Raw genomic sequence first — 55,208 nt, forward strand, 5'->3', positions numbered from 1 at the left:
CTTCGTGAACCCTTTGGCTTTGCGACGGTGATGCTTGTGAGTGCAGGAGGTTCTATTACAGAAAAAGAAACCTCTTCCGTCTTATTTCCACTGATTCGGAAGAAAAAAATCAACGAACTGCTCTCTCAATTCACAGATGATTATCATTTGGAGCCAGAATCTGAACTGAAAAAGGTGCCAAAGCGTTCACTCAAGCGCTACCTGATCTCTTTCGGCTTTGTGCCATTACTTGTCGGCGTAATCCTATCTGTCCGTTTTCCGCCATGGGGGTATTTGGCTCTCATTCCGCTTCCGATTGCTTTGGTTTTTGGCTATTTAGCTTATAAACAATCAGGCTATACGATCAAAGATCCATTGATTCAACTGACATCAAGAGGCATTGGCAAAACCACTGGCATTGTCTTGAGAAAACGAATGCAAAACTATACGATGACGCAATCTTTCTTCCAAAAGAAAGGCCGGGTGGCGAGTATTCACACCTTTGTGAAATCCTCTGCGCTGCTTGATTCGTTTGGTGTGCATCACCTTGAGGAAGAAGATGCAGCACGTGTAATGGATTGGTATTCGTATGAAAAAAACAAATCAACTTAAACACAAAAATGTCGATCCGCTTCCTGTTCATAGGAGTGATCGACATTTTTTATGAGGTTAATAGTGTCTTTTTTTTGAATGGAAAAATAGCGTAAGAGGTGCTAGGAGCATGCCGCCGATCAATCCAAATAAGTGAGCCATGATATTGATGTTTGAGTTGACGAACGTCATGATGACAGAGACTGCAAGAATCGTTAAGATTACCTGAGAATTGCCGCGGTCCATCATATGCGGTTTAAATAGAACAAGGTATAAATAAACGCCAAACAAACCGAAGATCGCACCAGAAGCGCCGACATGTACATACTCTAAAGGCTCGACCCAATAGGTTCCGAGATTACCAATGAACCCTGCACCAAGATAGATGATCAGAAATCGAACCTTCCCAAGCAAATGCTCAAGCGCTGGAGCGAATAAGAACAATGACATTGAATTGAACAAAATATGGGTCAGACTTCCGTGAAGGAAAACAGGTGTGACGAGCCGCCACCATTCTCCAGCAGCTACACCATAATTGAAACCGACGAGATGGTCGTGACCAAGCTGTATAAGAGGGATAGGAAGCGCAAATATAAGCCATAGACCAAATTGCAAAGCAAGGATCGTTGTGACGATTGGATACGATCTAATAAATTGGTGAAAGCTCTCCGTTCGAATAAACATAACAAACCCCTTTTGACTAGATAATGGTAAGTTTATAGTAACACGTTTATGAAGAGAACATCCAAATTAGTACGAGTATCATAGGAGGTACCTCATGATCAAAGGAATAGGCATTGATATAGTAGAGATTAACCGGCTCGCGCGCGTGCTTAGTAGACAGCCCCGTTTGCCAGAACGAATTTTAACGTTAAGTGAACAAGACATCTTTCACGCACTTAGTGAAAAGAGGCAGCTGGAATTTTTGGCGGGACGTTTTGCAGTAAAGGAAGCTTTCGCTAAAGCATACGGAACGGGAATCGGCTCGTATTTAAGCTTTCATGACATGGAAATCCAAAAAGACGAACATGGAAAACCCTTCATCAAAAGCGAAAAGACGAAGGGTGATCAGGTTCATGTGTCCATCACTCACACGAAAGAATATGCTGCAGCACAAGTTTTAATTGAAAGGTTGTCAAGCTAGTCTGCATATTGTTTGTCCCCTCTTCATATATTGGGTAGTGCGATAAGGAAGGGCGAGTTGCTAACAGGCTTTGATGGTTCGCGGTACGCAGTTAACTCTTGAGGCGTACTGTTAAAGTCAAACAAGCGGTTTCTTCCTTTTAACACAATTAACGAAGGGGTTGAAAAGGGTGAGAAAAAGCTTTGTTTTGCTTGTAACGGGAATCCTTTTTGTACTGATTCTCTCCGCATGCGGTCAAAAATCTCAGAAGGATATCGTTGGAGATTTAAACAAAAAGGCAGAGGAAATGACATCATACAAAGCCAAAGCAAAAATGACCATTGAGACAGGAAATGACCCGCAGGAGTATCAGGTAGAAATTTGGTACAAGAAGCCGGAACTTTACCGTGTCTATTTAGAAAATCCGAAAAAGGATCAGAGTCAAGTCATTTTAAGAAATGGCAATGGTGTGTTTGTGCTGACACCTTCATTGAACAAGAGCTTCCGTTTCCACAGTGATTGGCCAAATAATAGCAGTCAGGTCTACTTATTTGAGTCGCTCGTGAAGGATATTAAGAATGACAGTGCCGCTCAGTTCAAAGCGAAAGATTCAAAGTATGTGTTCGAAACCAAAACCAATTATCAGCACAACCAAATGCTGCCTACCCAAGAGATTATCTTTCATAAAAAAACAATGGCGCCTGCCAGTGTGAAAGTGCTGGATAGCGACAAAAAGCCAATGGTGAAAGTGGAATTCTCTCACTTTGAATTCAATAAATCCTTCGACAAAGATGCATTTGATGAGAAGAAAAACATGACACTCTCTCAAATGGATGTTGCCACAAGTGCAGACCCATCTGACAGCTTTGCGGTGAAAACACCAGTTGACATGCCAGAGGGTGTGAAAAAGATGGAAGAGAAAGAAATGATGACAGATGCCGGGAAGCGTTATGTGATGACGTATGGCGGAAAGAAATCCTTCACACTCATTCAGGAAAAAGCGAGAGTCGCTGAAGCATCTACGCCTGTGACAATGAACGGCGAGCCAGTCGACCTTGGCATGACAGTTGGGGTTCTGACAGATCAATCCCTTTCATGGACATCTGACGGAGTGGACTACTTGATTTCTTCAAGTGATCTATCGAAGGAAGAGCTCTTGATGGTTGCAAAGAGTGTAGAAGGCCAGTCAGCTAAATAAATACCTCAGGCGAGAGCCTTAGAAATGAAACATCAGCCCTATACAAGGGCTGATGTTCTTTGATTTGTTTCACTTTATTCCTGATTTTTAGTATCATATGAGGGGATTGAATCATTCAATAGGGAAGTGTGACGGATGGACACAAATGCCTTTTATAGAGACACATGGGCAGAAATTAATTTATCAGCAATCAAGCATAATGTTTCACATATGAAAGATCATATCGGTCAAAGTGTTCAACTAATGGCTGTGGTGAAAGCCAATGCATATGGACATGGAGATATAGAAGTGGCAAGAGCTGCTCTCAAAGCAGGTGCAGACGTATTAGCCGTCGCCTTTTTAGATGAGGCCGTTTCTTTAAGAAATAAAGGCATCAAAGCACCAATACTGGTACTCGGCGCTGTACCGCCGGAATATGTCAAAGTCGCCGTTCGATACAATGTCATCATGACTGCATACTCCATCGATTGGCTGAGAGACGTCACCAACATGATGAAAGGGCAGATGGGACAGCCTATACGATTTCATTTGAAAATAGACAGCGGAATGAACAGATTAGGTGTGAAAACGATTGAGCAAGTGAACGAAGTGAAAAAGCTTGTCAGCGAGCACTCTTATTTACAGCTGGAAGGCGTATTTACTCACTTTGCGACAGCAGATGAAAAGGATGAGGCCTACTTTGATCGGCAGGTCGACACCTTTCAAACACTGCTTGAGCCGCTTCATACGGACAAGCTGCTCGTTCATTGCGCCAACAGTGCAGCAGGTCTAAGGTTTAAAGACGTCTTGTTTAATATGGTTCGCTTCGGCATCAGTATGTACGGGCTGTCGCCGTCAGAAGAAATCAAGGATGAACTGCCTTTCAAGCTCGAAGAAGCTATGTCTCTTCATACAAAACTTGCCCATGTGAAGCACATTCAAAAGGGTGAGAGTGTCAGCTACGGGGCAACGTATACAGCCAATCAAGATACGTGGATCGGCACGGTTCCAGTTGGCTATGCAGATGGATGGATCCGGAAGCTGGCAGGAACGGAAGTACTTGTTGGCGGAAAGCGCCGGAAGATCGCCGGAAGGGTTTGTATGGATCAATTCATGGTTGAACTGAAAGACAAGCTTCCAGTAGGGGAGCCGGTCGTTTTAATTGGTAAGCAAGGAGAAGACATGATACCAGTCGATGAAATCGCCAAAAGGCTTGAAACCATTAACTATGAAGTCACGTGCTCGATTGGCCACCGTGTTCCAAGAGTATATATAGAAGACGGCAAAAGAGTGCATGTACGGAACCCGCTCCTCCAAGGCGGGCCAAGTTTTTTATAAACACATTCAAAAGAACGATAGTCAAACTGACTTCGTTCTTTTTTATTCGACAAAAGTAGGGTAAACATTCTCCCTTTTTTAGAGATTTTGGAAATACCGTATGATTTTCGGAAAAAGGCGTATAATGGGAAGGAGGAACTCCATTATCATCTTGATTTACGGGTGGCGAGCCGCTTCATGTTCTAATAAGAAATCATGAAAAAACAGCTTTGCTTGTGCATTGAATAATGGTATGATTAGTCTTGGAATGGATCGATACGGTATCCGTAAGTTTTGTGGAGGTGTATGTTTTTTGTCTGAATCCAGCGCAACAAACGAAATGAAGATTCGACTGCCGGAGACTTTAATGTCTGAGATCGAACGAGTAGCAGAGCAGGATAAGGTAACAAGAAATGAATTGATCTACCGAGCGACAAAAACGTATATTCGTGAACGTAATATTCGACAAAATCGTGAATCGATGAGACGCGGCTACATGGAGATGGCGAAAATTAATCTGAATATCTCTTCAGAAGCACAATACGCAGAGTTTGAGGCTGAGAATACAGTTGAGCGATTAGTCAGCGGGGGTTAAACATTTGATTGTTAAACGCGGTGATGTTTACTTTGCTGATTTATCTCCTGTTGTTGGCTCCGAGCAGGGCGGGGTTCGCCCGGTATTGGTGATTCAAAATGACATTGGAAATCGCTTCAGCCCGACTGCTATCGTTGCAGCCATAACAGCCCAAATACAAAAAGCGAAATTACCGACTCACGTCGAAATTAATGCAAAGCGGTACGGCTTTGAACGAGATTCTGTCATTCTTTTGGAACAAATTCGTACAATCGATAAACAAAGATTGACAGATAAAATCACACATCTTGATGATGAGATGATGGAGAAGGTTGATGAAGCCTTACAAGTTAGTTTGGCTCTTATTGATTTTTAATATGGTGAGACTTGGTTGCTCTATTGGGAGCAACTTTTTTTGTGTTCAATTTTTATTAACGTTATAATGAAGAAAGACTAAAGAATTGCTTTAAATGTAAGTAGGGGGTAAAACATGTCGAATCATATCGTGTTAGCTTTTGCAAGAAAGCATCAAAAGGAATTAGAAAAAGAGTGGACGGACATTTTAAAACGACTCGGAGAAAAAGAAACGGACATGATGCTGAACGACAAAATGTATGAAACCATCTGTTCGGAGTATGTTCAACTCATCATTACATCTCTTTCAGAGGGGTATAATGAGGAGTTTGAAGAAAAAGTGCAAACTCTTGCTTTAAAAATTGTTCAAATGGGTATATCACTTAAGTTACTGGCAAACGGCCTAACGGAAATCCGTACACATTTATATGAAAAAATGAACGATGACAAAGATACAAAAGAAGAAAGTCATGACCTCATCTGGCAAATCGATCGATTCATCACACCCATTCATAACGAGATCTTAAACCAGTATTCCATCTCATGGGAAAAAACCGTCAGCCTTCAAAAAATTGCGCTGCAGGAACTTTCTGCCCCGCTGATCCCTGTATTTGAGCACATCACCGTCATGCCGCTTGTTGGAACAATTGACACAGATCGTGCGAAAAAAATTATGGAGAACCTGCTCAATGGTGTCGTCAAACATCGCTCACAGGTCGTCTTAATTGATATCACGGGTGTACCTGTCGTGGACACAATGGTGGCCCACCATATTATTCAAGCGTCAGAGGCTGTGAGATTAGTAGGAGCGAAGTGTTTACTTGTCGGTATTCGCCCAGAAATAGCCCAAACCATTGTGAACCTTGGAATTGATTTATCTCAGGTTACAACAAAGAATACCCTTCAAAAAGGAATTCAAACTGCTTTGGAAATGACAAATCGAAAAATTGTTTCATTGGAGGGATTACCAAGTGAGAAATCACCCGAAGATTCCAATCTTAAAACTATATAACTGTCTTCTGATTTCAATACAGTGGGAGCTTGATGATCAAACAGCTCTTCACTTTCAAGAAGACTTACTGAATAAAATTCATGAAACAGGAGCAAACGGTGTTGTCATTGACTTAACATCCGTCGATATGATTGATTCATTTATCGCAAAGGTATTAGGCGATGTGATCACCATGTCCAAGCTCATGGGGGCAAAAGTTGTATTAACAGGAATACAGCCGGCAGTCGCTGTGACGCTCATTGAACTTGGTATATCGCTGGAAGAAATTCAGACAGCACTAGATCTTGAACAAGGGCTTGAGACACTGAAGCGGGAATTGGGGGAATAGATATGAAAGACCAATCCTGTGTAAAGATATTGACGGAATGGGATATAGTCGCAGCAAGACAATTGGGGCGCAATGTTGCAAAAGAACTTGGTTTTGGAACAGTTGACCAAGCAAGAATTACGACGGCCATTTCAGAATTAGCTCGAAACATCTATTTATACGCTGGTAAAGGTCAGATCTGTATAGAAGAAGTGATGGAGCGCGGAAAGCGTGGACTCAAAGTCATCGCAGCCGATGAGGGGCCTGGCATCATGGATATACGTAAAGTGATGGAAGACGGATTTTCTACATCAGGCGGCCTCGGAGCAGGCTTGCCGGGCGTCAGAAGATTGATGGATGAATTTAAATTAGATTCTGCACCAGAACAAGGAACGGAGATACAAGCTGTTAAGTGGCTTCGCTAGGAGGGAAACCATGGATTTTAAGGAGGTAATGGAGCAGCGGTACCATCAGCTGCTCAGTCGTTATATCAGTGATTTAACTGAAACATCGCTTTATCAAGCTCAAAAATTTAGCCGTAAAACCATTGAGCATCAAATACCTCCTGAAGAAATAGTGAGTGTTCACCGAAAAGTGATTCAGGAGCTTTACCCTGATTTGCCGAAAGATGTTTTTCATTCACTAGACTTCTTAATTGAAGTCATGATTGGGTACGGACTTGCCTATCAGGAACATTTAACACTTAGAGGCATCCAGCAAGAAATTAAATCAGAAATTGAAATTGCTGCCAATGTTCAGCAAACCCTTCTGGAGACGAAAATTCCAGAAGGAGATACGTTCGATATTGGGGCGATAAGTGTACCGGCAAAACAGATGAGTGGAGATTATTACCACTTTGTGACTGATCACGATACGATTAATATCGCGATCGCAGATGTCATTGGAAAGGGAATCCCGGCTGCGCTTTGTATGTCGATGATTAAATATGCGATGGATTCCTTGCCAGAGTCAGGGAGCGGCCCAACTAAAGTGCTAAAGACCCTTAATCGTGTTGTCGAGCAAAACGTAGACCCAAGTATGTTTATCACCATGCTTTATGGCAGCTATAATAAAGAAACACATGAATTTAAATATGCATCGGCTGGTCATGAGCCGGGCTTTTTCTATTGCAATAAAGAGAATCAATTTTACGATTTAGATGCAAAAGGGCTTGTGCTTGGAATTGCACCAGATTTTGATTATAAGCAGTATGAGAAGCATTTGGACGTAGGGGATATGGTGATTTTATTCTCAGATGGTGTCACAGAATCCAAATCGGAGGACGGCTTCTTAGAGCGTGAGGATATCAAAGAGCTGATATCAGAGAACCTATCCTATTCAGCTCAGGAAATGGTGGATGCCATCTATGACAGCTTACTCAAGCTGCAAGATTTTCAGCTGCATGATGATTTTACGTTACTTGTCCTCAAAAGGAAGGTTTAGAAAGTGCATAGACGGGTATATAAAATTCAAGGAAACTAGAATTTCGAGGTGAATGCATAATGAATATGTCTGTAAAAGAGCATCAAATAGATCAAAAAACGAAAATTAGTGTCAGTGGAGAAATCGATGTGTACTCTGCTCCTCAGCTAAGAGAAACACTCATGCCTAAAGCCGAGGCGGGAGAGCATCTAGAGATCTGTTTGAAGGATGTTACGTATATGGATAGTACAGGATTAGGTGTATTTGTTGGGTTGTTTAAAGCAGCTCAAAAAGCAGGTGGAACACTAAAGCTTGAGAACTTGTCAGATCGGCTTGTAAGGTTGTTTGAAATTACTGGATTAAAGGACATCATTGACATTTCTGCAAAGACAGAGGGTGGGGTACAATGAACGAATCAGTAGATCTAATCGAGATGAAAATACCGGCAAAACCAGAATATGTAGGCATCATTCGCCTGACTCTTTCAGGCGTAGCGAGCCGAATGGGCTATGTCTACGAAGAGATTGAAGACTTAAAAATTGCCGTCAGTGAAGCTTGTACAAATGCAGTTCAGCATGCCTATCAAGGAAAAGACGGTGAAGATGGAGAGGTAGCTGTTCGCTTTCTTGTCTACGAAGACCGTCTAGAAATCATTGTCGCTGACAAAGGCGGTAGCTTTGACTTTAAACAAAAGCAGGAAGACCTCGGACCGTATACAACTGCTCATACGGTGGATCAATTGGCAGAAGGAGGTCTTGGTTTATACTTAATGCAAACATTGATGGATGAAGTCGAGGTGCAAGCAAACTCCGGAGTTACCGTTGCGATGACAAAGTTTTTAAACAGGGAGCGAGTTGACCATGACACAACCATCCAAAACTATGAAACTAACTAAAGATGAAGTGGATCGCCTTATCCAAAGCTATCAATCCAATCAAGATGAGCAGGCGCAGCTCACGCTGGTCGAATGCTATACAAACTTGGTTGATGTGCTGGCAAAAAAATATTCAAAAGGAAAAAGCTTTCATGAGGACCTCAGACAAGTTGGAATGATTGGTTTACTTGGCGCCATTAAGCGATACGATCCGCTCGTCGGTAAATCATTTGAAGCCTTTGCTATTCCAACCATTATCGGGGAAATCAAACGCTTTTTACGGGATAAAACGTGGAGTGTCCATGTACCAAGGCGAATCAAAGAGCTTGGACCAAGAATCAAGATGGCCGTTGATCATCTAACAACAGAGACGCAAAAGTCACCTAAAGTCCAAGAAATTGCAGAATACCTAGATGTGACAGAAGAAGAAGTACTGGAAACCATGGAGATGGGCAAAAGCTATCAAGCACTGTCTGTCGACCAAGGCGTAGAGGCGGATTCTGAAGGAAGTACAGTCACCATTTTAGACGTTGTCGGCTCACAAGAAGAGGGCTACGAACGTGTCAACCAAAAAATGATGCTTGAGAGTGTGCTTCATGTTCTGACAGATCGAGAAAAAGAGATTATCAATCTGACTTATTTGCAAAATAAGAGTCAAAAAGAAACAGGCGATTTATTAGGGATATCCCAAATGCATGTATCGAGACTGCAACGGAAGGCAGTTAAGAAGCTACGAGATGCATTATCAGAAGATGCGTCTATGGAGCTAGGGTAATGAAGCAGATTGAACAGCATAAGCATGTGAATGCCATCATCTATCAATCGAATAAAGAAGGGAAATCATGCTGCGGGGACAGTTTTTTTATTAAAGCAGATGATGAAGAACTAATTTGTGCTGTGGCAGACGGATTAGGCAGCGGTCAGTTCGCCAATGAATCATCTTCTTTAGTCAGCGAAATTGTCGAAGAATATGGACATGAGGATATGACGACACTCATTGACAGATGCAATCAGGCGATGAAAAATAAACGCGGAGCCACTGTAGCCATATTAAAGGTGAATTTTTCCCAGCAGCAATTTACCTATTGTTCGGTTGGTAATATTCGGTTCATCTTGAATGCCCCTTCTGGCGACTATATTTATCCACTTCCGACATCAGGATACTTATCAGGGAAACCTAGAAAATATAAAACATATACCTATTCCTACGAAAAAGGATCGACATTCATTATGTATTCAGACGGACTGAATGTGCCAAACATGAGAATGTGTTTAAAGCATAGCCATTCAGTTGCAGACATTGCCAAGCAGCTTGAAACATACACACAAGACAAGAAGGACGATCTCACCTATGTACTTGGTCAGCTCACGTAAAATAGCTGACCTTTTTTCTGTTTTACCGATTTTTTTGATACACTAAAAGAGAAGAAACAGTGAGAGGATGCAAAGTATGAAGACATCTGACTTTTTATTGAAACAAATTGCAACAGAATTAAAGCTTTCAACAAAACAAATTGAAAGTGTCATCAAGCTCTTAGAGGATGGCAACACCGTCCCGTTTATTGCCCGTTACCGGAAAGAGCAGACAGGCTCACTGGATGAGGTGCAAATTCAAACCATATCAGAGCGCTATACATATATCCAAAATGTCATGAACCGAAAAGAAGAAGTCATCCGGTTAATCGCAGAACAAGACAAACTAACGGATGAATTAAAACAAAAAATTGAACAGGCTCATAAACTGCAAGAGGTCGAAGATTTATACCGGCCATTCAAACAAAAACGTAAAACAAAAGCAAATGTAGCCAAAGCAAAAGGACTCGAGCCGCTGGCGGATTATATACTCACACTGCCAAGCGATGAGATCGAGAAGAAGGCTGCTTCTTTTATCAACGAAGAAAAGGAAGTAACAAGTGTAGAAGAGGCACTTGAAGGCGCACAGCACATCATTGCTGAACAGCTGGCAGATGATCCTGATATGCGGAAATGGATTCGCAGCGAAACGTACCAAAAGGGCAGCCTAATCACATCAGGAAAAGACATCGAAAGCGATGAGAAAAATGTCTATGAAATGTATTACGATTATCAAGAGCCCATCAAAAAGATAGTGCCTCATCGTATATTAGCGGTTAATCGTGGAGAGAAAGAAGGCATCTTAAAGGCAGCCATCGAGCCGCCTGCTGAAAATATTCGTTTCTATCTCGACAAACAAGTCATAAAAGGCAAACAGACGACGGCAAGACCGTTTATCGAAGCGGCAATTGACGATGCGTATAAACGTCTTATCCAGCCTTCCATCGAACGAGAAATACGTAAAGAGCTGACAGAAAAAGCAGAAGAACAAGCGATTCATATTTTTGCTGAAAACTTAAGAAAACTACTGCTTCAGCCGCCAATGAAAGGGAAGCGTGTACTTGGAGTCGATCCTGCATTTCGTACAGGCTGTAAGTTAGCAGTCGTAGATGATACAGGAAAAGTTCATCATATCGGCGTCATTTACCCGCACCCGCCTGTGCATAAAAAATCGGAAGCGAAACAAAAAGTGAAAGAGATCATTCAATCATCAAACATTGAAGTCATTGCGATTGGAAACGGAACAGCCTCAAGAGAGACTGAACAATTCATTGCAGACCTCATTCAAGAGCTGGATCAGCCGGTCTCCTATTTGATTGTGAATGAAGCAGGAGCAAGTGTATACTCTGCGTCTGCACTGGCGCGAGAAGAGTTTCCAGATCTGCAAGTCGAAGAACGAAGTGCTATATCCATTGCTCGAAGATTACAAGATCCTTTAGCAGAGCTTGTGAAAATTGATCCGAAGTCTGTCGGAGTAGGCCAATACCAGCATGACGTGAGCCAAAAGCAATTAAACAGCTCGTTAACCTTCGTAGTGGAGACGGTCGTCAACCAAGTCGGTGTAAACGTCAATACAGCCTCACAGGCGCTGCTGCAATATGTGTCAGGTCTTTCAAAAGCTGTCGCGGGGAATATCATCAAGCGCCGCGAAGAGATTGGAAGATTTACAAGCAGAAAAGAGCTAAAGGACATTCCAAGACTTGGTGCTAAGACTTATGAGCAGTGTATTGGTTTCCTGCGCATCGCAGATGGACAAGATCCACTTGATCGGACAGGCATTCACCCTGAGAGCTATAAAGAAACAAAACAGTTCTTACGCATGATCAAGATGACGCCAGATGATCTTGGCACAGAGCAGTTAAAGGAGAAAATCGCAGAGGTTCAGCTGGATGAAGCAGCAGAGCAGCTTGATATTGGTATCATTACACTTCAGGACATCATCGATCAGCTGACAAGACCTGAGCGTGATCCGCGCGATGAAGTACCAAAACCTCTTTTGAAAACAGATGTGTTGAAATTGGAGGACTTGAAGCAAGGAATGGAACTGCAAGGAACGGTAAGAAACGTCGTAGACTTCGGCGCATTTGTAGATATTGGTGTCAAGCAGGACGGGCTTGTCCATATTTCCAAGCTCAGCAACCGTTTTGTGAAGCATCCGCTTGACGTTGTATCCGTTGGTGACATTGTGACTGTATGGGTGGACTCCGTTGACCAGACAAAAGGCCGCGTTGCCCTCTCCATGCTGAAACCAGAGTAAAACAAAAAACGAGGCGCACCTCAGGATGGGGTGTGCCTTGATGCGACTGAATGTTTTTTTCTGTAGAAGTACCAGCATTGATTCAGCAACTTAATTTGGTAATGATTTTTTTCGAAAAAAGCCTTCTGCATCTGATTTTTCAGCCAGTTGGGCATCGCCCATTCCTCCTTTGATCGAAACAGTGGGTGTACCTTCAATGTATGCAAAGGGGAAATTGTCCCGTTCGAGGTTTTTATAGAAAGGAACGATCTTGATTGAAGGAGAGCGAGTTACAGCAGTTAACAGAACATATTTCTGAGCAGTTCTTTGGTAAGGCATTCCGCCATCAGGCTGTTTTTAATGGCCGTCTCAAAACGACAGGCGGGCGGTATTTACTTGGAACACACAATATCGAGCTAAACCGCCGATACCTAGAGGAACATGGACGAGAAGAATTAATCGGAATCATTAAGCATGAGCTGTGTCATTATCATCTGCATCTTGAGGGAAAAGGCTATCAGCATCGTGACCGCTCCTTTAAAGAGTTATTAAAACAAGTAGGAGCCCCGCGTTTTTGTACACCGCTCAAGACCTTACAAAATAAACGGCGTGTACAGAAGCGGCAAGAATATGTCTGCACAGGATGCGGTCAATATTTTATCAGGAAAAGGCGAGTTGATACCTCTCGTTATGTGTGCGGCGTCTGCAAAGGAAAATTAAAATGGCAGCGTACAATCGGTTCAGAGTGATAGGCATTCCTTTATGGGATGCTTTTTTTGTGAGACGAAGTAGACATATTGAGACAAATAGAGACGCAAGTCTCATTTTGTCTCTTTTTTGATCGATGTGAATCGCTCAAAGCCTAAGCTTTCAAGCGCTGTGATGTTGGCACGTTTTTTGCTTGTATAGAAGTGCAAGCAAAAAAGATAGGAGGTTTTATCATGAAAATGGCACTCACAAAAGAAAAAGCCGTTTGGATGTATCAAAAAATGCAGGAAATCCGCCAATTTGAAGATCAAGTACACACGCTTTTTACAAAAGGGATCTTGCCAGGTTTTGTCCATCTTTATGCTGGTGAAGAAGCTGTTGCTGTAGGAGTCTGCGCTCATCTGAATGAACAAGACAGTATTACAAGTACCCACCGCGGCCACGGTCATTGTATCGCTAAGGGCTGTGATCTTAAAGGAATGATGGCAGAAATCTATGGAAAAGCCACAGGTCTTTGTAAAGGAAAAGGCGGATCTATGCACATTGCAGATTTTGATAAAGGAATGCTCGGTGCCAACGGAATTGTTGGAGGCGGCTTTCCACTTGCGTGCGGGGCAGCCCTTACAGCTAAATATAAAAAGACAGATAATGTAAGCGTTTGCTTTTTTGGGGATGGTGCTAACAATCAAGGGACTTTTCACGAAGGAATCAATCTCGCCGCCATCTGGAAACTGCCAGTCATTTTCATCGCAGAAAACAATGGTTACGGGGAAGCGACGCCATTTTCCTATGCTTCAAGCTGCAAATCGATTGTGGATCGAGCCGTCAGTTATGGCATTCCGGGTATTCAAGTAGATGGAAAAGATGTGACAGCCGTTTATCAAGCAGCAGAACAAGCGATAGAACGAGCAAAAAATGGAGAAGGTCCGACATTGATTGAATGCATGACATATCGGAATTATGGTCATTTTGAAGGAGACGCCCAGCGCTACAAAACCAATCAAGAAAAAACCGAACATCAAGAAGAAAAAGATGCCATCACTCTTTTTAAAAAAGAATTATTAAAGCAGCATCTGCTAACGGATCAAGAGATATCAAGTATTGAAGCGGCTGTAGCAGAAGCGATAGAGGAAGCCGTTAGATTTAGTGAAGAAAGTGAATATCCAGATCAATCCGAATTATTGACCGACGTATATGTTTCGTATCAATAAATCTGAAAGGGGAGAGGGAAATGACAAGAGAAATCAGCATGTCTAGTGCTTTGAATGAAGCGATTAAACTAGCAATGAGAAGAGACGAAGATGTCATTTTAATGGGGGAAGATGTTGCAGGAGGCGCTCATGTAGATCACTTACAGGATGATGAAGCATGGGGCGGTGTTCTTGGTGTAACGAAAGGAATCGTTCAGGAATTTGGACGTGAGCGTGTCCTTGACACACCGATTAGCGAAGCCGGTTATGTAGGTGCGGCTATGGCAGCTGCTTCAACAGGGCTAAGACCAATTGCGGAGCTTATGTTTAATGATTTTATCGGTACTTGTCTCGACCAAGTGCTGAATCAAGGCGCAAAATTTCGATACATGTTTGGCGGAAAAGCAGAGGTGCCTATCACGATTAGAACGACACATGGGGCGGGTTTTAGAGCAGCTGCCCAGCATTCACAAAGTTTGTATGCGCTATTTACAAGCATCCCTGGTTTGAAAGTAGTTGTGCCTTCTTCACCATATGATGCCAAAGGGCTGCTGCTGGCAGCCATCGAGGATCAGGACCCTGTCATCTTTTTTGAAGACAAGACGCTTTACAATATCACAGGAGATGTGCCGGAGAGGTATTACACATTGCCGCTTGGTAAAGCAGATGTGAAGAGGGAAGGATCTGATGTAACCATCTTTGCTGTGGGCAAACAAGTGTATACAGCACTCGAAGCGGCAGAGCAATTGTCTGCTCAAGGTATTGAAGCGGAAGTGATTGATCCAAGAAGCTTGTCACCGCTCGATGAAGAGGCCATTCTGACTTCAGTAGAAAAAACTAATCGACTTGTCATTGTCGATGAAGCAAATCCAAGGTGCGGAATTGCCGCAGATATCTCTTCTTTGATTGCAGATAAAGGATTTGATTTACTTGACGCACCAATCAAAAAAGTGACGGCTCCTCATACACCGGTACCATTTTCACCACCTCTTGAAGATATATATCTGCCAACACCTGATAAAGTTGTGAACACCGTATTAGAGATGATTGGCAAGAGTCATGACAAGATCTTGAACTAAAGAAAGGAGAGAGGGAGATGGCTGTCGAAGTTGTGATGCCTAAACTGGGCATGTCGATGAAAGAAGGAACGGTATCTGTCTGGAATAAAGAGGTCGGTGAGACCGTAAACAAAGGGGAAAGCATTGCAAGCATCAACTCCGAAAAAATTGAAATGGAGATCGAATCACCTGCTGAAGGAACCATTTTGGATATAAAAGTGCCTGAGGGAGAAGGTGTACCGCCCGGCACGGTCATCTGCTATATCGGTGAAGGAAATGAACAAGTGGAGGAAAAGAAAGATAGAGACATCCAGTCAAAACCAAAGAAAGAGAGAAAGAAAATCTCCCCTGTTGCCCGTAAAATGGCGAATAGCTTAAACCTAGACATTGATACGCTGGTGGGGACAGGACCAGGTGGAAGAATTACGAAAGAGGATGTGCTTCGTGCACTTCCTGAACGCAAAGAGAAGAAACAAAACGAGACAGTGCAACAGCCTATTAACATGATGCGGAAAACAATTGCCTCAAGAATGATGGAAAGCCTGCAAACAAGTGCACAATTAACCATTACGATGAAAGCGGACGTGACAAAACTGAAAAACCTGCAACAACAGCTGAATGAAACAGCCATCGCACGTTACGAGACAAAGTTGACCATCACCGATTTTGTAGCCAAAGCAGCGATTTTATCGTTGCTAGAACATCCTGTGATGAACAGTCAATATCATAACGGAGTTGTCAAAACCTTTGAGAATGTTCATCTTGGGATTGCTGCTGCGTTAGATAACGGATTGGCAGTACCGGTCATTCAGCATGCGGAGCGGTTAACGCTGATAGAGCTGGCGAAAAGCATTAAATTGTATGGCAAAAAAGCACGTGAAGGAAAGCTTCTTCATGACGAAATCAAAGGTTCTACCTTTACCATCACCAATCTTGGAGCGTATGGTGTAGAGCATTTTACGCCAATTTTGAATCCGCCGGAAGCGGGGATCCTTGGCGTCGGAACAATGTATGACACTCCTGTTTATCGAGAGGGTGAATTGAGCAAAGGGACCATCCTGCCACTCAGTCTTACGTTCGATCACCGCGTGCTGGACGGGGCGCCTGCGTCTGCATTTTTATCAACGGTCAAAGCACATTTAGAAGAACCAATATCCATTCTTTTATAGGAAGAAGGTGAATGTACCATGACACTGGTCATGATAGGGGGCGGACCAGCAGGTTATGTGGCGGCCATAACTGCCGCCCGTTTTGGCAGAGAGGTTGTGTTAATTGATCAAGGTCAGCTGGGAGGAACCTGCCTCAATGAAGGCTGTATTCCGACCAAAGCACTTTTGCAAAGCGCCGATATGTATGAGCATGTAAAATCAGCAGGACATTTTGGCATTGAGCTTCCAGAACATGAGCCTATCATCCAATGGAAGGCCGTTCAAAAACGAAAACAGTCTGTCGTCAAGCAGCTCACTGATGGTGTTCGCTATTTGATGAATAAAAACAAAGTCACCGTGGTAAATGGGAAGGCTTCATTTCTATCAGAACATGAGCTATTGATAGAAAGTGAAGGAAAGTCTGAAATCATTCAAGCAAAACAAATCATTATTGCAACAGGGGCTGCGCCTGTTGCTTTACCTTTTGCGCCTTTTGATGGGGAATGGATCATTCACAGCAAGGACGCCATGTCACTTTCTTCGATCCCAGATTCACTTTGTATCATTGGGGGCGGGGTGATTGGCTGTGAGTTTGCGAGCATCTTTAGCAGAATGGGATCAAAGGTTGTTATGGTTGAACAGGCAGTGCACATTTTACCAGAAGAAGATCGTGATACAGCACAATGTCTTCATGAGCAGCTCGAAGAAACGGGTGTAAACATTTTGACGTCCGCCGCAGTCAAACAGCTTGATTCCTCTTCAAGAAAAGTAGTGGTGGAGAATAATCAAGGAGAACGTTGTGACATCCAGTCGGATCTTTGCTTAGTGGCGATTGGCAGAACTCCGCAACTTGGAGAGTTGAATCTTGATCAGATTGGAATTGAATTTGATAGGAACGGAATCTACGTCAATGAACATATGCAAACCAATCTCCCGCATATCTATGCGTGCGGTGATGTGACAGGTGGGGTCCAGCTTGCTCATACTGCTTTTCATGAAGGAGCGGTTGCAGCATCCCATGCATCAGGTGAACATGTAAAGGTCAATGAGCAAGTCATTCCGAGATGCATCTACACCTCTCCAGAAATCGCGAGTGTTGGTTTAAATGAAGAGAGTGCTAGAAAACAATATGAGGAGATTCGGATCGGGACATGTGCATTTTCTGCAAATGGAAAAGCATTAATCTTAAATCAACCAGCCGGTCACGTAAAGGTCATTGTAGAACCGCAATATCAAGAAATATTAGGCGTTTCAATCATTGGACCGAATGCAACAGAACTGATTGGACAAGCGGCGGTGATGGTGCATGCAGAGTTGACCGCTGATACATTAGAGCAGTTTATTGCGGCACATCCGACACTTTCAGAGGCAATACATGAAGCCGTGCTGCAAACCATTGGACGAGCGGTGCACTGCTGAAAAAGACTCCTTTTCTATCCAATTGACTTCTTGGGTTAGCCAACGATAATTGAAAGCGCTTTTATATTTATCTATAATGAATAAAAAGCCCCCAGAGGAGAGGATGGAATGAACCCGACGCCTTGTTATTTAAATACGTGGAATCGTTTTGTTCGTGAAGGTTTGCTTGATCAGTCTCGTCTGAATAAGAGAGTGGCAGAATCATGGCATAGGTGTAAACAGGCAAATGTGAATCCGTATTTAGATAAAGGACAGTCGTTGTTAGAAAAGGAACGATTCAGTGCCCAAAAAAAGAAATATTCATTATTCCTAAATGTGGCTCTTCCTTACTTAAATAAAATCAATCAGCAATTAAAAGATTCTGATATGCTGGCCTTACTCATCGATGCAGATGGTTATGTGCTAAGTTTGACAGGAAGCGAAAGAACGATGGTGGAAGCCAGAAGAATTAATTTTATGGAGGGTTCACGCTGGACTGAAACGGATGTAGGGACAAATGCGATCGGAACGGCACTCGTCATCGGTGAAGCGGTGACGATCAACGGAACAGAGCATTTTTCTATCGCCTCTCATCATTGGAGTTGTTCTGCTGCACCAATTCGCGATGCGGACGGTACAATCATAGGGGTGATTGACATCTCCTGTATGACGGATAACAAGCACCCTTTTATGCTTGGAATGGCTTCAACGGTTGCTTATGCCATAGAGAGAGAAATTCAAGTCCAGCAAAAAAGGAGAGAGATGGAGCTGATCACTCATTGTCTTCAGCAGGTGGAAGCAGACGAACCGTATGTGGTCTGTAATGAAAAAAAACAAATTGTGTCTGCCAGCAGGTCGATTAGAGATCGATTTTCAGACTGGTATGGAATGGATGTCGATCAGCTTAAGGATCATTCATTTGTTATTCGGGGAAAGCAGATCATTCAATCTGAGCAAGACGGGAAGGTGCTAGGCATATCCCTTTCTCTTGAAGAAGCAGCGAAAAGCAGCATGACCGTTTCTTTTGCTCAATTTCCCGGGGAATCAGGAACAAGTAAGGTATTTCAACAGACGCTTAGTGAGATGAAGAGAGCGGCACAAACAGATGCTCATGTGTATATTTGGGGAGAAACAGGGACAGGGAAGGAACTCGCCGCTAGAGCCATTCACTCCGCCAGTGAAAGGCATAAAGGGCCGTTCATTGCTGTTAATTGCGGAGCCATTCCTGAAAGCCTGTTAGAAAGTGAGCTGTTTGGCTATGCTGAAGGGGCCTTTACAGGGGCAAAACGTCACGGAGCTAAAGGGAAATTTGAACAAGCCCATAAAGGAACACTCTTTCTAGATGAAATAGGCGAAATCCCATATGCGATGCAAGTAGCGCTTCTTAGGGTGATAGAAGAAAGGGCAGTCATACCGCTCGGCGGGACACACGAAATCCCTTTGGATATTCGAATCATTACAGCGACTCACCGTAATATGAACGAACTGCTGAAGGAAGGAAAAATACGAGAAGACTTGTATTATCGTCTTCATGTCTATCCGATCAACATCCCGCCGCTTAGAGAAAGAAAAGAAGACATTCATGATTTATATCGTTATTACCAAAAGAAGCATCACTGGAATGCAGTGTTTCCTGAATCATTTTTTCAGAAATTGCAGGCGTATCATTGGCCAGGAAACATACGAGAGCTTTTTAACCTGTTTGAACATCTAAGGGTCCTCTTTCCGAAAGGCGGATGGGTTGGTGAATCGCAATATGCTCAAGTATTAGAGACGATTGATCAGAAAAAACAGAAGCTGCATCCAGCAGAGCAACCCGAGACTTCAAAAGAACTCACATTCAGGGAACGCATTCAAAAGCAAACAGTGATAGACGCACTGCATAAAACGAAAGGTCATGTGTCAGAAGCAGCGAGGTTAGCAGGAGTGCCAAGAAGTACTTTTTATAAGTGGATGCGAAAGTTTCATTTGTCTTAATCTCATGTGGAAGGCTGCATCAAGGCCCTTGGTCTACGTGGAGGTCGGGGGCTTTCTGCCAAGTTAAACAAATGGCATGGAAAAAGGCTTGACTGTTATATTAGTATATGTTAAATTATAAAAGCCGTCGCAAATGAAGCAGGAATGAAACGCTTAAAAATTCTTGACACATTTTTCTGGCATATATATAATGAAACATGTCTTATTATTCCGCAGTAGCTCAGTGGTAGAGCTATCGGCTGTTAACCGATCGGTCGTAGGTTCGAGTCCTACCTGCGGAGCCATAATGGAGAAGTACTCAAGTGGCTGAAGAGGCGCCCCTGCTAAGGGTGTAGGTCGCGCAAGCGGCGCGAGGGTTCAAATCCCTCCTTCTCCGCCATTATTTTATGGCCCGTTGGTCAAGCGGTTAAGACACCGCCCTTTCACGGCGGTAACACGGGTTCGAATCCCGTACGGGTCATGTTTTGTTTTTTTTCATTCGTTGGGCTATAGCCAAGCGGTAAGGCAACGGACTTTGACTCCGTCATGCGTTGGTTCGAATCCAGCTAGCCCAGCCATTTTTTTATATGTTTTTCTGCATAGCAGATGAGCCATTAGCTCAGTTGGTAGAGCATCTGACTTTTAATCAGAGGGTCGAAGGTTCGAGTCCTTCATGGCTCACCATGTTTCATGCGGGTGTGGCGGAATTGGCAGACGCGCTAGACTTAGGATCTAGTGTCTTTATGACGTGGGGGTTCAAGTCCCTTCACCCGCATTGTTTTTTCAAACAGTGCACTTATGAATATATGAGCACATCATACACGCGGTCGTGGCGGAATGGCAGACGCGCTAGGTTGAGGGCCTAGTGGGTGAATAACCCGTGGAGGTTCAAGTCCTCTCGGCCGCATCTAAGAAACCAAAGGTTATAGACCTTTGGTTTTTTTGTTTTATTCTCAATTTTCTTATTTTGGAGAGAAAAATTTGTATAATATTATATTTCTCGAGTAAGAGCATTATATGATCTGTGTTAAAACATTAAATATATTTGTTATGGAGAAACTCGTTGATGATTGCAGAGAAATTTTTAATACTCGATAAACAGGTTGTTATAATAGTAAGGTATGAATCTTATAAATCGGTCTAGTTTTGGAAATCCGAAATAATAACAAGTAAAAGTTTTATCGGTATTTAGATAACTCACTAATCCTTTCAGGTGTCTAAATTCATTGAACTTAGAAGAGAAAATTTTAATAGAAGGTGTGTCAGTCACGATTTCATTTGGGTGATTCTTATGATGTAGTTCTGTTGTGAACTTTATAATATCGTGTCCGTTTGCACTTATAAATTGGGCTTGGCCATAATAGACACGTAGTTCATACTTAATTTCGTTAGGTGAATCGAGAGAATAAAATAGTTCGTTTAAAGTTACTTTCATATTTTTGCTGATTTCAAAAACTGGGTTCAGTTTATTGTCTGATACATTATTTTTTAATACAATTAGTTGAGCTAAAGATTTAACCTCTTTATTTGTTTGGTAAATCTCTATAGGTGTTGTTTTTGTCTCTTTTTTGGCTAAATAATCATCATTTGATTCAAAAAATGAAGGAGAATTCTGCTTGAAAACTAAAGAGAAATAAGACATATAACCACTCCTTTAACCATATTATGCCATTATTGTGATTGAGAAGAATTATACATTATTTTATAGGGGAGTGCATTTCTATTGAGCTGCCTATCGGAGTCCTCTGAAGAATTGGGGGTATGAGTTTTTAAAGGATAGTCAAAAGACTGTTCTTTTTTGTTTCTAAAAATCGATGTAATTAAAGAAAATTTTAGAAGGAGTGAATAGACCACTCCTTCTAAACAAAATTATCGAGGTTCAACTGTAATCTTAAAAATGACGTAGTTATCGTTTATATCATAGGCATAAACCAGCGCCGTGCCAAGTGATGAGTAAGAAGATACGACACCACTAGAACTAATACTGATAAGGTGACTGCCAGAGATGATTTCCCATCTTGTATAGCCATACAGCAATCCAACGTTTGAGTTTCTTAACATATGGAAATCGACCGTTCCAATTTCATTTGTAGGCTTTGCTATATTGTGAATTTTTGCAGGTTCTTGCGCAGAAGCTTGATTTGTTAAAGCTGGAAGAGCTAATGAAGAAATTGATAATACTGAAACAATTAATCCTTTGTAAAGTTTATTCATAATACTTCCCCCTAAGTTTAGTTTTGTTACAAATTCATCATAACATGTAAAATATTTGAATTGTATGGATGTCGATTATATTTCGAAATTTAAGATTCTTCAAGGTCTGTATTTAAAAGAAGATAAGCATTTGTTAGACCGATGTTTTGGGTTCTAAAAAGTAGGAAAATGTATAGTGATATTGAAGACTTTGCATTAGAAACAGCTGAATACTTTAGAAGAGCTGGAAGATTTGAAATGGCTACCAAGCATGCACCATTTGCAACAGAAAAATTAAATAATGTCATGTCAATTGATGGTTTATTTTTTATCAAGTAAATTTATGATACGTTTTCCTCGTCCACCTCCAGTTTCTAAGGAATGATGGGCTTTGGCAACATCAGATAAACGATAAATGCTATCAACAACTGGTCTGACCTTGTTGGAATCTACATAAGATGCTAATTCTTTTAGAATTTCATTTTTGGGATTTGCGCTGAATGTGCGAACTCTACGAGAACCGAAAATAGTTGAAGTTAATATATATATGAAGGACGAAAAACTAGGAAATCCAATAGTAATCATTCTACCGTTCTTTGCAAGCAGGCGCCTATAATGTTTAAGGTCAGTTCCCACTGTGTCCATGACTACATCAAACTTTTTAAGATCAGTAGGAGATGTTTTTTTATAATCAAATACTTCGTCTGCACCTAGCTCTTGAAGAAAAGTAAGATGTTTTTCGTTTGCAAGAGCAGTTACATGAGCACCTAACATTTTTCCAATTTGAATCGCAATGCTTCCGACTCCACCACTTGCACCACGTACAAGTAACTTTTCGCCTTTTCTAAGGTTAGCTTTATATTTTAAGGCAATAATTGCAGTAGCACCTACGCCAGGTAATGCCGCGGCTTGTATGAGATCAATCTTTATAGGAGTTTTAGATATTTTCTCAGGTGATATAGCTACATATTCAGCAGCACTACCAATTTGGTTCCTTAAATTAATAGGGAGAACCCCCCACACATTATCACCTAATTGATAACTTTTTACGTTCGACCCTACTTCAACAACCTCTCCAGAAAAATCTACTCCTGTCCCTTTAGGGAATTGATTACCCGTTAATAGTTTTAACTTACCTGATCGAAACAGTGTATCCATAGAGTTTACACTCGACCCATGTACACGAATGAGTATTTCTCCAGATTCTATAACAGGTTTTGATATAGAATCTTCAAAAAGAACATTCGGTGATCCATATTTAGAATATTGTGCAGCACGCATCTTTTCATTTTTCATTTACTCACTCCATCTCCTTGAAAAAGTATTAACTTGAAGGGTTTTTATAATCAATTTGGTTCTCTAATACATGGATGACACGGTTTACATATTTGATTATAATAAATGGAATTGATTTAACAAGTACGCAATATAAACTGCTTAAGGAAGGAAAAACTGACTAAGGGGTGGATAAAATATGACTGAAAGTGAGCTGAATAAAGCGATAGCTCCAGCGAGTTATGCATTAAATATATTAGCGGGAAAATGGAATTTAAAAATCTTAGCTGTACTATGTAGTTACAATGAGATTCGATATAATGAGTTAAAGCGTAAAGTGTATGGAATTACAGGAACAATGCTCAATCAATCATTAAAGGACCTGATTGAAAACGGAATTGTTCAACGAGTTCAGTATAATGAAGTTCCATCAAGAGTAGAATATTCATTGACTGGGGCAGGACTAGAGCTGATCCCTATATTTGAACAACTTCTTTTATGGGGCGAAAACCAATTAGAAAAATCAAAGTCATAATAAAATCCATTTACGTGAGAAGTTCGTTTGGGAATCATAGCATAGCTTCCTAACAAAGATTTTATTCACTTTAAGCTATGATGAAGAAAAACAACAAAAAATCTTGAGATTACTAGGGAAGCGCTAGAAAAGGGGATGCAAATACATGTCAATTTATCATAAAGTCATTGGAGAAGGATTTCCGATCGTTATATTGCATGGTTGGACCCTTGACCATCAAGTGATGTTACATGCATTGGAACCGGTATTTGAAAAACAAAGCGGTTGGAAAAGAATATACATAGACTTACCGGGGATGGGACGTTCCGAGCCGCATCCATCTATTCAGAACTCAGATGATATGTTAGAGGCGGTATTGCGTCTTTTGGACGAGATTATTCCTGATGAACAGTTTATTGTTTGTGGTTATTCGTATGGAGGGTACATAGCTAGAGGTATTGTTCATTCACGCCGGGAAACCGTTCGTGGATTACTGCTTGTGGCCCCAATGACTATACCTGTATTCGATAAAAGAGTCGTGCCAGAGAAGACCGTTCTAAAAAGTGACAGCAGCTTGATATCACAACTTTCTCCAGAGGAGACGGATGAATTTTGCTCCATGGCAGTTGTGCAAGGAAAAACGGAATGGGAAAGATTTCGAGATGAAATTTACCTTCCTTCTAAACAAACAAATCATGAATTCATCAATAACATTCTTCAAAATGGGTATGGCTATACCTTCGACATTTCAGCTGAATTTCAGTATCCCACGCTCATTATCACAGGGCGTCAAGACGATGTAGTCGGATATCAAGATGCGTGGCGGCTGATCGAAGACTATCCAAGAGCAACTTTTGCAGTGCTTGATATGGCTGGCCACAACCTGCAAATCGAACAACCCGATGTATTTAACTCATTAGTCCATAACTGGTTAAACAGACTTGAGTCGAAAAATATGTAGTTGTACACCTTTGTATAAATAGAAGTTTTCTTGATTCGGGTTCGTGGCTGTATTAATGATTTTTATAGTTTCTAAAAAAAGTCCACTCATCTTATGTGAGTGGGCTTTTTGTTTGAGTTATCTTATAATAAATGTCGTTCTAATCGATCGAAAGGCTTCAAACTATTGAGATTTCCAACTAAACAACGAAATGATAAGGTGGGGTTGAGCCTATGCTAGGATTACCAAGAGGGGGAGTTTTTTTAGTTCCTTGGTCTGCTGAATGGGGTAAAGATTTTGAAAGAGAAAAGAAACGAATAGTAGAGGTCATTGGTCAGTACACGGTGAATGTGCATCATATTGGAAGTACAGCAGTAAATGGTTTGAGTGCGAAACCCATTATTGATATTGCGATTGAAATAAATCATTTTCTTGACGGGACACAGTGCGTAACAGCTTTGCAAGGGCTTGGTTATTCATATAGAGGAACCAATGTATTACCTGAAAGACACTATTTCAACAAAGGAGAACCACGTACACATCAAATCCATATGTATCAAACAGGCAATAGATATTTACTTGAACAGTTAAATTTCAGGGATTATTTAAGAAGTAACGAATTAGTAAGAAATGAGTACGAGCAGCTCAAACTGAACCTATCTAGTTTAAATAAAAATGACAAACACAAATATGCCGAGGGAAAAACTAACTTTGTTCAGTCGATTTTAGAGGGAATTTAGATAAAGATTTCTTTTCGTGCTGAAAAAAACTGATTTTATGCACAAAGGATTGAACATAGCTAAATGAACGTTTCATTATTAAATCCCTGTCTTATTTGTGTTACCATAGCACATTTGGTGCTCTTTTAAATCCTAAATTGCAATTATTTCCGAATCGTGTTACAATAAGAATAATTATTTTTGTTCGGCGTAAAGGATAGCATGAAGAAAGACTTTTCGTCTTGAGGATACTTTGGGCAAGGATAGTATAATACATTGTGTGATAACGCACTAGGAGGCAACAAACATGGAACAAGGTACAGTAAAATGGTTTAACGCAGAAAAAGGTTTTGGATTTATCGAACGTGAAGAAGGAGACGATGTATTCGTACATTTCTCAGCTATCCAAGGTGACGGATTCAAATCTTTAGACGAAGGTCAAAAAGTAACTTTTGACGTAGAGCAAGGTTCTCGTGGAGCTCAAGCTGCTAACGTTCAAAAAACTGCTTAATCTTCATTTTTTTAAAACAGGTTCTCTGTAGAGAGCCTGTTTTTTTGTGCTTTCATTTATTTCTTCAATAAAAAACCCTACTCAGCGTACAAGTAGGGAGATGTTACAAGGTAATCGTAAAAAAATTCATGCTTCAAAGGTTTATCAACAGTATAGCATATTGGATTTACAATATGCGGAATTTATCTAAATAAATTCTTTTTTCTTTCATTAATTGAAGGGTGGGTCGTTTCGTAGAGAACATGAATTCAAAAATGGTGAGGGATGCCCAAAAGACGGCAGAGTTCTTAACAGAAACTTTTGATTTGCTTTTCTGTAATCCCTTTGATGACTTCTAATTCACTTAGCAAAAATTCATGGGCATCATCTAGCATTTTCTTTTCACTTGCATTTAGTGCTTTCTCTTTCTTCATCCGCATTAGGTCACGTACAACTTCAGCACCGTCTTGGATGTTACCTGTTTTTATTTTGTTTGTATTAATTGTATGACGTTCTTTCCATGTCAGTATTTGATCTGATTTGCCATGCTGGAAAATGTGCATCACATTGTTTAATGCCAGTATATCTGTAACAGGTCTAATACGTGAACCAGACATTTTTCGTGTTGGAATCATCACTTTCATATGACTGATTGACATTTTAATCACATAATACTGTTGTTTTTCATCAGAAAATTCTTTTTCTTCTATGGCTTCAATTATACCTGCTCCGTGCATTGGATAAACAATGTTATCACCAATTTGAAACATATCATCCGCCTCCATATCATGTATCTACTTTAAGGGTACCACACTTCGACGTAAAATAATCAAATTTTTAATAATAACATGTTTATTTATTTTTTGTCAATAAATTTAGTTCTAAAAAAGAGAGATTTTTTCATGAAAAATTCGGATGATTTTTCAACATATCCTCAAGAATCCTCAATACAAGAAAAACAGAATATCCACCATTAAAAAAGACCAGCCATTGCGCTGGTCTTTCCAAATAGAATTCGATCATAATGTCGAAATATCAATCACAAACCGATAACGCACATCACTTTTCAGCACACGTTCATACGCTTCATCCACTTGATTTGCGTTAATCACTTCAATTTGTGGTGCGATATTGTGAGCAGCTGCGAAATCGAGCATTTCTTGTGTTTCTTGGATGCCGCCAACGAGTGAACCAGCAATGCTGCGGCGCCCGGTGATTAATGAAAAGACATGGAACTGATCTGGCTCAGGTGGTGCACCGACATTCACCAAGGTTCCGTCCACGCGAAGTAAGGACAAATAGGCGTCTACATTGATATTAGCAGAGACCGTATTGAGAATGAGGTCATATTGGCCGGCTAATGTTTTAAAGGTATCGGGATCACTTGTAGCAAAATAGTCTTTTGCACCAAATGACAGTGCTTCTTCTTTTTTATTCATAGAGCGGCTCAATACTGTGACTTCAGCGCCAAGTGCACGTGCGAATTGAATGGCCACATGACCGAGCCCACCCATCCCGACGATGGCCACTTTTTTACCCGGGCCTGCCTTCCAGTGCTTTAAAGGAGAATAAGTTGTGATGCCAGCGCAGAGAAGAGGACTTGCGGCATCAAGGGATAATTGATCTGGAATGCTGACGGCAAAGCGTTCTGTCACGACAATCTTCTGACTATAGCCGCCGTAAGTCGGTTCCCCGTCATAATCGAGGTTATTATAGGTTTGGACGACTCCTTTCGTGCAATATTGCTCGTCTCCGTTTTGGCAATATTCACAGATGCCGCAGGAATCCACAAAGCATCCAACGCCTACACGGTCTCCAATCTGAAATTTCGTCACAGCATCACCGACAGCCGCAACAACTCCAGTAATCTCATGACCCGGAACCATTGGGAAAATACCGCCGCCCCATTCATCAAAGGCGCTGTGGATATCTGAATGACAGATCCCGCTAAATTGAATATCAATTAAAATATCATGTGGACGAAGCGCTCTTCGTTCAATGGTTGTCCGTTCAAAATTCGCTTTTGCATGTGAAACACTTAAAACGTTTGATTGGTGCGTCTGACACATTCTGGATCATCCTTTCAAGAGTAAGATTCTGTTCTACTTCTATACTGTACGTCTTAAAGTGAACTCTAAGTCAATAGAGAACCCTCTTAAGGCTTTTCAACATCCTTAAATAAAGAATTGAGACAAATGCATCTTGCGTTCTCTATCAAATTGGAGATGATAAAAGAAGGAATTTCATTTTTCATAAGGTGAGAGAAGAAGAGAAGGGTGAAAACAATGAAAATAGCACAAGCCGCCAAGCAGCTTGATTTATCTACTGCTACGCTCAGATACTACGAGAATATTGGGTTGATTCGACCGATCCGTCGTGATGAAAACGGTGTTCGTGATTATGCAGAAGAGGATATTCAGTGGATTGGATTTATCAAATGTATGAGAAATGCGGGTCTTTCAATTGATGCACTTCGAGAATATACGGCTTTATTTATTGAGGGCGAGGATCATACTCTGTCCTCGCGGAAAAGTATTTTGGTCAATGAGAGAGAAAGACTTGTAGAAAAGCAAAAGGAAATCGAAGAGACGATTAAGCGGTTAGATTACAAGATAGAAAGTTATGAAGATATTATCCACAGTTATGAACAAAAGCTCGTTCATCAACTAAAAACCAATTCCATTTGAATGAAGAAAAACCTGTGACAAGTCACAGGTTTTGTAATGTGGTTATCTTTTTGTGTAACGCACCCAGTTATAATGCGCGTGGAGTGGTGTAACACCGTTATAGGAGCCGAGCCATTCATCGACACCTGCACCATTCCACAGGTTCATCATAATCTTTCCTGGGGTTTGAGGGATTTGAGTAGTGGCAGTATGTTTTAATTGTCCGTCTACATACCATTTAATCGAGTTTGGCTGCCAGTCAAATGCATACGTGTGATAAGAGTTTGCTGCATCAAAACCAAGGTTGACGATCTTTTCATGATTTCCTACACCATTGGTATAGTAGTTAAACTGAACCTTTGTCGTATCTTTTCCTAGAAATTCGATGTCAATTTCATCCCAAGGCGTACCATCAGTCGGCCCTGTATAAGTAAAGAACGAAGACACGATCCCAACATTTTTGGCTGGTTTCATACTGACTTCATAAAGCCCGTAGCCATATGTTTGAGTGGAACGATTTTCTCCGCAGTCAAACTTATTATAGGAAGGACTTGTGAGCGATAACCGCATTTCACCTAACGACGTCATGGAGACATTGTTTGCACGCCACGTACAGTTAAACATGTTTCCATTCGAGTACCCATCTGCTTTTTGCCATAACCCCGTATTATAGTTGTTAAAAGGCTCATAAAACGACCCGCCTGTTTGGGCCGAGGCACCCGCAGTAAATGTGGACAAACTCAAGACGATTCCAGTGACAAGCAGCATCAACATTCGTTTCACACGGTAAGACATGTAGGCATTCCCCTCTCTTATTTTGAAAGCGTTTTCTTAATTGATCATACATGATTCTCTCAAAATGGAAAATCGGTCTAATATATGATATTAAAGAGGATAGTTTACTAGACTCTTCTATTTTTTCATAGGAAGTTATGAAAGAAAATGATCTTTTTCAGGCTATTTACTAAAGAATGATTGACAAAGCGGACAGTTGTCCGTAAGATAATACCGGTACAAATGTCCTAATGAAAACCAAAAAGTTTTGATTGAACACATAGAGAGAAGTGCAATATGGATGAAGGTAAAGAAGGTGTGAAGCATCATGGAAAAGGATATTGGGAAGGAAATTGAAGAGGTCGCTTTTACTTTGTTTCAGGAATTTGGTGTGGAAAATGTCAGCATGCATAAAATTGCCAAAACAGCTGGTGTTGGGCAGGGTACTCTTTACCGCCGTTATGCCAATAAAAGTGATTTGTGCCTTTCGATCCTTGGAGAAAAATTTGAACAGCTGATCCCTGCTTTGCATCTTTACTTGAGTAAAATCAGTGACCAGCCGGTTCGTGAACGTTTGCGTTATGTGCTCGAAGAAATTCATCTCATCGTCGGTCATCATTTAGACTGGATTCGGATGCTTACGATATCTGGGAATTTAGAGCAGACAAGTAAAGTGTATGACTGTCATTACAGTCAATCGCTTAGGCAAATGATTCGTGATTTACTGGAAGAAGCAGATGAAAAAGGGGAAGCGAACATACAGGATATTGAGCTGACGACACTTTGTATGTCCTCTCCGATGACACCTGAACTGATGTTTTATATTCATGAATCTGGTTATTCAATCGAAAAAATCGCTCAATTCGCTGCAGAAAAACAGATTTTGTCTGTTTTCAATAGACATTGAAGTGGCTCATTTCTGACAGTTCTCACTTCCTATGCTTGATTTAAATTGAAAAAAGAAAAGGAGCCAACCTACTATGAACAAACAGCAAGCAGCAGCTTCTCATATTCGAACGCTGCCCATCATTATCTCATTTATCACAGCCGGTTTTATTGGCCTGTTTAGTGAAACGGCACTAAATATGGCGCTGAGAAGCTTAACGTTAGACTTTGGAATTGAAGCGACGACAGCTCAGTGGCTGACAACAGGATATTTATTAACACTTGGTATTCTCGTGCCAATTTCAGGACTCATTCTTCAATGGTTTACAACAAGACAGCTTTTCATGACGTCGCTCGTCTTTTCGATCATTGGAACTTTTATCGCAGCAGTTGCGCCAGTCTTTAGTATTTTAATGGTGGCACGTGTCGTACAGGCAGTCGGTACAGCATTGCTTCTTCCATTGATGTTCAATACGATTTTGGTAATCATCCCGCCTCATAAACGAGGCAGATCGATGGGGATTATAGGTCTTGTGATCATGTTTGCACCAGCTGTTGGTCCAACAGTCTCTGGTCTTATTTTGAAATCGCTGACTTGGCATTGGATTTTCTGGATTTCACTTCCACTATTAATAGCTGCACTCGTCTTTGGTTTTATCTTCATGCAAAATATTACTGAGCCAACAAGACCTAAAATCGACATCTTATCGATTGTGCTTTCAACCATTGGTTTCGGAGGAATTGTGTATGGCTTTAGTAGTGCCGGTGAAGGCGGCGGCTGGAGCAGTATACATGTGATCGTGGCAATTGTAGTAGGTGTCATTGGGATTCTTGTATTCTCTCTCAGACAGTTGAATATGAAGGAACCGATGCTGAACTTAAGCCCGTTTAAATATCCGATGTTTGTCATTGGGTTACTGCTGATCTTAGTGTGTATGATGGTGATGCTGTCTGCCATGATGATTTTGCCATTGTATTTGCAAACATCCTTGGCACTAACGACCTTTACAGCAGGTTTAATGCTATTACCAGGTGGAATTATCAACGGTCTGCTATCTCCAATCATGGGTGGTTTATTTGATAAGTTTGGACCGAAATGGCTTGTGATTCCAGGGCTTGCGATCGTCGCAGCGACGATGTTAGGTTTCACCAATCTAAGTGTGAATACATCGATTGGGTACATTGTGACTCTTCATATTACATTAATGGTCGGCATCGCGATGATCATGATGCCCGCGCAAACAAATGGATTAAATCAGCTGCCGCCAGAGCTATATCCGCATGGTACAGCGATTATGAATACATTGCAGCAGGTGTCAGGAGCCATTGGTACTGCGGTCGGTATTTCCATCCTGTCATCAGGAACCCGCAGCTTTATGGAAAATGTGGCTGATCCCTCAAATCCGATGAATCAGCTGCTCGCCTTTACAAATGGCGTCCAGCATGCATTTATCTTTGCTGTGATCATGACCGTCATTGGTCTAATTATCGCTTTCTTCATTAAACGAGTGAAGGTAGAGCAGCAAATTTCATAAAATAGACGAAAAGCACTGGGGACTTAGCGCCGCAGTGCTTTTTTTCAATAAATTAGATCAAATTGAAATTGAGCCCGTAGTAATAACAACCTTCTGCTTTTACAACAGGTAAGTTTGGATGATCTTTTGCCATGCTAGGTGCCAAATAATCACCCATGTTCTCAACTAAGGAACTCCAGTTGTTGCTCATAAAAAAATTCCCCTACCATCTTCTTGAGTATTTTTTAAACCTCTACCTATCCTCTTTCATCTGTTGCAGATGTAGAATAACACGAAAATAATGAACTCAAAATTTGAACTTCTTTATGGTAACTATTGAAATGAATGATGTGAGATAACCCGACAAGATATTTCAATGTCTTTAGGGGGGGGAAATATCCTGATTAACTTTACAAAAAAACGAACTAACCATTTGGCAGTTCGGTTTTTTGTACGATCAGATTTTCCAAATATCTATCTTAATGGTTGTTCATCAGCTGTTTACTTTAAGTGTACGCAGATATTCAGAGAATTTTTCAAGACCTGCTTTTAATACATCTGTTGAACATGCGTAACCGATACGAACATATCCTTCCATATCAAAGCAAGAACCGGGCGTTAAGAATGTGCCATTCGTTTTAAATAGGTCAACGCAAAATTCTTCTGATGAAACAGGGTAATCGTATTTCAGCATAGATGTTGTGCCTGCACGTGGCTTTACGTAGGAGATTGAAGGTTCGTTTTGAACCCACTCATCTAAAATAGCCAGGTTATCTTTGATAATTTTGCGGCTTCTCCCCAGGACTTTGTCATAGTTTTTAAGAGCATGAACGGCTAACATATCGTCAAGCACACCACAGCTGATTGTTGTGTAATCACGGTGTTTTATGCATTCAGCGATTACATCACTTGGACCTGCAATCCAGCCAAGGCGCAAGCCGGCCAATGAAAATACTTTTGACATACTTGATGTACTGATTCCTTTTTCATATAAATCAGCAACAGATGGCACAACAAGGTTATCATCCTGTAATAGGTTTCTGTATACTTCGTCGCTCAGCAAGTAAGCATCACATGAGCGTGCAATTTCAACAATCTCTTCAAGCATTTCTCTCTCAATAATAGCACCTGAAGGATTATTCGGATTGTTGATAATGATCAATTTTGTTTTTTCGTTAATCAGAGATTTTAATTCGTTTAGATTCGGCAGGAAGTTATTTTCTGGTCTCAATGGCAGTAGATCGACATCCGCGCCAAATGAAGCCGGTACATCATATAACTGCTGGTATGTTGGGTGTACAGCAATTACATGATCTCCTGGTTCAATAAGAGAATAGAGCACTAAGAAGTTTGCACCGATTGCTCCATTCATGACAAGCACATTATCAGCTTCAACTGTCTCATACAGGCCAGATACTAAGCTTTTAAACTCTGGAGATCCTTCGATATGTCCGTATGTTAATTTTTTCTTTCCGACTTCATTGAAAAAATCTGCTGGATTTGTGCCATCGATTCCAATCAACTCATTTACAGTGAAAGATTCAACACATGTTTCAGCGATATTATAAACAGCCTCTTGCTCGTATAAATTCATCCAATGCTCTACAGCAAATGTTTTAATATTCATCCTATTAACTCCTTTGGAAGTATGATCTTATTTTTTGATACGTAGTCATTTTGTAAAGAATACTTTCTAAGTCTGCTTATTTAAAAAGCTATCGATTAATTACAGCTTTGTCGACACCCCAATTTGTTTTTCTTCTGCTTGTTCTAGAACATAGTTCGCTGTCAATAGATCTTGAAGAGAAATGCCTGTACTGTCAAAAACCGTGATGTCTTCTGGAGAAATGCGTCCTGGTGCTTGATTTGTAATCACTCCTCCAATTTCCGAAATGATGCTATCTTTTGTAATGATGCCTTTTTTGAATGCAGTTTCAAATTCTCCTACCGTAACAGACTGTTCAAGGTCATCAACGAATATGCGAGCATCAGTTAAAATATTTTCATCAATTTCTTGTTTTCCTGCCATGTCTGCACCCACACATGAAAAGTGAGTACCCGGCATTACCCATTCTTTTAGAATAATTGGTTGGCGTGCTGGAGTAGCCGTAATAATAATATCTGCATTTCTCGTAGCTGTTTCAATATCATTAACTGGCGTATACTCAATCTCTATCTTTTGAAGCATTTCTTCATATACTTCCGGGTTTTGCTCTTTAGTTTGAGCTAATAGCTCTTTTAACTTGCCTTTGATGTCTGCACAAAACTGACCAGCCTTGTCAAATGAATGGGCATTAAACACTCGAACTCTGTTGATATGATTCATTGTCATTAAAACAGCTAAGATTTGATAAGCCGCAACATGACCTGATCCTACCATCAGCAATTCTTCTGAATCTTTTCTTGCTAAATATTTAGCTCCAATTCCACCAGCTGCTCCGGTGCGCATCATGGTCATATACTCACCGCTCAAAATGCCGATCGGAAGACCTGTATGGCTGTCAAGAACTAAGACAGTACCAACAACAGCAGGAAGGTCTTTAGAAGGGTTGTCCCCAAACCAGGAAACAAGCTTTAAGCCGAAAATGCCTGCTCCTGACAATTCTCCTGATTTAATATCCATGTCCGCTTTACCAGGTTCGAACTCGTGAAATACCATAGGGAATAAAGAAGCTTCTTTCTTTTCTTTTAATACGTAAGCTTTTTCTATGATATCTATTACATTTTTCATATCAAGAATAGCTTTGATATCTTCATGATTTAATACTTTAAATGGATACATAATAACCTTCCTTTCCCTTACCTCGTTCTGCTCTTTATCCAATCTATCACAGGAAGGAAAAAGCTAAAAATTAATAAATTTAATAGTATGTATTAGAAAACTTTAGCGATATGTCATAACCTTAAGAGTAAGGTGATGCTTTGATCTTTATTGGTATTTTAAAGCAGCTAATCCATTTTTGTTTTATATACATTCGATAAACTGCTTTCCTACACCGTTAACATTTTTGATATAATGATTTGATCGCTATTCTCTTCAGAGCATCTTGTCTATGGGGTTATATGGTTCACCTTATATCAGATGATTTTTTTATACTTTTGGATCGTAGCTTTTGTAGGCTATAAAAAATATAGATAGTGAGATGAAGGTTAAATGGAACTCAGAAATCTAAAAACTTTTCAAGTAGTAGCCAATGAATTGAATATGACCAAAGCTGCAAAGATCTTAAAATATACTCAACCCACTATTACTTTACAAATTCAAGTATTAGAAAGGGAAATAAATCATTCTCTATTCACCCGTATTGGAAAAAAAACGTTTTTGACGCCTGCTGGAAAAAAATTAAAGCAACATACAGATAGATTATTTGAATTAATGGAATATATGGAAAGAGACATGGAAGAGTTAAATGGTCCTTCCGGAAGTCTAACTGTTACAGCTTCAGAATATTATTGTACGAATCACCTTTCCTTACTACTTAGTTCTTATACAAAGTTGCATAAACAAGTGAAACTGCGTCTCATGCCAGCAAACAGCCTTATAGCTGTCGATAAAATTTTAAATAATGAAGCAGATATTGGGATTGTTGCAGGGGAAGTTGATTCCTCAGAATTAGAAAAGTTTGTTTTAGAAAGGGAAAAGGCGGTGTTGGTTGTCTCCGCCGACCTTGCCAAAAACCGCTCTAAAGAAGAGGTTATAGAATCCCTTCCGTTTCTCGCTTATCATGAACATTGCGGTTTTAGCTCAATTACAGAGCAGTGTTTTTCTGAAATTAACACCCGTCCATCTTCTATCATTGAATGTGGGGGAAGCGATGAAACGATTAGACGGGCAGTTTTAAATAAAACCGGAATCGCCTTGCTTGGGGAAAATATGATTAAAAAAGAATTAGCAGAGGGTATTCTTACTCCTTTGCATTACTGCGAAAAACAAATTGAAACATCTGTAGTATATTTAAAAAGTCGTTCAGAAGGACCAACCGTTCAATCTTTCTGTGAATTGCTTAAAGAAACTTGGTTTGCAGTTACAGAGTGATCGTTTTTTCTTAAATATGATTTGTTTTATAGGTTTTCTGCTGTGATATAGAGTAATATAAAAACGAGTTTTTCACGTTTACAATAAACATGGAAAACTCGTTTTCTTCTTTTTTTATTTTCTTAGTATCGTGTGTTATATTCAGTGTGTTACTTAGCCTTATTAATTAGTTTAGCTAATAAACGTATACCATCTTCAATGTCTTCTTCGTCAATTCCTTCGAAACCAACTAAAAAAGCGGGATGATCTTTTTTATTTTGATGAATCCAGTAAGGTGCCGCAGATTCAGTAGAAGGAAAAGAGGAAAAAGAAACGAATGAGTTAAGAAGAAATGATTACGATAGGAGACTGAGATCATGAACTTACAAGAGCAAATCAAAATCGCTGCGTCTTTACGTCAACCAGCTGAAGGTTCATTACCGAGTCAATCGGAACTAAAACCAGTTCATCCTCCTGAAGTGAACAAAATGGAATATGACATTCCAACAAGTGCTGGCGAAACAAAGGTATGGGTATTTAAGCCGGTCAACACATCAAAGCAGACGCTACCCGTTTTTGTAAATTTACATGGCGGAGGATTTATCCTAGGCAGTGCTGAAATGGATAACCACTGGTGCCCGGTCATTGCAGACAGGGCGCAATGTATCGTCGTCAATGTCGAGTATCAGCTTGCGCCAGAGCATCCATTCCCAGCCGCTCTTCATGAATGCTACGATGTCCTGAAGTGGCTGTATGAACACCCTGATGAGCTTCAAATAGACCCTAAAGCAATAGCTATTGGCGGACATAGCGCAGGAGGAAATTTGGCAACAGCTGCTTGTCTCTTAAATATCCAAAAAGGGAACCAACTCCCGATTGTCTATCAAGTGCTTGACTATCCGCCGCTTGATTTAGCCACTGATCCAGCACAAAAGCCAGCGTTTGAAGAAGCGATCCCAGTTGAAATGGCGAGACTCTTTAATGCCTTCTATCTGCAAGGACAAGATCCGCACAATCCGCTCGTTTCTCCAATCTTTGCCGATCGTTCATCCTTGGCTCAAATGCCACCAGCTCTCGTGATCACAGCTGAAAGAGATTCGTTAGCTCAAGAAGCCAAACAATATGCGGAGAAGTTAAAAGAAGCAGGGGTAGATGTCACGTACAGACAGTTTAAAGGAGTCCCTCACGCCTTCACGCATGCCGGAGATTTAGAAATAGCTGAAGAGGCTTGGCATCTGATGAGTGATCAATTGAAGAAGGCGTTTGAATAAGAAAAGACATTGATATAAAAGCACAGAACCCAGCGGGGCTGTGCTTTATTGTTGTGAAGTGAATGAAAAAGATCAGATATCTGCCTTTATAGTCGATATAATAGAATGAATAGACGACTTAAAAAAGGAGCGAATCTAATGGAAAAAGAGAAACTACAGGCATTTTGTCTTTCTTTAAAAGGAGTTACCCATGATTATCAGCCAGAATGGCAGGCAGATCGTTATCATATTGGTGGAAAGATGTTTGCTATGATGGGCGGAGATGCGGATCGAAAGCCTGTTATCACTTTAAAATGTGACCCTCAACGTGCTGGAGAACTAAGAGAGAGGCATGAGGGGATTATCCCAGGCTATTATATGAATAAGACTCATTGGAATTCCATTTACCTTGATGCAGACATTCCATCTTCATTTGTAGAGGAATTAATCGAACATTCCTATCAATTGGTTTTTCACAAATTAACAAAAAAATCTCAACATGACATCCTCCAACATGATGAATGAAGCTAGACTAGTGAATACCCCTGTGAATCTCTTCAAAATTGACTAGAACGAAATGCTGTCGTTATAATTTAACTAGTGAGAAGACGTGAATAGGGGGATATCAAATGGGCTATACAGTCATTACAGGAGCAAGTTCAGGTATTGGATATGAGGCGGCACTAGCCTTTGCAGCACGAGGCAAAAACCTTATATTAGCTGCCCGCCGGCTCGAGAAACTCCAAGAACTGAAGAAAGAAATTCTTGATCAATATCCCGATATTAAAGTAAACATACAGTCTGTCGATTTAACCGACATGGAGCAAGTGTATTCATTTTATGAATCATTGGCTGAATATGAGCTCGACACCTTCATTAATAATGCAGGATTCGGCCATTTCGGCTCGATAGGAGAACAGGATTTAAGTAAAATTGGAGATATGCTTCACCTAAATATCGAAGCCTTAACGATTTTATCCACTTTATTTGTTCGTGATTATGAGCAAATAGAAGGGGCTCAGCTGATCAACATTTCTTCAAGAGCGGGCTATACAGTCGTCGGTAATGCCGTCACCTATTCGGCCACGAAGTTTTACGTGAGTGCCTTTACAGAAGGATTGGCACTAGAGTTGAAAGAAAAGGGAGCTAAATTACAAGCAAAAATATTAGCACCTTCTGCAACAGAATCAGAATTTGCAAAGCGTTCATTAGATGTAGATCAATTCGAATATGAAGGCAATATCAAGAAATATCATACATCAAAAGAAATGGCAGCTTGTCTGCTCGAGCTGTATGACCATGAAAAAACAGTCGGTATTGTTGACGGTAAGACCTTTAATTTTGAATTGAAAGATCCGATTTTTTCACATGCGGGTTCAAGTATGAAATAGAAAAGACACATCACTGAGGGAAGATGCCCTCGGTGATTTTTTTATGGCATTGATTAACTAGTGTGTCACCATATGTAGAAGAAGACCTCATCCTTCCTGTGAAAAAAACACCTTCACATTAGGTGTTTTTTTCATATGTTCTTTGATAAAGCAAAGAATCAGAGATCCAGTAGATCAAACTGCTCATGATGATGATGGGTATAGATACTGAACTCCCAATACCATCGATCACAAAAAGCATGACAACCATTGCGATCAGTAAATAAGCAGCAAGATAAAGTGGATGGAAAGCCTTTGGCTGCAAAGAAAACAACAACTGCAAAGGAACCGCAAAGACGAAATAACAAACAAAAAAGATGGGAACGTAAAATACCATGAACGCAGGTTCTCCCTGAATCGGTGGATAGAAGCATACGAACAGACTGAGTAAAATCGAACTAAGGAATAGTGTGATTAGGATTTTGTGAAATGATTGAAGCATTTGTAATAGTTAGACTCCTTTTTGTAAAATTTACTATATTTTATCATAAATTGATGATTTAGCATCGTTTTCTGTCATTCATTGAACAACCTCAATATTCTCTTTTTTGAAAGTGAATTTAGGTATTTGGATGTAAATAAATAATTAAGAACATGTCCTTTTTTCCTTTATTTGGTTCTGTATCTTTCGCCTCATGCTGATGAATGAAGGAATGGTATAAAGTAAATCCTATAGAAAGAGACCTAGCTTTGAATCCATCACATTTAAGAAAAGAGATGATCGAATGAACGTAACAAAATGGTTAGGTGCTGTCCTTCTTTCTGTTTTATTACTGTTGACAGCAGCTTGTGCCAATACAAGTACCCAAGAGAAAAATCATAGCGGAAACGAAACCGCATCTAAGGAATCAAAGGACAAAACAACAGCCGTAGAAACAGGGAATAAGTCCTTATCTAATATTAAGGTTTTAGCGACAGGCGGGACGATTGCCGGCAGCTCAGACAGTGATACAGATACGACAGGATATAAATCTGGTGCACTTGGTATCGATAAAGTCATTGCCTCAGTTCCTCAGCTGAAGGATATTGCAAACGTAACAGGTGAGCAGGTGGCGAATGTAGGCAGTGAAAATGTGGATGATGCTCTTCTTTTAAAATTAGCCAAACGAGTGAATAAACTCTTAAACGATGATCAAGTCGATGGGATTGTCATCACACATGGAACAGATACTCTTGAAGAGACCGCTTACTTTTTACATTTGGTTGTCAAAAGTGATAAACCAGTTGTAGTCGTTGGCTCAATGCGTCCAGCATCTGCTATCAGCGCGGATGGCCCGCTAAACTTGTATCATGCTGTGAAAATTGCATCCACAAAAGAAGCCAAAGGCAAAGGTGTCATGGTCACATTAAATGACCGAATTGCATCAGCTCGATTTATTTCAAAGACAAACACGACGACAACCGATTCCTTCAAGTCTCTTGAACATGGCTACATTGGAGAAGTTACTGGTGAAGTGGTTTCCTTTTATAACGAACCGACCAGAAAGCATACGTCAGAAAGTGAATTTGATGTATCAAACATTAAGGAATTACCACAAGTCGATATTTTATATGGCTATCAAAATGATCAAAAATACATGTATGATGCAGCAGTAAAAGCAGGAGCGAAAGGGATAGTCGTTGCCGCAGCCGGCAATGGAACAATGTCAACTGAAGCCATCAAAGGGGCAACAGATGCCGTGAAGAAAGACGTGGTCCTCGTGAGATCAAGCCGTGCGGGGAATGGGATTGTGACCCATGAAAAAATGGATGATGAACATCACTTTGTCTCATCAGATTCATTGAATCCACAAAAAGCTCGCATTCTGCTTATGCTCGCTCTAACGAAGACAAAAGATCCAAGTAAAGTGCAGACATATTATGAAAAGTATTAATGAAGAAAGGGACCCGAAGCTTCGGGTCTTTTTTATGCGTGCTCCTGATGATGCTCTTTTGCACGTGTTTTTAAAGAGAGTAAAATATCTCGCCAAATATCGTCTACATCCGTAAGAAAATGTCCCGCTTCATCGATATAATAGGTTTTGACGTTTGGAATGCTAGGCGCCATTTTTTCTATTTCGGCAAACGGAGCCATCGAATCTTCTTTTCCATGCCATACATCAACAGGGATTTGTATATCCTTCATATCAAATGCCCACGGACGCGAGAGCAAATCTGGTTCACGAATACATTCATCCACCGATTGACGAGTGGCTTCGTGTAAATGTGTCATCATCATCTCTAATTGCTCATCGGTTTGAAGAAATTGACGGTCCCATGGGTGCAAATGTTTGTTCCCATTTTTGGCCAGCTTCTTAAATTTTTCTGGTTTGTTCTCAATCATCTTTTTCTGAGAACGGTAGCTTGCTTTCAATAACCAAGGGAACTTCTTACTGAGGAAAAAAGCCAATTTGTTTTCTTTGAGCATACTTTTAGGCGGTTTTCCGTCCTGAAATGGCGTTGTACTTGAAATCAGAGCGGCTGAAAGAACTCGATTCGGCAATTGATAAGCACAGCCAGCAGCGAATGCGCCGCCTCCAGATACACCCATCACTGAAAAATGGTGAATACCGAGATGATCTGCTACCTCTAGCACATCTTTTGCCCAATCTAAAATCGTGCGTTCAGGTTGAGGGGTAGATAAACCAAATCCTGGTCTGTCTAAACAGATGAGACGAACACCGAGCTCTTTAGAAATCGGGTCATCATCTAAAAACATCACTCTTGATCCAGGGGTTCCGTGAAAAAAGAATACTGGAAACCCTTTAAGATCCCCGTATTCACACAAACCAATATGACGTCCATCTTGTAAATGAATGCTATCCATATTTTCATCTCCTTAATAGTTTAATTAACTTAAATGTTGGAGAAAGAAACACCAGATCAAGGCGCTTCTTTCGCAATCTGATAGATTTTTTCGTATAGAGACAATAATGTTTTTAAATCTTCTTTTGGAAGCTTTGCATAGTATTTTTGAATGAGGTGCAATTGAATTTCTTCTGTATTCTTGTGAAAGTCATGACCCTTTTGAGCAAAATCAACAATGATTTCCCGCCGGTTATGTGGATTTATTTCTCGTTTGACATAGCCAAGCTGTTCTAGCTTTGATACAAGCTGGCTAGCGGCACTTGCCGAAATGGAAAAGTAATCAGCTAGTTCGTTGATGGTTCTTGTTTTTGTCCGTAATAATTCAAGTGTCAGCTCTTGTTTGGCTGATAAATCTGCATATTCATGTTTTAAAAATCGTTGATACTCTTCTACATAGATGGAGCCTAGTGCATTCGAGTATTCAATGATTTTTTTACTGTAATGAATGATTTCCTCATCCAATGACATCACCTCTATTTCATTATAGGCAATGTTTATAGTTAAGTGAAGTTAAATATTAAGAAATATTAAATGAGGGATGGTACAAGTGATCGTTTCGATGACTTTTTCATTGTATTTCGAAAAAAATCCATTTATAATAAAAAAATAAACCAACTGGTCGGTTTTGATTTGTCTTAATGAAGAAAAGCAAGGTAGAAGGGATTGTAAAAGATGACAAGTACACAAAGCGGGGCTGAAAAGAGCGAGAAGACGAAGCGAAAAATCGTCACCGCTTCACGTGATTTATTTGCAAAAAAGGGGTACTCAGAAACTTCTGTGCGAGATATTCTAGAGGCGGCTGAGGTGAGTAAAGGTAATCTATATCACCATTTTAAAGGAAAAGAGTTTTTGTTCCTTCATATCATGGAAGAGGATCACCTCTTGATGATGGAGACGTGGCATCAGGAAAAACAAACGATGCACCAGGCCATTGATCAGCTCGCAGGATTTGCAGAACTGCTCAGTCAAATGGGCATTAATTACCCATTAATGAGAGCAAGTGAGGAATTTTGTGCAAGTGCCTTTACATCCGCCGAGGTCATGGAACGGCTGAACAAGATTGATGCAGACTTTGATGATGTGATGAGAGACATCATAATTGAAGGTAACGAAGATGGCAGCTGGTCGATCCAGCATGTCGAGTCAACAGTGAAAATATTATTATCCGTTTTTTACGGATTAGACGTGTTGTATAAAAATGATCCAATCGAAGAGAAAAAAGAATTACAAAAACAAGCGATCTCATTGATTATTCACGGAATCAACCATCATGAGTAACAATTGAATCAATAAAGGGGAAACAAACATCATGCAAAAACCGATTCGTGAGCAAAAAGCTGTACTCGTTATTTTATTAAGTAACATATTTATTGCCTTTTTAGGCATCGGTCTCATCATTCCTGTCATGCCGCTATTCATGAATGTGATGCATCTGACGGGGAGTACGATGGGATACCTTGTGGCGGCGTTTGCTGTGGCTCAGCTCATTACATCACCTATTGCAGGGAGATGGGTAGACCGCTACGGAAGAAAGATTATGATTGTGTCAGGCCTTTTTCTATTTGCGTTATCAGAACTCGTCTTCGGTCTTGGGACACACGTGTATGTGCTGTATTTTGCAAGGCTGCTAGGAGGTATTAGTGCGGCATTTATTATGCCTGCTGTCACTGCTTATGTCGCAGATATCACGACCGTTCAAGAAAGATCAAAGGCAATGGGGTATGTATCAGCGGCCATTAGTACCGGCTTTATTATCGGTCCTGGGATTGGCGGATTTATTGCAGAATACGGTGTACGCCTGCCATTCTTCTTTGCAGCAGGGATTGCCTTTATAGCCGTCATTTCGTCTATGTTTTTGCTGAAGGAGCCATTAACAAAAGAAGAGCGAGCGAAGCAGATGGATCAAGTGAAGGAATCGACCTTCTTTAAAGATTTGAAAAAATCGATCCATCCAAGCTATCTCATCGCTTTTATCATTGTGTTTGTCCTCGCGTTTGGACTGTCCGCGTATGAAACGGTCTTCAGCCTGTTTACAAATCATAAGTTTGGATTTGGTCCAAAAGATATTGCGGTGATTATTACGGTCAGCTCGATTGTGGCGGTTATCATCCAAGTGCTGGTGTTTGGGAAACTCGTTAATACCCTTGGGGAAAAAAGAGTCATTCAGCTCTGCTTGATTGTTGGAGCGGTGCTCGCTTTTGTCTCAACTGTCGTGTCAGGTTTTATGGTGGTGCTCATTGTCACATGTGTAATTTTCTTAGCATTTGATTTATTGCGTCCAGCATTAACGACCTTCTTATCAAAAATCGCTGGCAATCAGCAAGGATTTGTCGCAGGGATGAATTCCACCTACACAAGTCTAGGTACGATATTTGGCCCAGCCCTTGGCGGGATTTTATTCGATCTAAATATACATTTCCCATTTCTATTCGCAGGTGTTGTCTTATTTCTAGGATTAGGATTAACCTTTATTTGGAAGGGAAAGGCGACGGTTGCATCTGATTAAGGGCTCTAACTAGGGCTCTTTTTTTTGTTCCTGTGGATAAAGTATTGAAATAATCACAAGGTCTCTGTTGATGAGGTGTTATTCATGTTAATATGATGAATATTTTACCAAAATACTAGAGGAGGATTTTCAATGCAAATTAAAGAGATTATTTATATTCGATGTATCTCGTGTTTGAGTGTTGTGCTCATTCATGCAATAGCCATTTTATCTAGCCCCCATTCATCATCTATTCTTGTAGCACTACTCATGTTCAGTACACCGAGTTTTATTTTCATTTCTGAGTTTTTATTGGCGCATTCTTATCCAAATGGTACACCTAAAGGATTTATGTGGAAGAGAGTGAAAGCCATCTTTTTCCCATTTGCATTTATTGGGATTGTCGATGGGTTTTTGCATTCGGCATCGTTAAATGGAGGAGCAGCTGATTTCTTTAAAAGAGCTTCAGCAAATGTCTTATTGGGAAATTATATTGGATATTTTGTTCTGATTATTTTTCAATTTTACTTTTTGCACATGTTTTTTCACAAAATGGCTAAGCGTACCTCAGCCAAATGGGTATTGCCGATCTCCTTTATCATCACAGTTGGTTATTTAAGTGTCATGAACCTCGTCAAAATCCCACAACCTCAATTACCTAATCCAATGTTCGGCTTAGAATGGATTCCATTTCCAGGTTGGTTATTCTATTTTTGTTTAGCCTATTATTGTGGAGCGAATTATCAGCAGTTTATCACAAGACTTCATCGTTTTAAGTATGCCGTGTATGGACTTGTTTTGATTTCAGCCGCGACCCTTCTAAGCAATTCATATGTAGGTTTTTTCGAGCCTTCTTCTAAGAGGCCAGACGTTGTTCTTTATACAGTCAGTATTGTCTTCTTATATTTTCTCTTGTTTTCTAAAGTGAAAAGCGTTCCACCTTTTGTAGCTGTCATTAGTCAATATTCATTCACCATCTATTTGCTTCACGGGTATTTTCTAGGTATCTCTGTGTTGCTATGGGGCCAATTAAATGATTATCCATTCTTTGTGGGGATATTCATAATATCAGCACTTGCAATTGCTGGACCTATCCTATTGTCACGGTTAGCAAATCATTATAAATATGGCTATATGTTTGTCGGTAAAATCAACAGAACGAGGCGAAAAACAGTCGCCTCATAAACGATTTAAAGGGGATCTTAAGAAGATGCCCTTTTTTTGTTGCCTAAAAGTACAATGCTTCTTGCCCGAAAGTACAATTTCAATCGATCATCTCATTGCTTAGAATAAAAAGATGAAGTTCACGAAGTTTAAGAAAAAGGAGTAAGTGAATGGCAAAATTTTTATATCATTTAGGAAAAAGTGCTTTTTCTAAGCCGAAACGGATGATTATCGGTTGGTTACTTGTTTTAGTAGCTGTTGTGGCGACAACAATAGGGACAGGTGTTTCATTTAATGGAGATATGTCGATTCCAGGTACAAAGTCAGAAAAGGCAATGGATCTCTTAGAGAAAAAGTTCCCAGCAGGTGATGATGGCGGGACGATTCGTCTGATTTTTAAAGCACCTAAGGGTGAAACATTAGAAACAAAAAAAGTAAGAAACAAATTGAACGAAACGATCAAAGAAGTCAAAAAGGATAAAGCAGTCAGGCAAGTGACGGATTTATATCAGACATTTGCTATTAGTAAGGGTAAGAAAATAGGGTATGCGGATATTACATACCGGGTAAAGGCGGATGAGGTAAAAACATCCTCAAAAGAGAAAGTATTAGATAGTATTAAGATTTCAAGAAAGGCTGGCATCCAAACAGAATTAGGAGGCTCCGTCACATTCTCAGAAATTGAGGTAGGCGGGATTTCGGAAGTCATAGGTATTGTCATGGCCTTCTTTATTTTAGCCTTTACCTTCGCTTCATTATTGATTGCAGGGCTACCGATCTTGACGGCTGCCATTGGGTTAATGATCGGCGTGATGGTCATATTAATTACCTCAAATTTTGTTGATATGTCTGCATTTAGTCTTACATTAGCTGTGATGATTGGACTTGCCGTAGGAATTGATTATGCATTATTTATCATTTCTCGATATCGACAGTTATTAGCAGAGGGTTACGAATTGAAAGAAGCAGCTGCTAGAGCTGTTGCTACAGCAGGCAGTGCTGTATTGTTTGCAGGTGTTACCGTCGTGATTGCACTTTGCGGACTTGTATTAGTCGGTATACCATTTTTAGGCGTTATGGGTCTTGTAGCTGCATTCATGGTACTATCAGTTATGCTTGTGTCTCTGACAATTGTTCCTGCGATACTAGGGATTCTTGGTGATAAAGTAAGCCCTTCAAGAAAGAATAAATGGTTCTCTAAATTACAATCTCAACAAAAAGAAGAACAAGCAGCTTGGGGAAGGTTTATCAAGAAGTATCCAGGTAAGATCATCCTAGGTGTCATTGTATTGACTGGTCTGCTCAGTTGGCCAGCACTTCATATGGAGTTGGGTCTTCCTGATAACGGCATGAAGGGGAAGGAAACAACTGAACGCAAGGGCTATGACCTGTTAGCAGAAGGGTTTGGCAAAGGGTTTAATGGGCCACTGGTTGTTATTATTGATGCCTCCCATGCAAATAACGCAATGAAATCTATTGAGAAAACAACAAAAGTATTAGAGAAGATGGATGGCATCAAACAAATGGCACCGGCTGTTCCTAATCCATCGGGTAAGTACGCCATGCTGACCATCTTACCGAAAAGCGGTCCAGAAGATAAGGCGACAAAGCAATTAGTCAAAGATATACGAAATGAATCTAGTCAGACTGCTGAAAAGTATGATACGAAATTACTTGTTACTGGTTCTACGGCAGTTAATATAGATATTTCAGATAGACTCAGTGAAGCGTTACCGAAATTTGCAGGAGTCATTATTGGATTTGCTTTGATTTTGATGATTCTTGTGTTTAGATCCTTCCTTGTTCCATTAAAAGCGGTTTTAGGATTCCTTATGACATTGACCGCTACATTAGGTTTTTCAGTCTTTGTTTTACAGGATGGACACCTTGCGCCTTTGTTTGGAATACCAGCAAATGGCCCATTGTTAAACTTTATGCCTGTACTAGTGACAGGAATATTATTTGGTCTTGCAATGGATTATGAGGTCTTTTTAGTCAGTCGAATGAGAGAAGATTTCCTTCTATCAGGTGATGCGAAAAAGTCCGTTGTATCAGGTTTGAAGCACAGTGGAAGAGTAGTGACTGCCGCAGGCTTAATCATGATCCTCGTCTTTGCTAGTTTTATCTTTGCAGATGACTTAATCATCAAAACAATGGGGTTAACGTTGGCATTCGGTGTTCTGTTTGATGCATTTGTCATAAGAATGACTTTTATCCCAGCGTGTATGATGCTGATCGGACGAGCTGCTTGGTACTTACCCAAATGGTTCGAAAGCTGGCTTCCACGTATAGACATTGAAGGTGAGTCTATTTCTCAGCAAGATGAGAAAGAAGAGAAGGTGATTTAGTCACTGATAGTCTTACATGGTATGATTGATGATACCGCCATTACCTCGATAAAGGGTGGGCGGTATTTTTTGAGTGAATATGAGGATCGGGTGGTGATTATTTATGGAGAAACGACGGGTAGACCCTTTTAATGAAATGATCTATTCGCGGATTCCAACATTATTATGGGTCGTTCTTGTTTATATTGCAGCAATGATATTTCAGTTTATAACCACCCCATTAGCAATTTCTAGCCTGTTTTTTTCTGCACTTATTGCCATACATCTGATTCTCCATTGGTGGTCATTTTACTGGTTTCAGCAGAATCCATGGGTATATTTTCTGATTCAAGGAATTGTGATTCTACTTTGTGTTTCAGTCATGCAGGCAGCTTCCCCTGTGATCTTAATTGGTCTGTTACCGGTACTAATAGCGCAAAGTATTGGGGTATATTATCATACATTGAAGGTGATTTTGACAGGGCTTAGTTTTTATGTCCTTTTTTTTCTTGCCCTTATTTTGGTCAATGATACAGATGATTTGATGGTATACATTCCTATTTTGTTTTTGATTCTGATTGTAGTCATCGCATACTCCATTTTATTTTTTAGACAAGTCAAAGCTAGAATTCGTACACAAACATTTTTAAAGGAACTTGAATTGGCACATCAACAAGTGGAAGAGCTGACACTTGCAAATGAGCGTCAAAGAATGGCGAGAGATTTACATGATACCCTTGCACAAGGACTGGCAGGTATTATTATGCAGCTAGAAGCGGCCCATGCACATTTGGAGAATCAGAATGTTGAGCGTGCTCAAAGCATTATTAAAGGTTCAATGAGCCATGCGCGGACGACATTAGGTGAGGCGAGATTGGTCATTGACGACCTTCGAACATATAGCCAGGATCAATATGACCTAGCTGATTCTGTGAAAGATGAAGTGAAGCGCTTTATGGCGGCGACGAATATTCCAGTTCATACAAAAGTGGTTGTCTCTTATCAAGTGTCACCTTTTCTCATGGAACATACCGTATACATTGTCAGTGAATGTTTGACGAATATTGCCAAGCATGCCAAAGCAAGTAAGGTCGAATTGATGATGGAGCAAAAAGGTGATCACATCTCCTTGCAAATCACAGACAATGGAGTGGGTTTTGATGAGAAAAAACAAGAATCCACTTCGGGGCATTACGGTCTAATTGGTATGTCAGAACGTGCCCGACTGCTTGATGCACAGCTGCGCTTAAAAAGTGAAAAAAATGAAGGTACACAAGTGACGGTAACGATACCTTTGAAAAAGGAGTAAAAACAATGTCTTATCAAATTGTGATTGTCGATGATCATTTTGTTGTTAGAGAAGGGTTAAAATTAATTCTTGAGACAGATCAACGATTTGATGTTGTTGGTGAAGCAGAGGATGGGGCAAAGGGATTAGATGTCTTGAAAGAGAAGGCTCCAGACCTTGTATTACTTGACCTCAACATGCCTAACATGAGTGGGCTTGAGATGCTAAAAGAGATGCAGTCTCTTCAGTTAAAAGTACCGGTCCTCATTCTCACTACCTATAACGAAGAGAAATTAATGATTGAAGGGCTGCAACTTGGAGCAAAGGGCTATCTTTTAAAGGATGCCAGCAGGGAAAATTTATTTTATACAATTGAAGCAGCTATCAGAGGAGATATTCTTCTTCAAGCAAACGTCGCAGCTAAGGTATTTGAATCAACAGAGCATCAAGTGACTCCAAACCATTTGAAAAAAGAATTAAACATGCTGACTGAAAAAGAGATGCTTGTCTTGCAAGCAGTGGCTAGAGGATTTCGAAGTAAGGAAATTGCATTTGATATGGGGATTTCCGAGAGAACTGTCAAAGCTCATTTAACAAATATTTATCAAAAGCTGGAGGTCACTTCAAGAGCGGAAGCAATTAAAGCAGCAGTAGAATTAGGGATGATCCATTTTTAGAGAGAGCGAATGATCATATGAGATGATGACAAGAAACATTGCTCTGTTAAGTTTCAGCGTCAAGTGATTTATTATCTCTTCCAATGCGGTTTCAATATGTGTAGGGAAATGAACTCTGCCTACATAAGTAATGGTACGATCTTTGACACGGGCGCTTGGCGGCATAAAAATATACATATCCCATTTTTATTCGCAGGTAGGCTTACCTCTGATTTGGAAGGGGAAGGCACAGAAGAGATAGCCGCAGAATAATGAATGAAGAAGTAAGAGACCTTTTAAACGAGGTCTCTTTTTTTAAGACTGCGGCTTCAGGTGATTTAATGCCTGTGCCATGTGGATGGTTGATGACGTTTACTTATGTCACAACCTTTTCTTGATTCTAAATAAAACAAAGCCTCATTCATAAACCTCCTTTCACAATGAGCATAGCAATAGAAGAAAGCGAATGATAAAGAATTTTATTTGTTGCAATGAGTCACTGCATGTCCTGAGCTTTATATATAATGGAAGGTAAGAACATGAGCGCAGCTGGCATGTCAGCATATGATCAGGAGTTGCCTTGAAAATAAGAGGACACCGCATTGGGATTGCGATGTCCAACACCTAACTTCAATCAAATTAGCAGAAAAGCTAGGTTTCCAGCGGACAAAAACCTATCGATTGTTTTACAGCTCATGATGAGAATGTTTTGAGATACCAAGCATCCATTGCAGAATGCTCAGAGCCTTCAATCGGCTCTGAGAGAAGAGAAAAGCCATATCGCTGATAAAGGCCTGTAGCCGCAGTTAATTCTCGGCGGGTTTCTAAATAACATGCTTCATAGTATGTAGAGGCATATTGCAGCGCTGTATCCATCAGTTTTTTGCCAGCACCTTTTCCTTGTGCCTTTGGACTCAAATAAAGCTTTTGTAATTCACATATGCCATTTGTAAATGGAGCAATGCCTACGCCGCCCACAATATCGCTATTCTCTTCAGCAATCCAATAGGCTGCATGAGTCAATGATTGATAGTATTCGAACAGCTGGTCAAGATGAGGATCAGTGTAGGCTGTTCCTTCTATCGCCAGATTCGCCGATTCTAGTGACTGACGGATAATTGCTGCGATATACGGGTTGTCTTTTTGCTCAATGGGTCTAATGTTCATTGGAAGTACCTCCATCGTCATAAAATAAAAAAGAGAAAGTGAGTTGAAACAATATGTTTTGGCTGCAAACCGCTATTTTTACAATTGTTGTATTGTGTCTCTCATGGTGGGCAGGGAAAAGAGGTAGAAGCCGTCATGCGGGGCTGTTCCTCCCTATATGCTTCATTCTATTTGGATTGGTTTTATTAATATCCAGTTTCTTCATTGGCAGATGGGAAGGCATGGCGCTTAGTATATCCAGCGTCTCTATCGTTCTCTCTTCCATGATTTGTTTGATCATCGCCACAGTGATTCAATTTTTTAAAAGAGATGTCCCTTCTTAAGCAGGGGCATCTCCACTGTTCATCTGATTGTATTCTTCACGAAGGATGCCCATGATGATGACATCTGAGTAGGTACCGTTGAAATAGAGTGCTTGGCGCCTTTTTCCTTCATATTGAAATCCTGCTTTCTCATAGCTTCTAAAGGCTCTCGGATTGTGGGAAAAGACTTCGAGCTCAAGACGGTTGAGTTCTAACGTATCAAAGGCGAATGCTTGAACCATTCGGACAGCTTCAGTGCCATAGCCTTTTTGGAAATGTTCTGGCCCATGAAGCGCAATGCGGAAGCTTGCCGTATGATTGATTGGATCAATATCCACAATCGCCGCATCCCCAATCATTTCTTGCGTGTCTAACAGACAAATGGCGAAATCTCGCCTGCTGTCATCTTGTAAAAATCGGGTGTAGGCTGAACGAATTTCTTCTAGTGTGAACATTTTTCGTGTGCCAGTCATGTAAAGTGTTTCTGCATGCTGGCATCCTTTTTGAATCCCCGGATAATCCTGTTCTTCAATCGGTCTCAAAAATAAGCGGGTCATGACGGATCACCCTCCTCTATATATCGAGATATTTCAATTAAATTCAGATCAGGATCACGGATATAAACAGATTCAACCGGACCTAATGTGCCTGTGCGCCTGACTGGTCCCTCTTCAATAGGAATCACTAGCTTGCGAAGATGCAGCAGCAAACGGTCCATATCTAAATCGGTGATAAAGCACAAATCACTAGAGCCTGGAAGTGGATGAGCCGCTGCCCGCTCCTCTTCATGACCAGCTTCATGAAGATTGATCATCTGTAAACCAAAACGAAGCGCTTTACGGCCTTCTCCAAAGGTTTCTTCCTTCATTCCTAATACGTTTGTATAAAAGCGAATGGTGTCCTCTATATGTTGTACAGTCAACACGATATGATCAAGTCGTCGTATCATCAGTCTCTCCTCCAAGTATGATCATTGATTGAACTGATTTTATTATATCATTCCCTGAAGAGGATACCTTATTGAATCACGGTTTTATAACTCCAGCTTTGTAAGGACATTTCTTTTCCGCGCAATACCCTTTCATCAAACTCCACCCATCCATTTTTTCGGTAGAAATGACGGTTCGCTTCATTGTGTGTAATCAGCGTGAACAGGCCGCCGCCTTGCCGGGCGATAAAGGGAAAAAGACATTGCTTTAACATACGGCTTCCAAGTTTTTTTCCTTGCTGGTTTTTTGCGACGACAAGTGCTTCTAAATACCAAAAAGGCTTCTTTAAGGAAGAACACGCTTTTTTGGCCTCCTTTAACATACGAAACACATGCTGAATTGCCGGTATACTGCCAGTGAAGAGGAGCTTTAACCCGCCTGACAACACATAATCCATGAGACCTGGTTCAGGAAGACGTGGATGCTTTAACAGAGCGGCAGACACAATATGACCGTTCTTCACTCCGACTAAACAGATTTGATGCTGGAAATAAACCTTTGTGTTAACCAAATGCAGCTCGCGAGCGAAAGCAGAGCGCTTTGATACCTTTTCACATAATAAATCAAAAAATGAATAATCCCGAAACGAATCTTCTAACAGATCTGCCACTTCCGGCAGTTCGTCCTCTCTAGCAAGTCTGAAATGAACCATGTGCTGGTCCTCCTTTTTTTGAACAGATATAGATTATTGAACATGTGTTGATTATAATAAGAAGTAAACAATACGAACATCGGCAATGAATGATGACCTGTTCATAAATAGACAGCGTGTGCCTGATTGTTCAAAAATGGAGGGTATCTCATGCAGGATAGACGAACAATCAAAACAAAAAGAGCCATTCGGGAAAGCTTTCTTGAGCTATTAAAAGAAAAAGAAGTGCAGCAAATAACGGTATCAGAGCTCTCAAGGAAAGCAGATTTAGGCCGGGGAACCTTTTACTTGCACTATCAAGATGTGTTTGATTTATACGAACAGCTGGAGAAAGAACTATTCGATCAGCTTGGCGGGTTATATGATGAAACCTTTCCGAGTCAAGACCCTCTTGATATGCTTTCCTTTTTAAACAAAACGACAGAGTACTTGAAAGAGAATCAATATATGTTGACGTTATTTGTAAAACCAAATGGTCCAACGACCAACCAATTCAAAGCGTTTTTTAAAGAAAAAATCATGAAAGAGTGGCAGCTTGTAGAGCGGCCCATTACAGAGAAAGAACAAATTGAAGCTTCTTTTGTCGTGTCTGGTGTTGTTGGCGTACTTGAAGAATGGATTCATGAAGACATGTTAATTGATGCCGGAAAGCTAGCGCACAAATTATATGAGCTTCTCGTCAAAGTGGAGCATGAATCATAAAAGGGAGAAAGCCATATAGTATTTGTCTTTCCTTTCTGATACAATCAATATAGAACGTATGTACTTATTCAGGTGAGGAGTGATGAGATTGAGTCAGAAAAGGAAGCTGCTTTTTTATGGGGCAATGAGTATCGATGGCTATTTAGCGAGAGAGGATCATCGGCTCGATTGGTTAATAGGGACGGAGGGCGAAGAAGATACGAACTATGATGACTTTTATGCGTCAGTCGATACGCTGATCATGGGGCGCAATACATATGAACAGGTTCTTCAGCTGTCACCAGATGAGTTTCCTTATGAAGGAAAGACTTGTTATATCATGTCACGTACTTTACAAGACAGTCTGAAAGGAACTCACATCATTCGCGAAGATATCCTATCATTTGTGAAAAAATTAAAAAATGAAACAGGTCAGCATATCTGGATTGTAGGCGGCGGGGAGCTGCTTCAGTCTTTCATAAGAGCAGGATTGGTTGATGAGCTTTACCTTCAAATCGTACCTGTCATGATTGGGAGAGGCATTCCTCTGTTTTCCCCATCGGATATGGAATCCAAGTTTTCATTAAAAGAAGTACGACAATATAAGCAGATAGCTGAAATGCATTTTGTCTTAAAAGAAGAGGATCACTGACATGAGGTGGTCTTTTTTTTATGAAACAAACTCGTTGACAATAAAAAATCCTAGTGTTAGGATAAATTTATCCTAGTTTTAGGATTTCTTGAAAAAGGAGTAGTTGCCATGGTGCAGCATGAACATGAATTAGACTTAAGGCTATTCCGCGTGTGGATGAAAGCCTATCAAGCTCTTTTTACAAATATTCAAAAAGACATTGAACGTTATGATATCGGATTTGAAAACTTTCAGATCCTTGAATTGCTCTATAGTAAGGGGCCGCATCCCGTCCAAAAAATCAGCGACATCCTGTCAATCCCAAGTGGGAGCATGACTTATGTCGTGAACAAACTAGAAAAACAAGGGCTTGTGAAAAGGCAATGTGCCCCCTCTGATAAACGTGTATTTCATGTATTGCTGACGGAAAAAGGGAAGCAATTGTTTGACGACATTTTTCCTAAGCACACAGATGTCATTTCACAAAACCTATCCTTTATTGAAAAAGAAGAAAAAGAACAGCTCATTGAATTACTAAAAAAAGTTGGTTTAGGTGCAAAACAACTTCACGAAAAGGGGAAACAAGATGACACTCAGCTTTGATACATTGGTACGTGAAAGACGATCCGCATCAAATTTTTTGCCAAATATCTCGATTTCGAGAGAAGAACTTAACAGTATATTTGAAGAAGTCAAAATGGCACCATCTGCTTTTAACTTGCAGCACACACAATATGTCGTCGTCCAAACAGAAGGTCTTAAAGAACAAGTAAGAGAAGCCGCGTTTGGACAATATAAAGTGCATTCCGCCTCAGCAGCGATTATTGTACTGGGAGACCCGAAGGCTTATCAGCAAGCGGGGAACATCTATGAAGGTCTGAAAATGCTTGGCATTTTAAACAAGCAGCAATACGAAGAAATGGTCAGAGAGACGATGAGCTTTTATGAAAAGAGAGGGGCGGATTTTCAGAATGAAGAGGCAATCCGCAATGCTTCATTATCTGCGATGCTATTTATGCTCGCCGCCAAAAACAAGGGCTGGGATACGTGCCCAATGATCGGTTTTGACCCTGATGTCATGAAAAAGGTGTTAAACATCGAGTCGGATTTGGTTCCTGTATTAATGATTACACTTGGAAAAGAAAAAGTAGAGAGCAGACAAGTGAGAGGCTACAGAAAGCCAGTCTCTGAATTCGTCACATACTTATAAGATAGGGGGTTCCACTCATGGAACTAGGGATTAGTACATTTGTAGAAACAACACCTGATTTTCAAACAGGAAAAACAGTCAGTCACGCACAGCGTATTCGAGAAGTAGTGGAAGAAATTATTTTAGCAGATCAAGTCGGTCTTGATGTATTTGGAGTAGGTGAGCATCATCGACAAGATTTCGCTGCATCGAATCCCGCTGTCGTCTTAGCGGCTGCGGCAACACAGACAAAGAATATCCGCCTGACAAGTGCAGTGACAGTTCTTTCCTCAGCAGATCCTGTTCGTGTCTTTCAGGATTTTGCCACATTAGATGGACTATCAAACGGACGTGCAGAGATCATGGCAGGTCGTGGCTCATTTATTGA

Annotated in this window: 64 protein-coding genes, 7 tRNA genes and 1 pseudogene (2 of these 72 running past the window's edge); 54 read left to right on the forward strand and 18 right to left on the reverse strand. The window is 40.5% G+C overall.

The window, feature by feature from the left end; all coding sequences use genetic code 11:
• On the forward strand, positions 1-591 hold the 3' portion of the coding sequence (locus SB660_RS06720; protein ID WP_058015389.1) for a PH domain-containing protein. Its footprint begins 909 nt before the window's first position; the window shows 591 of its 1,500 coding nt (coding positions 910-1,500); the start codon falls outside the window, past its left edge; it ends in the stop codon at positions 589-591.
• A gap of 57 nt (positions 592-648) precedes the next feature.
• Here the strand turns inward: SB660_RS06720 and SB660_RS06725 are convergent, their stop codons facing one another.
• Positions 649-1,254, reverse strand: coding sequence for a rhomboid family intramembrane serine protease (locus SB660_RS06725; protein WP_410581870.1), 606 nt, complete (start codon positions 1,252-1,254; stop codon positions 649-651).
• 94 nt (positions 1,255-1,348) lie between these two features.
• On the opposite strand from SB660_RS06725, the gene acpS reads away from it, so the two are divergent.
• The 14 genes from acpS to SB660_RS06795 all read left to right on the forward strand — a co-directional run bounded on the left by acpS (position 1,349) and on the right by SB660_RS06795 (position 12,340).
• The gene (gene acpS, locus SB660_RS06730; protein ID WP_144463287.1) at positions 1,349-1,714 is read left to right on the forward strand and encodes a holo-ACP synthase; all 366 of its coding nucleotides are present in this window, start codon (positions 1,349-1,351) and stop codon (positions 1,712-1,714) included.
• Positions 1,715-1,874: 160 nt separating this feature from the next.
• Entirely contained in the window at positions 1,875-2,891 is a 1,017-nt protein-coding gene (locus SB660_RS06735) for a LolA family protein (RefSeq protein ID WP_144463289.1), read from the forward strand.
• 135 nt (positions 2,892-3,026) lie between these two features.
• Positions 3,027-4,208 (forward strand): alanine racemase, encoded by a 1,182-nt coding sequence (alr, locus tag SB660_RS06740; protein WP_058015393.1) that lies wholly within the window; start codon positions 3,027-3,029, stop codon positions 4,206-4,208.
• Positions 4,209-4,500: 292 nt separating this feature from the next.
• Positions 4,501-4,782, forward strand: coding sequence for a hypothetical protein (locus tag SB660_RS06745; RefSeq protein WP_012008995.1), 282 nt, complete (start codon positions 4,501-4,503; stop codon positions 4,780-4,782).
• A 4-nt stretch (positions 4,783-4,786) separates the two neighbouring features.
• Positions 4,787-5,137 (forward strand): type II toxin-antitoxin system endoribonuclease NdoA, encoded by a 351-nt coding sequence (gene ndoA / locus SB660_RS06750; protein ID WP_003214169.1) that lies wholly within the window; start codon positions 4,787-4,789, stop codon positions 5,135-5,137.
• 114 nt (positions 5,138-5,251) lie between these two features.
• On the forward strand, positions 5,252-6,127 hold the full coding sequence (locus SB660_RS06755; protein ID WP_061406828.1) for an RsbT co-antagonist protein RsbRA: 876 nt from the start codon (positions 5,252-5,254) through the stop codon (positions 6,125-6,127).
• Positions 6,087-6,455, forward strand: a complete 369-nt coding sequence (rsbS, locus tag SB660_RS06760) for an RsbT antagonist protein RsbS (protein ID WP_003214235.1) — start codon at positions 6,087-6,089, stop codon at positions 6,453-6,455. Before SB660_RS06755 ends, rsbS begins: the two co-directional genes overlap by 41 nt.
• Positions 6,456-6,457: 2 nt before the next feature.
• Positions 6,458-6,859: an anti-sigma regulatory factor gene (locus SB660_RS06765; RefSeq protein ID WP_003214085.1), complete on the forward strand. Its 402-nt coding sequence runs from the start codon at positions 6,458-6,460 to the stop codon at positions 6,857-6,859.
• 10 nt (positions 6,860-6,869) lie between these two features.
• Complete coding sequence (locus tag SB660_RS06770) at positions 6,870-7,877, forward strand: PP2C family protein-serine/threonine phosphatase (protein WP_180309523.1); 1,008 nt, start codon at positions 6,870-6,872, stop codon at positions 7,875-7,877.
• A 59-nt stretch (positions 7,878-7,936) separates the two neighbouring features.
• A complete protein-coding gene (locus tag SB660_RS06775; protein ID WP_061406832.1) occupies positions 7,937-8,266 on the forward strand; it encodes an anti-sigma factor antagonist in 330 nt (109 codons plus the stop codon).
• Positions 8,263-8,751: an anti-sigma B factor RsbW gene (rsbW, locus tag SB660_RS06780; RefSeq protein ID WP_119124437.1), complete on the forward strand. Its 489-nt coding sequence runs from the start codon at positions 8,263-8,265 to the stop codon at positions 8,749-8,751. The genes SB660_RS06775 and rsbW overlap by 4 nt, the downstream gene beginning before the upstream one ends.
• The gene (gene sigB / locus SB660_RS06785) at positions 8,717-9,505 is read left to right on the forward strand and encodes an RNA polymerase sigma factor SigB (RefSeq protein ID WP_058015397.1); all 789 of its coding nucleotides are present in this window, start codon (positions 8,717-8,719) and stop codon (positions 9,503-9,505) included. The genes rsbW and sigB overlap by 35 nt, the downstream gene beginning before the upstream one ends.
• Entirely contained in the window at positions 9,505-10,104 is a 600-nt protein-coding gene (locus SB660_RS06790; protein ID WP_410581876.1) for a PP2C family serine/threonine-protein phosphatase, read from the forward strand. The genes sigB and SB660_RS06790 overlap by 1 nt, the downstream gene beginning before the upstream one ends.
• Positions 10,105-10,180: 76 nt before the next feature.
• Entirely contained in the window at positions 10,181-12,340 is a 2,160-nt protein-coding gene (locus SB660_RS06795; protein ID WP_410581878.1) for a Tex family protein, read from the forward strand.
• 20 nt (positions 12,341-12,360) lie between these two features.
• Here the strand turns inward: SB660_RS06795 and cmpA are convergent, their stop codons facing one another.
• On the reverse strand, positions 12,361-12,495 hold the full coding sequence (gene cmpA, locus SB660_RS06800; RefSeq protein ID WP_012009003.1) for a cortex morphogenetic protein CmpA: 135 nt from the start codon (positions 12,493-12,495) through the stop codon (positions 12,361-12,363).
• A 99-nt stretch (positions 12,496-12,594) separates the two neighbouring features.
• Here cmpA and SB660_RS06805 point away from each other — a divergent pair, with 99 nt between their 5' ends.
• From SB660_RS06805 to SB660_RS06865, 13 genes are all read left to right on the forward strand, one after another.
• Positions 12,595-13,068, forward strand: a complete 474-nt coding sequence (locus tag SB660_RS06805; protein ID WP_410581881.1) for a SprT family protein — start codon at positions 12,595-12,597, stop codon at positions 13,066-13,068.
• Between the two features lie 192 nt (positions 13,069-13,260).
• On the forward strand, positions 13,261-14,238 hold the full coding sequence (locus SB660_RS06810; RefSeq protein WP_180309520.1) for a thiamine pyrophosphate-dependent dehydrogenase E1 component subunit alpha: 978 nt from the start codon (positions 13,261-13,263) through the stop codon (positions 14,236-14,238).
• Between the two features lie 20 nt (positions 14,239-14,258).
• Positions 14,259-15,296, forward strand: a complete 1,038-nt coding sequence (locus SB660_RS06815; RefSeq protein WP_058015401.1) for an alpha-ketoacid dehydrogenase subunit beta — start codon at positions 14,259-14,261, stop codon at positions 15,294-15,296.
• Positions 15,297-15,313: 17 nt separating this feature from the next.
• Entirely contained in the window at positions 15,314-16,444 is a 1,131-nt protein-coding gene (locus SB660_RS06820) for a dihydrolipoamide acetyltransferase family protein (protein ID WP_410581884.1), read from the forward strand.
• Between the two features lie 18 nt (positions 16,445-16,462).
• Positions 16,463-17,842: a dihydrolipoyl dehydrogenase gene (gene lpdA, locus SB660_RS06825; RefSeq protein ID WP_410581886.1), complete on the forward strand. Its 1,380-nt coding sequence runs from the start codon at positions 16,463-16,465 to the stop codon at positions 17,840-17,842.
• 108 nt (positions 17,843-17,950) lie between these two features.
• Entirely contained in the window at positions 17,951-19,798 is a 1,848-nt protein-coding gene (locus tag SB660_RS06830; protein ID WP_410581888.1) for a sigma-54-dependent Fis family transcriptional regulator, read from the forward strand.
• Positions 19,799-20,007: 209 nt separating this feature from the next.
• Positions 20,008-20,082: transfer RNA gene (locus tag SB660_RS06835), tRNA-Asn, on the forward strand.
• A gap of 4 nt (positions 20,083-20,086) precedes the next feature.
• A tRNA-Ser gene (locus SB660_RS06840) sits at positions 20,087-20,177 on the forward strand.
• Between the two features lie 9 nt (positions 20,178-20,186).
• Positions 20,187-20,258, forward strand: a tRNA-Glu gene (locus tag SB660_RS06845).
• 22 nt (positions 20,259-20,280) lie between these two features.
• Positions 20,281-20,355, forward strand: a tRNA-Gln gene (locus tag SB660_RS06850).
• Positions 20,356-20,385: 30 nt separating this feature from the next.
• A tRNA-Lys gene (locus tag SB660_RS06855) sits at positions 20,386-20,461 on the forward strand.
• An 8-nt stretch (positions 20,462-20,469) separates the two neighbouring features.
• A tRNA-Leu gene (locus SB660_RS06860) sits at positions 20,470-20,552 on the forward strand.
• Between the two features lie 48 nt (positions 20,553-20,600).
• Positions 20,601-20,684 (forward strand) — tRNA-Leu (locus tag SB660_RS06865).
• A 177-nt stretch (positions 20,685-20,861) separates the two neighbouring features.
• Here the strand turns inward: SB660_RS06865 and SB660_RS06870 are convergent.
• Positions 20,862-21,419, reverse strand: coding sequence for a hypothetical protein (locus SB660_RS06870; protein WP_410581890.1), 558 nt, complete (start codon positions 21,417-21,419; stop codon positions 20,862-20,864).
• 227 nt (positions 21,420-21,646) lie between these two features.
• Positions 21,647-21,991 (reverse strand): hypothetical protein, encoded by a 345-nt coding sequence (locus SB660_RS06875; RefSeq protein ID WP_034620217.1) that lies wholly within the window; start codon positions 21,989-21,991, stop codon positions 21,647-21,649.
• Positions 21,992-22,159: 168 nt separating this feature from the next.
• Here SB660_RS06875 and SB660_RS06880 point away from each other — a divergent pair, with 168 nt between their 5' ends.
• A complete protein-coding gene (locus SB660_RS06880) occupies positions 22,160-22,309 on the forward strand; it encodes a hypothetical protein (RefSeq protein WP_410581892.1) in 150 nt (49 codons plus the stop codon).
• Here SB660_RS06880 and SB660_RS06885 read toward each other — a convergent pair.
• The gene (locus tag SB660_RS06885; protein WP_410581894.1) at positions 22,292-23,266 is read right to left on the reverse strand and encodes an NAD(P)-dependent alcohol dehydrogenase; all 975 of its coding nucleotides are present in this window, start codon (positions 23,264-23,266) and stop codon (positions 22,292-22,294) included. The genes SB660_RS06880 and SB660_RS06885 overlap by 18 nt on opposite strands.
• Positions 23,267-23,444: 178 nt before the next feature.
• Here SB660_RS06885 and SB660_RS06890 point away from each other — a divergent pair, with 178 nt between their 5' ends.
• The 4 genes from SB660_RS06890 to SB660_RS06905 all read left to right on the forward strand — a co-directional run bounded on the left by SB660_RS06890 (position 23,445) and on the right by SB660_RS06905 (position 25,929).
• Positions 23,445-23,780: a winged helix-turn-helix transcriptional regulator gene (locus tag SB660_RS06890; RefSeq protein ID WP_106066415.1), complete on the forward strand. Its 336-nt coding sequence runs from the start codon at positions 23,445-23,447 to the stop codon at positions 23,778-23,780.
• A 145-nt stretch (positions 23,781-23,925) separates the two neighbouring features.
• A complete protein-coding gene (locus tag SB660_RS06895; protein ID WP_410581896.1) occupies positions 23,926-24,720 on the forward strand; it encodes an alpha/beta fold hydrolase in 795 nt (264 codons plus the stop codon).
• A 212-nt stretch (positions 24,721-24,932) separates the two neighbouring features.
• Positions 24,933-25,439 carry a GrpB family protein gene (locus SB660_RS06900; protein WP_410581898.1) on the forward strand — a complete coding sequence of 169 codons (507 nt, stop codon included), beginning with the start codon at positions 24,933-24,935 and terminating at the stop codon, positions 25,437-25,439.
• Positions 25,440-25,725: 286 nt separating this feature from the next.
• Complete coding sequence (locus SB660_RS06905; RefSeq protein WP_003214229.1) at positions 25,726-25,929, forward strand: cold-shock protein; 204 nt, start codon at positions 25,726-25,728, stop codon at positions 25,927-25,929.
• Between the two features lie 287 nt (positions 25,930-26,216).
• On the opposite strand, the gene SB660_RS06910 is transcribed toward SB660_RS06905, so the two are convergent.
• Both SB660_RS06910 and SB660_RS06915 read right to left on the reverse strand, forming a co-directional pair.
• Positions 26,217-26,678, reverse strand: a complete 462-nt coding sequence (locus tag SB660_RS06910; protein WP_144463340.1) for a CarD family transcriptional regulator — start codon at positions 26,676-26,678, stop codon at positions 26,217-26,219.
• A 249-nt stretch (positions 26,679-26,927) separates the two neighbouring features.
• Entirely contained in the window at positions 26,928-27,977 is a 1,050-nt protein-coding gene (locus SB660_RS06915; protein WP_180309514.1) for an NAD(P)-dependent alcohol dehydrogenase, read from the reverse strand.
• Positions 27,978-28,193: 216 nt separating this feature from the next.
• On the opposite strand from SB660_RS06915, the gene SB660_RS06920 reads away from it, so the two are divergent.
• Positions 28,194-28,595: a MerR family transcriptional regulator gene (locus SB660_RS06920; RefSeq protein WP_410581901.1), complete on the forward strand. Its 402-nt coding sequence runs from the start codon at positions 28,194-28,196 to the stop codon at positions 28,593-28,595.
• Positions 28,596-28,637: 42 nt separating this feature from the next.
• Here the strand turns inward: SB660_RS06920 and bglS are convergent, their stop codons facing one another.
• Positions 28,638-29,369: a beta-glucanase gene (gene bglS / locus SB660_RS06925; protein ID WP_003214284.1), complete on the reverse strand. Its 732-nt coding sequence runs from the start codon at positions 29,367-29,369 to the stop codon at positions 28,638-28,640.
• 307 nt (positions 29,370-29,676) lie between these two features.
• On the opposite strand from bglS, the gene SB660_RS06930 reads away from it, so the two are divergent.
• Entirely contained in the window at positions 29,677-30,255 is a 579-nt protein-coding gene (locus tag SB660_RS06930) for a TetR/AcrR family transcriptional regulator (protein ID WP_180309513.1), read from the forward strand.
• A 73-nt stretch (positions 30,256-30,328) separates the two neighbouring features.
• Positions 30,329-31,768: a DHA2 family efflux MFS transporter permease subunit gene (locus tag SB660_RS06935; protein WP_180309512.1), complete on the forward strand. Its 1,440-nt coding sequence runs from the start codon at positions 30,329-30,331 to the stop codon at positions 31,766-31,768.
• Between the two features lie 52 nt (positions 31,769-31,820).
• Here SB660_RS06935 and SB660_RS06940 read toward each other — a convergent pair whose 3' ends face one another.
• The 3 genes from SB660_RS06940 to SB660_RS06950 form a co-directional block, all read right to left on the reverse strand.
• On the reverse strand, positions 31,821-31,958 hold the full coding sequence (locus SB660_RS06940; protein WP_180308899.1) for a hypothetical protein: 138 nt from the start codon (positions 31,956-31,958) through the stop codon (positions 31,821-31,823).
• Between the two features lie 282 nt (positions 31,959-32,240).
• Positions 32,241-33,374, reverse strand: coding sequence for an aminotransferase (locus tag SB660_RS06945; RefSeq protein ID WP_180309511.1), 1,134 nt, complete (start codon positions 33,372-33,374; stop codon positions 32,241-32,243).
• Positions 33,375-33,473: 99 nt separating this feature from the next.
• The gene (locus SB660_RS06950) at positions 33,474-34,529 is read right to left on the reverse strand and encodes an ornithine cyclodeaminase family protein (RefSeq protein WP_180309510.1); all 1,056 of its coding nucleotides are present in this window, start codon (positions 34,527-34,529) and stop codon (positions 33,474-33,476) included.
• Between the two features lie 372 nt (positions 34,530-34,901).
• On the opposite strand from SB660_RS06950, the gene SB660_RS06955 reads away from it, so the two are divergent.
• From SB660_RS06955 to SB660_RS06970, 4 genes are all read left to right on the forward strand, one after another.
• Entirely contained in the window at positions 34,902-35,783 is an 882-nt protein-coding gene (locus SB660_RS06955) for a LysR family transcriptional regulator (RefSeq protein WP_180309509.1), read from the forward strand.
• 356 nt (positions 35,784-36,139) lie between these two features.
• Positions 36,140-37,033 (forward strand): alpha/beta hydrolase, encoded by an 894-nt coding sequence (locus tag SB660_RS06960; protein WP_410581905.1) that lies wholly within the window; start codon positions 36,140-36,142, stop codon positions 37,031-37,033.
• A 138-nt stretch (positions 37,034-37,171) separates the two neighbouring features.
• The gene (locus tag SB660_RS06965) at positions 37,172-37,537 is read left to right on the forward strand and encodes an MmcQ/YjbR family DNA-binding protein (RefSeq protein WP_180309507.1); all 366 of its coding nucleotides are present in this window, start codon (positions 37,172-37,174) and stop codon (positions 37,535-37,537) included.
• A 104-nt stretch (positions 37,538-37,641) separates the two neighbouring features.
• Positions 37,642-38,403 carry an SDR family NAD(P)-dependent oxidoreductase gene (locus SB660_RS06970; protein ID WP_410581907.1) on the forward strand — a complete coding sequence of 254 codons (762 nt, stop codon included), beginning with the start codon at positions 37,642-37,644 and terminating at the stop codon, positions 38,401-38,403.
• A 118-nt stretch (positions 38,404-38,521) separates the two neighbouring features.
• Here SB660_RS06970 and SB660_RS06975 read toward each other — a convergent pair whose 3' ends face one another.
• Positions 38,522-38,779 carry a hypothetical protein gene (locus tag SB660_RS06975; protein ID WP_371869426.1) on the reverse strand — a complete coding sequence of 86 codons (258 nt, stop codon included), beginning with the start codon at positions 38,777-38,779 and terminating at the stop codon, positions 38,522-38,524.
• A 388-nt stretch (positions 38,780-39,167) separates the two neighbouring features.
• Here SB660_RS06975 and SB660_RS06980 point away from each other — a divergent pair, with 388 nt between their 5' ends.
• Positions 39,168-40,316, forward strand: coding sequence for a type II asparaginase (locus SB660_RS06980; protein ID WP_410581910.1), 1,149 nt, complete (start codon positions 39,168-39,170; stop codon positions 40,314-40,316).
• A gap of 32 nt (positions 40,317-40,348) precedes the next feature.
• Here SB660_RS06980 and SB660_RS06985 read toward each other — a convergent pair whose 3' ends face one another.
• Together SB660_RS06985 and SB660_RS06990 are read right to left on the reverse strand one after the other, a co-directional pair.
• Entirely contained in the window at positions 40,349-41,248 is a 900-nt protein-coding gene (locus tag SB660_RS06985) for an alpha/beta fold hydrolase (protein ID WP_410581912.1), read from the reverse strand.
• A 56-nt stretch (positions 41,249-41,304) separates the two neighbouring features.
• A complete protein-coding gene (locus SB660_RS06990) occupies positions 41,305-41,757 on the reverse strand; it encodes a MarR family winged helix-turn-helix transcriptional regulator (RefSeq protein WP_061406915.1) in 453 nt (150 codons plus the stop codon).
• A gap of 204 nt (positions 41,758-41,961) precedes the next feature.
• Between SB660_RS06990 and SB660_RS06995 the strand changes: the two genes are divergently transcribed.
• From SB660_RS06995 to SB660_RS07025, 7 genes and pseudogenes are all read left to right on the forward strand, one after another.
• Positions 41,962-42,567: a TetR/AcrR family transcriptional regulator gene (locus tag SB660_RS06995; protein WP_180309502.1), complete on the forward strand. Its 606-nt coding sequence runs from the start codon at positions 41,962-41,964 to the stop codon at positions 42,565-42,567.
• A gap of 31 nt (positions 42,568-42,598) precedes the next feature.
• Complete coding sequence (locus SB660_RS07000) at positions 42,599-43,795, forward strand: MFS transporter (RefSeq protein ID WP_061406919.1); 1,197 nt, start codon at positions 42,599-42,601, stop codon at positions 43,793-43,795.
• Between the two features lie 132 nt (positions 43,796-43,927).
• Positions 43,928-44,959: an acyltransferase family protein gene (locus SB660_RS07005; RefSeq protein ID WP_410581915.1), complete on the forward strand. Its 1,032-nt coding sequence runs from the start codon at positions 43,928-43,930 to the stop codon at positions 44,957-44,959.
• 149 nt (positions 44,960-45,108) lie between these two features.
• Complete coding sequence (locus SB660_RS07010; protein ID WP_410581917.1) at positions 45,109-47,286, forward strand: MMPL family transporter; 2,178 nt, start codon at positions 45,109-45,111, stop codon at positions 47,284-47,286.
• A gap of 103 nt (positions 47,287-47,389) precedes the next feature.
• A complete protein-coding gene (locus tag SB660_RS07015; protein WP_410581919.1) occupies positions 47,390-48,574 on the forward strand; it encodes a sensor histidine kinase in 1,185 nt (394 codons plus the stop codon).
• A 5-nt stretch (positions 48,575-48,579) separates the two neighbouring features.
• A complete protein-coding gene (locus SB660_RS07020; protein ID WP_058015427.1) occupies positions 48,580-49,230 on the forward strand; it encodes a response regulator transcription factor in 651 nt (216 codons plus the stop codon).
• Positions 49,231-49,752: 522 nt separating this feature from the next.
• Positions 49,753-49,908, forward strand: a pseudogene (locus SB660_RS07025) (GNAT family N-acetyltransferase); the annotation flags it as partial.
• Here the strand turns inward: SB660_RS07025 and SB660_RS07030 are convergent.
• Positions 49,903-50,376, reverse strand: coding sequence for a GNAT family N-acetyltransferase (locus tag SB660_RS07030; protein ID WP_410581921.1), 474 nt, complete (start codon positions 50,374-50,376; stop codon positions 49,903-49,905). The pseudogene SB660_RS07025 and the gene SB660_RS07030 sit on opposite strands and share 6 nt — an antisense overlap.
• Positions 50,377-50,429: 53 nt before the next feature.
• On the opposite strand from SB660_RS07030, the gene SB660_RS07035 reads away from it, so the two are divergent.
• The gene (locus tag SB660_RS07035; RefSeq protein WP_180309497.1) at positions 50,430-50,699 is read left to right on the forward strand and encodes a YesK-like family protein; all 270 of its coding nucleotides are present in this window, start codon (positions 50,430-50,432) and stop codon (positions 50,697-50,699) included.
• Here SB660_RS07035 and SB660_RS07040 read toward each other — a convergent pair.
• The 3 genes from SB660_RS07040 to SB660_RS07050 all read right to left on the reverse strand — a co-directional run bounded on the left by SB660_RS07040 (position 50,696) and on the right by SB660_RS07050 (position 52,319).
• Positions 50,696-51,235 (reverse strand): GNAT family N-acetyltransferase, encoded by a 540-nt coding sequence (locus tag SB660_RS07040; RefSeq protein WP_061406929.1) that lies wholly within the window; start codon positions 51,233-51,235, stop codon positions 50,696-50,698. The two genes, SB660_RS07035 and SB660_RS07040, sit on opposite strands and share 4 nt — an antisense overlap.
• Positions 51,232-51,627 (reverse strand): VOC family protein, encoded by a 396-nt coding sequence (locus SB660_RS07045; protein WP_061406932.1) that lies wholly within the window; start codon positions 51,625-51,627, stop codon positions 51,232-51,234. The genes SB660_RS07040 and SB660_RS07045 overlap by 4 nt, the downstream gene beginning before the upstream one ends.
• 68 nt (positions 51,628-51,695) lie before the next feature.
• Positions 51,696-52,319 (reverse strand): GNAT family N-acetyltransferase, encoded by a 624-nt coding sequence (locus tag SB660_RS07050; protein WP_180309495.1) that lies wholly within the window; start codon positions 52,317-52,319, stop codon positions 51,696-51,698.
• Positions 52,320-52,469: 150 nt separating this feature from the next.
• Here SB660_RS07050 and SB660_RS07055 point away from each other — a divergent pair, with 150 nt between their 5' ends.
• The 5 genes from SB660_RS07055 to SB660_RS07075 form a co-directional block, all read left to right on the forward strand.
• On the forward strand, positions 52,470-53,021 hold the full coding sequence (locus SB660_RS07055) for a TetR/AcrR family transcriptional regulator (protein ID WP_058015432.1): 552 nt from the start codon (positions 52,470-52,472) through the stop codon (positions 53,019-53,021).
• A gap of 82 nt (positions 53,022-53,103) precedes the next feature.
• Positions 53,104-53,652, forward strand: coding sequence for a dihydrofolate reductase family protein (locus SB660_RS07060; protein WP_058015433.1), 549 nt, complete (start codon positions 53,104-53,106; stop codon positions 53,650-53,652).
• A gap of 108 nt (positions 53,653-53,760) precedes the next feature.
• Positions 53,761-54,234 (forward strand): MarR family winged helix-turn-helix transcriptional regulator, encoded by a 474-nt coding sequence (locus SB660_RS07065; protein ID WP_119124475.1) that lies wholly within the window; start codon positions 53,761-53,763, stop codon positions 54,232-54,234.
• Positions 54,218-54,841 (forward strand): nitroreductase family protein, encoded by a 624-nt coding sequence (locus tag SB660_RS07070; RefSeq protein WP_410581926.1) that lies wholly within the window; start codon positions 54,218-54,220, stop codon positions 54,839-54,841. Before SB660_RS07065 ends, SB660_RS07070 begins: the two co-directional genes overlap by 17 nt.
• A gap of 17 nt (positions 54,842-54,858) precedes the next feature.
• Positions 54,859-55,208, forward strand: partial view of an LLM class flavin-dependent oxidoreductase gene (locus SB660_RS07075; protein ID WP_144463349.1) — the beginning only. Its footprint extends 703 nt past the window's final position; only the first 350 of its 1,053 coding nucleotides appear in the window; the start codon lies at positions 54,859-54,861; the stop codon falls past the right edge of the window.

This window comes from Bacillus sp. SIMBA_005 (genome assembly GCF_046535585.1).
In the GTDB taxonomy this organism is placed as follows: Bacteria; Bacillota; Bacilli; order Bacillales; family Bacillaceae; genus Bacillus; species Bacillus pumilus.

What these genes read in the sequence shown, in the direction of transcription:
- SB660_RS07035 (WP_180309497.1), top strand. Translation starts at nt 50,430, where the DNA reads ATGTTTTGGCTGCAAACCGCTATTTTTACAATTGTTGTATTGTGTCTC.
- SB660_RS06940 (WP_180308899.1), bottom strand. Translation starts at nt 31,958, where the DNA reads ATGAGCAACAACTGGAGTTCCTTAGTTGAGAACATGGGTGATTATTTG.
- SB660_RS07015 (WP_410581919.1), top strand. Translation starts at nt 47,390, where the DNA reads ATGGAGAAACGACGGGTAGACCCTTTTAATGAAATGATCTATTCGCGG.
- bglS (WP_003214284.1), bottom strand. Translation starts at nt 29,369, where the DNA reads ATGTCTTACCGTGTGAAACGAATGTTGATGCTGCTTGTCACTGGAATC.
- alr (WP_058015393.1), top strand. Translation starts at nt 3,027, where the DNA reads ATGGACACAAATGCCTTTTATAGAGACACATGGGCAGAAATTAATTTA.
- SB660_RS07030 (WP_410581921.1), bottom strand. Translation starts at nt 50,376, where the DNA reads ATGAACATTAGACCCATTGAGCAAAAAGACAACCCGTATATCGCAGCA.
- SB660_RS06880 (WP_410581892.1), top strand. Translation starts at nt 22,160, where the DNA reads ATGTATAGTGATATTGAAGACTTTGCATTAGAAACAGCTGAATACTTT.
- SB660_RS06985 (WP_410581912.1), bottom strand. Translation starts at nt 41,248, where the DNA reads ATGGATAGCATTCATTTACAAGATGGACGTCATATTGGTTTGTGTGAA.
- SB660_RS06810 (WP_180309520.1), top strand. Translation starts at nt 13,261, where the DNA reads ATGAAAATGGCACTCACAAAAGAAAAAGCCGTTTGGATGTATCAAAAA.
- SB660_RS06970 (WP_410581907.1), top strand. Translation starts at nt 37,642, where the DNA reads ATGGGCTATACAGTCATTACAGGAGCAAGTTCAGGTATTGGATATGAG.
- SB660_RS07050 (WP_180309495.1), bottom strand. Translation starts at nt 52,319, where the DNA reads ATGGTTCATTTCAGACTTGCTAGAGAGGACGAACTGCCGGAAGTGGCA.
- SB660_RS06725 (WP_410581870.1), bottom strand. Translation starts at nt 1,254, where the DNA reads ATGTTTATTCGAACGGAGAGCTTTCACCAATTTATTAGATCGTATCCA.
- SB660_RS07005 (WP_410581915.1), top strand. Translation starts at nt 43,928, where the DNA reads ATGCAAATTAAAGAGATTATTTATATTCGATGTATCTCGTGTTTGAGT.
- SB660_RS06920 (WP_410581901.1), top strand. Translation starts at nt 28,194, where the DNA reads ATGAAAATAGCACAAGCCGCCAAGCAGCTTGATTTATCTACTGCTACG.
- SB660_RS07045 (WP_061406932.1), bottom strand. Translation starts at nt 51,627, where the DNA reads ATGATACGACGACTTGATCATATCGTGTTGACTGTACAACATATAGAG.
- SB660_RS07020 (WP_058015427.1), top strand. Translation starts at nt 48,580, where the DNA reads ATGTCTTATCAAATTGTGATTGTCGATGATCATTTTGTTGTTAGAGAA.
- SB660_RS06755 (WP_061406828.1), top strand. Translation starts at nt 5,252, where the DNA reads ATGTCGAATCATATCGTGTTAGCTTTTGCAAGAAAGCATCAAAAGGAA.
- lpdA (WP_410581886.1), top strand. Translation starts at nt 16,463, where the DNA reads ATGACACTGGTCATGATAGGGGGCGGACCAGCAGGTTATGTGGCGGCC.
- SB660_RS06955 (WP_180309509.1), top strand. Translation starts at nt 34,902, where the DNA reads ATGGAACTCAGAAATCTAAAAACTTTTCAAGTAGTAGCCAATGAATTG.
- SB660_RS06770 (WP_180309523.1), top strand. Translation starts at nt 6,870, where the DNA reads ATGGATTTTAAGGAGGTAATGGAGCAGCGGTACCATCAGCTGCTCAGT.
- SB660_RS07055 (WP_058015432.1), top strand. Translation starts at nt 52,470, where the DNA reads ATGCAGGATAGACGAACAATCAAAACAAAAAGAGCCATTCGGGAAAGC.
- SB660_RS06870 (WP_410581890.1), bottom strand. Translation starts at nt 21,419, where the DNA reads ATGTCTTATTTCTCTTTAGTTTTCAAGCAGAATTCTCCTTCATTTTTT.
- SB660_RS06960 (WP_410581905.1), top strand. Translation starts at nt 36,140, where the DNA reads ATGAACTTACAAGAGCAAATCAAAATCGCTGCGTCTTTACGTCAACCA.
- SB660_RS06895 (WP_410581896.1), top strand. Translation starts at nt 23,926, where the DNA reads ATGTCAATTTATCATAAAGTCATTGGAGAAGGATTTCCGATCGTTATA.
- SB660_RS07070 (WP_410581926.1), top strand. Translation starts at nt 54,218, where the DNA reads ATGACACTCAGCTTTGATACATTGGTACGTGAAAGACGATCCGCATCA.
- SB660_RS07000 (WP_061406919.1), top strand. Translation starts at nt 42,599, where the DNA reads ATGCAAAAACCGATTCGTGAGCAAAAAGCTGTACTCGTTATTTTATTA.
- SB660_RS07065 (WP_119124475.1), top strand. Translation starts at nt 53,761, where the DNA reads ATGGTGCAGCATGAACATGAATTAGACTTAAGGCTATTCCGCGTGTGG.
- SB660_RS06905 (WP_003214229.1), top strand. Translation starts at nt 25,726, where the DNA reads ATGGAACAAGGTACAGTAAAATGGTTTAACGCAGAAAAAGGTTTTGGA.
- cmpA (WP_012009003.1), bottom strand. Translation starts at nt 12,495, where the DNA reads ATGCCCAACTGGCTGAAAAATCAGATGCAGAAGGCTTTTTTCGAAAAA.
- acpS (WP_144463287.1), top strand. Translation starts at nt 1,349, where the DNA reads ATGATCAAAGGAATAGGCATTGATATAGTAGAGATTAACCGGCTCGCG.
- SB660_RS06830 (WP_410581888.1), top strand. Translation starts at nt 17,951, where the DNA reads ATGAACCCGACGCCTTGTTATTTAAATACGTGGAATCGTTTTGTTCGT.
- SB660_RS06980 (WP_410581910.1), top strand. Translation starts at nt 39,168, where the DNA reads ATGAACGTAACAAAATGGTTAGGTGCTGTCCTTCTTTCTGTTTTATTA.
- SB660_RS06945 (WP_180309511.1), bottom strand. Translation starts at nt 33,374, where the DNA reads ATGAATATTAAAACATTTGCTGTAGAGCATTGGATGAATTTATACGAG.
- SB660_RS06790 (WP_410581876.1), top strand. Translation starts at nt 9,505, where the DNA reads ATGAAGCAGATTGAACAGCATAAGCATGTGAATGCCATCATCTATCAA.
- SB660_RS07040 (WP_061406929.1), bottom strand. Translation starts at nt 51,235, where the DNA reads ATGACCCGCTTATTTTTGAGACCGATTGAAGAACAGGATTATCCGGGG.
- SB660_RS07060 (WP_058015433.1), top strand. Translation starts at nt 53,104, where the DNA reads ATGAGATTGAGTCAGAAAAGGAAGCTGCTTTTTTATGGGGCAATGAGT.
- sigB (WP_058015397.1), top strand. Translation starts at nt 8,717, where the DNA reads ATGACACAACCATCCAAAACTATGAAACTAACTAAAGATGAAGTGGAT.
- SB660_RS06915 (WP_180309514.1), bottom strand. Translation starts at nt 27,977, where the DNA reads ATGTGTCAGACGCACCAATCAAACGTTTTAAGTGTTTCACATGCAAAA.
- SB660_RS06910 (WP_144463340.1), bottom strand. Translation starts at nt 26,678, where the DNA reads ATGTTTCAAATTGGTGATAACATTGTTTATCCAATGCACGGAGCAGGT.
- SB660_RS06930 (WP_180309513.1), top strand. Translation starts at nt 29,677, where the DNA reads ATGGAAAAGGATATTGGGAAGGAAATTGAAGAGGTCGCTTTTACTTTG.
- rsbW (WP_119124437.1), top strand. Translation starts at nt 8,263, where the DNA reads ATGAACGAATCAGTAGATCTAATCGAGATGAAAATACCGGCAAAACCA.
- SB660_RS06765 (WP_003214085.1), top strand. Translation starts at nt 6,458, where the DNA reads ATGAAAGACCAATCCTGTGTAAAGATATTGACGGAATGGGATATAGTC.
- SB660_RS07010 (WP_410581917.1), top strand. Translation starts at nt 45,109, where the DNA reads ATGGCAAAATTTTTATATCATTTAGGAAAAAGTGCTTTTTCTAAGCCG.
- SB660_RS06900 (WP_410581898.1), top strand. Translation starts at nt 24,933, where the DNA reads ATGCTAGGATTACCAAGAGGGGGAGTTTTTTTAGTTCCTTGGTCTGCT.
- SB660_RS06885 (WP_410581894.1), bottom strand. Translation starts at nt 23,266, where the DNA reads ATGAAAAATGAAAAGATGCGTGCTGCACAATATTCTAAATATGGATCA.
- SB660_RS06935 (WP_180309512.1), top strand. Translation starts at nt 30,329, where the DNA reads ATGAACAAACAGCAAGCAGCAGCTTCTCATATTCGAACGCTGCCCATC.
- SB660_RS06965 (WP_180309507.1), top strand. Translation starts at nt 37,172, where the DNA reads ATGGAAAAAGAGAAACTACAGGCATTTTGTCTTTCTTTAAAAGGAGTT.
- SB660_RS06995 (WP_180309502.1), top strand. Translation starts at nt 41,962, where the DNA reads ATGACAAGTACACAAAGCGGGGCTGAAAAGAGCGAGAAGACGAAGCGA.
- SB660_RS06820 (WP_410581884.1), top strand. Translation starts at nt 15,314, where the DNA reads ATGGCTGTCGAAGTTGTGATGCCTAAACTGGGCATGTCGATGAAAGAA.
- SB660_RS06950 (WP_180309510.1), bottom strand. Translation starts at nt 34,529, where the DNA reads ATGTATCCATTTAAAGTATTAAATCATGAAGATATCAAAGCTATTCTT.
- SB660_RS06795 (WP_410581878.1), top strand. Translation starts at nt 10,181, where the DNA reads ATGAAGACATCTGACTTTTTATTGAAACAAATTGCAACAGAATTAAAG.
- SB660_RS06890 (WP_106066415.1), top strand. Translation starts at nt 23,445, where the DNA reads ATGACTGAAAGTGAGCTGAATAAAGCGATAGCTCCAGCGAGTTATGCA.
- SB660_RS06990 (WP_061406915.1), bottom strand. Translation starts at nt 41,757, where the DNA reads ATGTCATTGGATGAGGAAATCATTCATTACAGTAAAAAAATCATTGAA.
- SB660_RS06975 (WP_371869426.1), bottom strand. Translation starts at nt 38,779, where the DNA reads ATGGTATTTTACGTTCCCATCTTTTTTGTTTGTTATTTCGTCTTTGCG.
- SB660_RS06775 (WP_061406832.1), top strand. Translation starts at nt 7,937, where the DNA reads ATGAATATGTCTGTAAAAGAGCATCAAATAGATCAAAAAACGAAAATT.
- SB660_RS06875 (WP_034620217.1), bottom strand. Translation starts at nt 21,991, where the DNA reads ATGAATAAACTTTACAAAGGATTAATTGTTTCAGTATTATCAATTTCT.
- SB660_RS06815 (WP_058015401.1), top strand. Translation starts at nt 14,259, where the DNA reads ATGACAAGAGAAATCAGCATGTCTAGTGCTTTGAATGAAGCGATTAAA.